Annotated in this window: 60 protein-coding genes, 1 pseudogene and 1 riboswitch (2 of these 62 cut by a window edge); of the genes and pseudogenes, 19 read left to right on the top strand and 42 right to left on the bottom strand. The window is 68.5% G+C overall.

The genetic code is table 11. The features are described from left to right. On the top strand, positions 1 to 925 hold the final stretch of the coding sequence (locus AA983_RS11450; RefSeq protein WP_047312395.1) for an AAA family ATPase. The gene continues 1,340 nt to the left of window position 1, outside the view; the window shows 925 of its 2,265 coding nt (coding positions 1,341-2,265); the start codon falls outside the window, past its left edge; the stop codon is at positions 923 to 925. 46 nt (positions 926 to 971) lie between these two features. After that, a complete protein-coding gene (locus tag AA983_RS11455) occupies positions 972 to 1,304 on the top strand; it encodes a chorismate mutase (RefSeq protein ID WP_047312604.1) in 333 nt (110 codons plus the stop codon). Positions 1,305 to 1,463: 159 nt separating this feature from the next. On the opposite strand, the gene AA983_RS11460 is transcribed toward AA983_RS11455, so the two are convergent. The 3 genes from AA983_RS11460 to AA983_RS11470 all read right to left on the bottom strand — a co-directional run bounded on the left by AA983_RS11460 (position 1,464) and on the right by AA983_RS11470 (position 4,964). After that, positions 1,464 to 2,276 carry an acyl-CoA thioesterase II gene (locus AA983_RS11460; protein WP_047312605.1) on the bottom strand — a complete coding sequence of 271 codons (813 nt, stop codon included), beginning with the start codon at positions 2,274 to 2,276 and terminating at the stop codon, positions 1,464 to 1,466. A 107-nt stretch (positions 2,277 to 2,383) separates the two neighbouring features. Then, positions 2,384 to 3,868, bottom strand: coding sequence for a S8 family serine peptidase (locus AA983_RS11465; protein ID WP_231579598.1), 1,485 nt, complete (start codon positions 3,866 to 3,868; stop codon positions 2,384 to 2,386). Between the two features lie 103 nt (positions 3,869 to 3,971). Next, the gene (locus AA983_RS11470) at positions 3,972 to 4,964 is read right to left on the bottom strand and encodes a thermonuclease family protein (protein ID WP_231579599.1); all 993 of its coding nucleotides are present in this window, start codon (positions 4,962 to 4,964) and stop codon (positions 3,972 to 3,974) included. 156 nt (positions 4,965 to 5,120) lie between these two features. On the opposite strand from AA983_RS11470, the gene AA983_RS11475 reads away from it, so the two are divergent. Next, the gene (locus AA983_RS11475) at positions 5,121 to 6,536 is read left to right on the top strand and encodes a polysaccharide deacetylase family protein (protein ID WP_047312396.1); all 1,416 of its coding nucleotides are present in this window, start codon (positions 5,121 to 5,123) and stop codon (positions 6,534 to 6,536) included. Between the two features lie 58 nt (positions 6,537 to 6,594). Here AA983_RS11475 and lysS read toward each other — a convergent pair whose 3' ends face one another. The 7 genes from lysS to AA983_RS11505 all read right to left on the bottom strand — a co-directional run bounded on the left by lysS (position 6,595) and on the right by AA983_RS11505 (position 13,662). After that, complete coding sequence (gene lysS / locus AA983_RS11480) at positions 6,595 to 8,388, bottom strand: lysine--tRNA ligase (protein WP_047312397.1); 1,794 nt, start codon at positions 8,386 to 8,388, stop codon at positions 6,595 to 6,597. 184 nt (positions 8,389 to 8,572) lie between these two features. Then, positions 8,573 to 9,082: a DUF402 domain-containing protein gene (locus tag AA983_RS11485; RefSeq protein WP_047312398.1), complete on the bottom strand. Its 510-nt coding sequence runs from the start codon at positions 9,080 to 9,082 to the stop codon at positions 8,573 to 8,575. A 9-nt stretch (positions 9,083 to 9,091) separates the two neighbouring features. Further along, positions 9,092 to 9,760 carry a TetR/AcrR family transcriptional regulator gene (locus tag AA983_RS11490; protein WP_052947090.1) on the bottom strand — a complete coding sequence of 223 codons (669 nt, stop codon included), beginning with the start codon at positions 9,758 to 9,760 and terminating at the stop codon, positions 9,092 to 9,094. Between the two features lie 140 nt (positions 9,761 to 9,900). After that, the gene (locus AA983_RS15520) at positions 9,901 to 10,080 is read right to left on the bottom strand and encodes a hypothetical protein (RefSeq protein ID WP_197079009.1); all 180 of its coding nucleotides are present in this window, start codon (positions 10,078 to 10,080) and stop codon (positions 9,901 to 9,903) included. 509 nt (positions 10,081 to 10,589) lie between these two features. Continuing rightward, on the bottom strand, positions 10,590 to 11,873 hold the full coding sequence (locus AA983_RS11495; RefSeq protein WP_047312399.1) for an adenylosuccinate synthase: 1,284 nt from the start codon (positions 11,871 to 11,873) through the stop codon (positions 10,590 to 10,592). Positions 11,874 to 12,027: 154 nt separating this feature from the next. After that, positions 12,028 to 13,008: a response regulator transcription factor gene (locus tag AA983_RS11500; RefSeq protein WP_047312400.1), complete on the bottom strand. Its 981-nt coding sequence runs from the start codon at positions 13,006 to 13,008 to the stop codon at positions 12,028 to 12,030. A 252-nt stretch (positions 13,009 to 13,260) separates the two neighbouring features. Further along, positions 13,261 to 13,662 (bottom strand): DUF3151 domain-containing protein, encoded by a 402-nt coding sequence (locus tag AA983_RS11505; protein ID WP_047312401.1) that lies wholly within the window; start codon positions 13,660 to 13,662, stop codon positions 13,261 to 13,263. 159 nt (positions 13,663 to 13,821) lie between these two features. Between AA983_RS11505 and AA983_RS11510 the strand changes: the two genes are divergently transcribed. From AA983_RS11510 to AA983_RS11530, 5 genes are all read left to right on the top strand, one after another. Continuing rightward, on the top strand, positions 13,822 to 16,305 hold the full coding sequence (locus tag AA983_RS11510; RefSeq protein ID WP_047312402.1) for a phosphoketolase: 2,484 nt from the start codon (positions 13,822 to 13,824) through the stop codon (positions 16,303 to 16,305). Positions 16,306 to 16,371: 66 nt separating this feature from the next. Beyond that, a riboswitch (cobalamin riboswitch) is annotated at positions 16,372 to 16,438 on the top strand. 48 nt (positions 16,439 to 16,486) lie between these two features. Next, complete coding sequence (locus AA983_RS11515; RefSeq protein WP_082128877.1) at positions 16,487 to 17,233, top strand: energy-coupling factor ABC transporter permease; 747 nt, start codon at positions 16,487 to 16,489, stop codon at positions 17,231 to 17,233. After that, on the top strand, positions 17,230 to 17,598 hold the full coding sequence (locus AA983_RS11520; protein ID WP_047312403.1) for an energy-coupling factor ABC transporter substrate-binding protein: 369 nt from the start codon (positions 17,230 to 17,232) through the stop codon (positions 17,596 to 17,598). The genes AA983_RS11515 and AA983_RS11520 overlap by 4 nt, the downstream gene beginning before the upstream one ends. A 2-nt stretch (positions 17,599 to 17,600) precedes the next feature. Next, entirely contained in the window at positions 17,601 to 18,380 is a 780-nt protein-coding gene (cbiQ, locus tag AA983_RS11525) for a cobalt ECF transporter T component CbiQ (RefSeq protein WP_047312404.1), read from the top strand. Continuing rightward, complete coding sequence (locus AA983_RS11530) at positions 18,377 to 19,195, top strand: energy-coupling factor ABC transporter ATP-binding protein (RefSeq protein WP_047312405.1); 819 nt, start codon at positions 18,377 to 18,379, stop codon at positions 19,193 to 19,195. The genes cbiQ and AA983_RS11530 overlap by 4 nt, the downstream gene beginning before the upstream one ends. Before the next feature lie 79 nt (positions 19,196 to 19,274). On the opposite strand, the gene fbaA is transcribed toward AA983_RS11530, so the two are convergent. Both fbaA and AA983_RS11540 read right to left on the bottom strand, forming a co-directional pair. Further along, positions 19,275 to 20,381 carry a class II fructose-bisphosphate aldolase gene (fbaA, locus tag AA983_RS11535; protein WP_255352631.1) on the bottom strand — a complete coding sequence of 369 codons (1,107 nt, stop codon included), beginning with the start codon at positions 20,379 to 20,381 and terminating at the stop codon, positions 19,275 to 19,277. A gap of 94 nt (positions 20,382 to 20,475) precedes the next feature. Next, a complete protein-coding gene (locus AA983_RS11540; RefSeq protein ID WP_082128879.1) occupies positions 20,476 to 21,216 on the bottom strand; it encodes a TrmH family RNA methyltransferase in 741 nt (246 codons plus the stop codon). Between the two features lie 68 nt (positions 21,217 to 21,284). Between AA983_RS11540 and AA983_RS11545 the strand changes: the two genes are divergently transcribed. Both AA983_RS11545 and AA983_RS11550 read left to right on the top strand, forming a co-directional pair. Continuing rightward, the gene (locus AA983_RS11545; protein ID WP_047312407.1) at positions 21,285 to 21,965 is read left to right on the top strand and encodes a DedA family protein; all 681 of its coding nucleotides are present in this window, start codon (positions 21,285 to 21,287) and stop codon (positions 21,963 to 21,965) included. A 166-nt stretch (positions 21,966 to 22,131) separates the two neighbouring features. After that, the gene (locus AA983_RS11550) at positions 22,132 to 22,899 is read left to right on the top strand and encodes an inositol monophosphatase (protein WP_047312408.1); all 768 of its coding nucleotides are present in this window, start codon (positions 22,132 to 22,134) and stop codon (positions 22,897 to 22,899) included. An 88-nt stretch (positions 22,900 to 22,987) separates the two neighbouring features. Here the strand turns inward: AA983_RS11550 and AA983_RS11555 are convergent, their stop codons facing one another. The 3 genes from AA983_RS11555 to AA983_RS11565 all read right to left on the bottom strand — a co-directional run bounded on the left by AA983_RS11555 (position 22,988) and on the right by AA983_RS11565 (position 25,195). Next, a complete protein-coding gene (locus tag AA983_RS11555) occupies positions 22,988 to 23,665 on the bottom strand; it encodes an SDR family oxidoreductase (protein WP_047312409.1) in 678 nt (225 codons plus the stop codon). A gap of 83 nt (positions 23,666 to 23,748) precedes the next feature. Next, entirely contained in the window at positions 23,749 to 24,753 is a 1,005-nt protein-coding gene (locus tag AA983_RS11560; protein ID WP_047312410.1) for an o-succinylbenzoate synthase, read from the bottom strand. A 79-nt stretch (positions 24,754 to 24,832) separates the two neighbouring features. Further along, positions 24,833 to 25,195: a TraR/DksA family transcriptional regulator gene (locus tag AA983_RS11565; RefSeq protein WP_047312611.1), complete on the bottom strand. Its 363-nt coding sequence runs from the start codon at positions 25,193 to 25,195 to the stop codon at positions 24,833 to 24,835. A 69-nt stretch (positions 25,196 to 25,264) separates the two neighbouring features. Here AA983_RS11565 and AA983_RS15250 point away from each other — a divergent pair, with 69 nt between their 5' ends. After that, positions 25,265 to 25,801: an SRPBCC family protein gene (locus AA983_RS15250; protein WP_197079010.1), complete on the top strand. Its 537-nt coding sequence runs from the start codon at positions 25,265 to 25,267 to the stop codon at positions 25,799 to 25,801. A gap of 6 nt (positions 25,802 to 25,807) precedes the next feature. Here the strand turns inward: AA983_RS15250 and AA983_RS11575 are convergent, their stop codons facing one another. Beyond that, the gene (locus AA983_RS11575) at positions 25,808 to 26,386 is read right to left on the bottom strand and encodes a TetR/AcrR family transcriptional regulator (protein WP_047312412.1); all 579 of its coding nucleotides are present in this window, start codon (positions 26,384 to 26,386) and stop codon (positions 25,808 to 25,810) included. 64 nt (positions 26,387 to 26,450) lie between these two features. Between AA983_RS11575 and AA983_RS11580 the strand changes: the two genes are divergently transcribed. Next, the gene (locus AA983_RS11580) at positions 26,451 to 26,954 is read left to right on the top strand and encodes a DUF4188 domain-containing protein (protein WP_047312413.1); all 504 of its coding nucleotides are present in this window, start codon (positions 26,451 to 26,453) and stop codon (positions 26,952 to 26,954) included. 16 nt (positions 26,955 to 26,970) lie between these two features. Beyond that, positions 26,971 to 27,792 carry an SDR family NAD(P)-dependent oxidoreductase gene (locus AA983_RS11585; protein WP_082128882.1) on the top strand — a complete coding sequence of 274 codons (822 nt, stop codon included), beginning with the start codon at positions 26,971 to 26,973 and terminating at the stop codon, positions 27,790 to 27,792. Positions 27,793 to 27,879: 87 nt separating this feature from the next. Here AA983_RS11585 and AA983_RS11590 read toward each other — a convergent pair whose 3' ends face one another. The 5 genes from AA983_RS11590 to AA983_RS11610 form a co-directional block, all read right to left on the bottom strand. Continuing rightward, positions 27,880 to 28,209 (bottom strand): multidrug efflux SMR transporter, encoded by a 330-nt coding sequence (locus AA983_RS11590; RefSeq protein WP_047312415.1) that lies wholly within the window; start codon positions 28,207 to 28,209, stop codon positions 27,880 to 27,882. Continuing rightward, on the bottom strand, positions 28,206 to 28,556 hold the full coding sequence (locus tag AA983_RS11595) for a multidrug efflux SMR transporter (RefSeq protein ID WP_047312416.1): 351 nt from the start codon (positions 28,554 to 28,556) through the stop codon (positions 28,206 to 28,208). The genes AA983_RS11590 and AA983_RS11595 overlap by 4 nt, the downstream gene beginning before the upstream one ends. Positions 28,557 to 28,627: 71 nt before the next feature. Further along, positions 28,628 to 29,587 (bottom strand): 1,4-dihydroxy-2-naphthoyl-CoA synthase, encoded by a 960-nt coding sequence (locus tag AA983_RS11600; protein WP_047312417.1) that lies wholly within the window; start codon positions 29,585 to 29,587, stop codon positions 28,628 to 28,630. A gap of 37 nt (positions 29,588 to 29,624) precedes the next feature. After that, a complete protein-coding gene (locus AA983_RS11605; protein ID WP_047312418.1) occupies positions 29,625 to 30,551 on the bottom strand; it encodes a DMT family transporter in 927 nt (308 codons plus the stop codon). 169 nt (positions 30,552 to 30,720) lie between these two features. Further along, positions 30,721 to 31,464, bottom strand: a complete 744-nt coding sequence (locus AA983_RS11610) for an SDR family NAD(P)-dependent oxidoreductase (protein ID WP_047312419.1) — start codon at positions 31,462 to 31,464, stop codon at positions 30,721 to 30,723. A 325-nt stretch (positions 31,465 to 31,789) separates the two neighbouring features. Between AA983_RS11610 and AA983_RS11615 the strand changes: the two genes are divergently transcribed. Further along, positions 31,790 to 32,989 carry an AMP-binding protein gene (locus AA983_RS11615; RefSeq protein WP_047312612.1) on the top strand — a complete coding sequence of 400 codons (1,200 nt, stop codon included), beginning with the start codon at positions 31,790 to 31,792 and terminating at the stop codon, positions 32,987 to 32,989. A gap of 42 nt (positions 32,990 to 33,031) precedes the next feature. Further along, positions 33,032 to 33,916, top strand: coding sequence for a 1,4-dihydroxy-2-naphthoate polyprenyltransferase (locus AA983_RS11620; protein WP_047312420.1), 885 nt, complete (start codon positions 33,032 to 33,034; stop codon positions 33,914 to 33,916). Positions 33,917 to 33,988: 72 nt separating this feature from the next. On the opposite strand, the gene AA983_RS11625 is transcribed toward AA983_RS11620, so the two are convergent. Genes AA983_RS11625 through AA983_RS11635 form a run of 3 tightly spaced genes read right to left on the bottom strand, consistent with a single transcriptional unit; the run spans position 33,989 to position 36,076 of the window. After that, a complete protein-coding gene (locus AA983_RS11625) occupies positions 33,989 to 34,774 on the bottom strand; it encodes a cation diffusion facilitator family transporter (RefSeq protein ID WP_047312421.1) in 786 nt (261 codons plus the stop codon). Then, complete coding sequence (locus AA983_RS11630) at positions 34,771 to 35,691, bottom strand: cation diffusion facilitator family transporter (RefSeq protein ID WP_047312422.1); 921 nt, start codon at positions 35,689 to 35,691, stop codon at positions 34,771 to 34,773. The genes AA983_RS11625 and AA983_RS11630 overlap by 4 nt, the downstream gene beginning before the upstream one ends. A 1-nt stretch (position 35,692) precedes the next feature. After that, positions 35,693 to 36,076, bottom strand: a complete 384-nt coding sequence (locus AA983_RS11635; RefSeq protein ID WP_047312423.1) for a helix-turn-helix transcriptional regulator — start codon at positions 36,074 to 36,076, stop codon at positions 35,693 to 35,695. A gap of 76 nt (positions 36,077 to 36,152) precedes the next feature. On the opposite strand from AA983_RS11635, the gene AA983_RS11640 reads away from it, so the two are divergent. Then, on the top strand, positions 36,153 to 36,809 hold the full coding sequence (locus AA983_RS11640) for a thioredoxin domain-containing protein (protein ID WP_047312424.1): 657 nt from the start codon (positions 36,153 to 36,155) through the stop codon (positions 36,807 to 36,809). Next, complete coding sequence (locus AA983_RS11645) at positions 36,806 to 37,378, top strand: vitamin K epoxide reductase family protein (RefSeq protein WP_047312425.1); 573 nt, start codon at positions 36,806 to 36,808, stop codon at positions 37,376 to 37,378. The genes AA983_RS11640 and AA983_RS11645 overlap by 4 nt, the downstream gene beginning before the upstream one ends. Before the next feature lie 21 nt (positions 37,379 to 37,399). Here the strand turns inward: AA983_RS11645 and AA983_RS11650 are convergent, their stop codons facing one another. Genes AA983_RS11650 through AA983_RS11685 form a run of 8 tightly spaced genes read right to left on the bottom strand, consistent with a single transcriptional unit; the run spans position 37,400 to position 44,333 of the window. Further along, positions 37,400 to 37,645 carry a DUF4229 domain-containing protein gene (locus AA983_RS11650; protein ID WP_047312426.1) on the bottom strand — a complete coding sequence of 82 codons (246 nt, stop codon included), beginning with the start codon at positions 37,643 to 37,645 and terminating at the stop codon, positions 37,400 to 37,402. A 3-nt stretch (positions 37,646 to 37,648) separates the two neighbouring features. Continuing rightward, positions 37,649 to 38,716, bottom strand: coding sequence for a c-type cytochrome biogenesis protein CcsB (ccsB, locus tag AA983_RS11655; protein ID WP_047312613.1), 1,068 nt, complete (start codon positions 38,714 to 38,716; stop codon positions 37,649 to 37,651). Further along, positions 38,716 to 40,428, bottom strand: coding sequence for a cytochrome c biogenesis protein ResB (locus AA983_RS11660; RefSeq protein WP_231579601.1), 1,713 nt, complete (start codon positions 40,426 to 40,428; stop codon positions 38,716 to 38,718). The genes ccsB and AA983_RS11660 overlap by 1 nt, the downstream gene beginning before the upstream one ends. Next, a complete protein-coding gene (locus AA983_RS11665) occupies positions 40,428 to 41,195 on the bottom strand; it encodes a cytochrome c biogenesis CcdA family protein (RefSeq protein WP_082128883.1) in 768 nt (255 codons plus the stop codon). The genes AA983_RS11660 and AA983_RS11665 overlap by 1 nt, the downstream gene beginning before the upstream one ends. Next, positions 41,192 to 41,806 carry a TlpA disulfide reductase family protein gene (locus AA983_RS11670; protein ID WP_047312427.1) on the bottom strand — a complete coding sequence of 205 codons (615 nt, stop codon included), beginning with the start codon at positions 41,804 to 41,806 and terminating at the stop codon, positions 41,192 to 41,194. The genes AA983_RS11665 and AA983_RS11670 overlap by 4 nt, the downstream gene beginning before the upstream one ends. Beyond that, complete coding sequence (locus AA983_RS11675; RefSeq protein WP_047312428.1) at positions 41,806 to 42,492, bottom strand: histidine phosphatase family protein; 687 nt, start codon at positions 42,490 to 42,492, stop codon at positions 41,806 to 41,808. Before AA983_RS11675 ends, AA983_RS11670 begins: the two co-directional genes overlap by 1 nt. A 2-nt stretch (positions 42,493 to 42,494) precedes the next feature. Continuing rightward, positions 42,495 to 43,823: a glutamate-1-semialdehyde 2,1-aminomutase gene (gene hemL / locus AA983_RS11680; RefSeq protein ID WP_047312615.1), complete on the bottom strand. Its 1,329-nt coding sequence runs from the start codon at positions 43,821 to 43,823 to the stop codon at positions 42,495 to 42,497. Between the two features lie 45 nt (positions 43,824 to 43,868). Then, positions 43,869 to 44,333, bottom strand: a complete 465-nt coding sequence (locus AA983_RS11685; protein WP_047312429.1) for a MarR family winged helix-turn-helix transcriptional regulator — start codon at positions 44,331 to 44,333, stop codon at positions 43,869 to 43,871. Positions 44,334 to 44,545: 212 nt separating this feature from the next. Here AA983_RS11685 and AA983_RS11690 point away from each other — a divergent pair, with 212 nt between their 5' ends. Then, a complete protein-coding gene (locus AA983_RS11690; protein ID WP_047312430.1) occupies positions 44,546 to 45,076 on the top strand; it encodes a YceI family protein in 531 nt (176 codons plus the stop codon). A 102-nt stretch (positions 45,077 to 45,178) separates the two neighbouring features. Here the strand turns inward: AA983_RS11690 and AA983_RS11695 are convergent, their stop codons facing one another. After that, a complete protein-coding gene (locus tag AA983_RS11695; RefSeq protein WP_231579602.1) occupies positions 45,179 to 45,706 on the bottom strand; it encodes an Lrp/AsnC family transcriptional regulator in 528 nt (175 codons plus the stop codon). 94 nt (positions 45,707 to 45,800) lie between these two features. Here AA983_RS11695 and AA983_RS11700 point away from each other — a divergent pair, with 94 nt between their 5' ends. Then, complete coding sequence (locus tag AA983_RS11700) at positions 45,801 to 47,012, top strand: PLP-dependent aspartate aminotransferase family protein (protein WP_047312432.1); 1,212 nt, start codon at positions 45,801 to 45,803, stop codon at positions 47,010 to 47,012. An 84-nt stretch (positions 47,013 to 47,096) separates the two neighbouring features. Here AA983_RS11700 and AA983_RS11705 read toward each other — a convergent pair whose 3' ends face one another. The 9 genes and pseudogenes from AA983_RS11705 to AA983_RS11740 all read right to left on the bottom strand — a co-directional run. Next, complete coding sequence (locus AA983_RS11705; RefSeq protein WP_047312433.1) at positions 47,097 to 48,077, bottom strand: DUF559 domain-containing protein; 981 nt, start codon at positions 48,075 to 48,077, stop codon at positions 47,097 to 47,099. A gap of 184 nt (positions 48,078 to 48,261) precedes the next feature. After that, complete coding sequence (gene hemB, locus AA983_RS11710) at positions 48,262 to 49,239, bottom strand: porphobilinogen synthase (RefSeq protein WP_047312434.1); 978 nt, start codon at positions 49,237 to 49,239, stop codon at positions 48,262 to 48,264. Further along, entirely contained in the window at positions 49,239 to 50,792 is a 1,554-nt protein-coding gene (locus AA983_RS11715; protein ID WP_231579606.1) for a uroporphyrinogen-III synthase, read from the bottom strand. Before AA983_RS11715 ends, hemB begins: the two co-directional genes overlap by 1 nt. A gap of 80 nt (positions 50,793 to 50,872) precedes the next feature. Then, a pseudogene (hemC, locus tag AA983_RS11720) lies at positions 50,873 to 51,867 on the bottom strand (hydroxymethylbilane synthase). After that, positions 51,864 to 53,168: a glutamyl-tRNA reductase gene (locus tag AA983_RS11725; protein WP_047312436.1), complete on the bottom strand. Its 1,305-nt coding sequence runs from the start codon at positions 53,166 to 53,168 to the stop codon at positions 51,864 to 51,866. The pseudogene hemC and the gene AA983_RS11725 overlap by 4 nt, the downstream one beginning before the upstream one ends. Next, complete coding sequence (locus AA983_RS11730; protein ID WP_047312437.1) at positions 53,165 to 53,845, bottom strand: redox-sensing transcriptional repressor Rex; 681 nt, start codon at positions 53,843 to 53,845, stop codon at positions 53,165 to 53,167. Before AA983_RS11730 ends, AA983_RS11725 begins: the two co-directional genes overlap by 4 nt. A 182-nt stretch (positions 53,846 to 54,027) precedes the next feature. Then, positions 54,028 to 54,270 carry a glutaredoxin family protein gene (locus AA983_RS11735; RefSeq protein ID WP_369798813.1) on the bottom strand — a complete coding sequence of 81 codons (243 nt, stop codon included), beginning with the start codon at positions 54,268 to 54,270 and terminating at the stop codon, positions 54,028 to 54,030. A 164-nt stretch (positions 54,271 to 54,434) separates the two neighbouring features. After that, entirely contained in the window at positions 54,435 to 54,533 is a 99-nt protein-coding gene (locus tag AA983_RS15255; protein ID WP_003792170.1) for a 30S ribosomal protein bS22, read from the bottom strand. A gap of 365 nt (positions 54,534 to 54,898) precedes the next feature. Next, on the bottom strand, positions 54,899 to 55,667 hold the 3' portion of the coding sequence (locus tag AA983_RS11740; protein ID WP_047312439.1) for an acetoin utilization protein AcuC. It continues 428 nt past the right edge of the window; the window shows 769 of its 1,197 coding nt (coding positions 429-1,197); the start codon falls outside the window, past its right edge; it ends in the stop codon at positions 54,899 to 54,901.

The following is a 55,667-nucleotide window of genomic DNA, read 5'->3' on the forward strand; positions in this document are numbered from 1 at the left end:
CCTCACCGACGCCGAACAGGCCGAGCTCGTCCGCTCGTTCGAGGCCGCCCTCGCCACCGGTGAGTGGTCCGTGGCCGACGTCGCCCTCGTCGACGACCTGCTCGCGCGCCTCGCCGAGGTGCCGGAGGCCCAGCGTGAGGAACGCGGCTTCTACGAGATCGAGGAGTTCGAGAGCCTCTCGGACTACGGCGTCACCGAGGTCGAGGTGACCGGTTCGCGCCGCCAGAGCCACGACGTCGGCTACGAGGTGACGCCGAAGGATGCCCGTGAGCGCCTGCTCGCCGGACGCCTGACGCGCGCGGACGAGTACAGCCACGTGCTCGTCGACGAGGCGCAGGACCTCTCCCCCATGCAGTGGCGGGCCGTCGGCCGCCGCGGGCGCTACGCGTCGTGGACCGTTGTGGGCGACCTCGCGCAGGCGTCGTGGCCGGACCTCGAAGAGGCCACTGCGGCGCGCGACGAAGCGTTCGGCTCGAAGAAGCGTCAGAGCTTCCACATGACAACGAACTACCGCAACGCGCGCGAGATCTTCGACTTCGCCGCCGAGCTCATCCGCCGCTACGTGCCGGACGCCGACATCCCGCAGGCCGTTCGCGAGACCGGCAATCACCCGACGTCGGTCACGGTGTCCCCGAACGACGTTCTCGCCCAGGCCCGCTCGGAGGTCGCCACGGTGCTCGAGCAGGTCGACGGCAGTGTCGCCGTCATCGCTCCTGCGAAGTGGCGTGAGGTTCTCGAGGAACTCGACGGACGTTCGGGGCGCGTCGTCGTCATCGACCCGATGTCGACGAAGGGCCTGGAGTACGACGCGACGCTCGTTGTCGACCCCGATGAGATCACAGCGGAATCGCCTGGCGGCGCCCGGGTTCTCTATGTTGTGCTGACTCGTGCCGCGCATCGCATGACGGTGCTCGACGTCCGCTGACCCCGATGCGAAGGCCCCTGCCATGACGACCACCCCCGAGCCTGCCATGCCGCCGAGCGACGGTGGGCGTTCGCCACACAGTTCCGTGGCCGGTACGTCGGACGAGGTGCTGGGCGCTTACCGGCGCAGCATCGACAACATCGACGCGGCGATCATCCACATGCTCGCCGAGCGCTTCCGCATCACGCAGGCCGTGGGTGAGTACAAGGCGACGCACGAGCTGCCGCCGGCAGACCCGTCGCGCGAGGAGCGTCAGGTTGCGCGGCTGCGCGCGCTGGCGACCGAGTCGGGCCTCGACCCGGAGTTCTCGGAGAAGTTCCTGCGCTTCGTAATCGACGAGGTCATCCACCACCACGTGCGCGCCGCCGAGCGTGGCTGACTCGTAGGACCGCAGCGCAGCGAGGATCCTGCGAGTCAGCCACGCGACAAAGGCGCGCCAAAAACACCGTGCCGCCGAGCGCACATGGATCGTAGGACCGCAGCGAAGCGAGGATCCTGCGACTCAGCCACGCGACAAGGGCGCGCAAAGTGCCTGAACTCAGCCGAAGACGGCCACCGTCTGGCGGCTGATGACGACGGGCTCACCGCTCGCCGTGTACACCCGGGCGGCCGTGTGGCCGTAACCGTCGTGCGCAGCATCGGTGGTCACTTCGTACCACCAGCGGTCGGCGCCGGTTCCGGTGACGGGCGCGACGAAGTCCATCGTCCACGTCATCGTCGACATCGGGACGACCTTGGTCAGCATCTGTCCTGCTGCGGGCGGCCAGCAGTCGACGAGTGCCACGAGGTGCGCGAGCCCGAAGTCGTCCGTGGGCTCGCGGAAGCTCATGTAGCCGTGCATGTCGCCGTCCTCGCCGCCGCTGAACGGCCCACGGCCCTTCGCGAGGCGCATGTCGAGGCGCGCGATTAACTCGGGCGTCATGCCTTCGACGTAAGGAATCGGCGTGAGCGAGTCGTGCTCGGGAAGGCCCTTGCCGAGCGGTGACGCCGCGAGGGAGAGCGACGACGGGCGCGCCGCACCGATCGTCACGAGCGCGACGGCCCGCACCGACTCGACGCCCGAGGCGTCGGCCTGCGTCGCGCGGGCCTCCACCTGCGTCGCGGACTTGCCCTGACGCAGCACCTCGGCCGTGACGCGTGCGTCACCGGCTTCGACGGGGCCGACAAAGTTGATCGTCATGGCCCGCACGTCCTGCTCCGGCAGGTCCACCGCGGCGAGAACGCGGCTGAGCATCGCGCCCGCGACGACGCCACCGAACGTGGCACGACCCTGTCCCCAACCGGGCGGAACGACGACGCTCTCACCGTCGCGGGCCGCTGTGAAGAGGACGTCGAGGGGGTGATCGCTCATGAACGCGATGCTAGTGGCCGCCGTTGACGCCGAACACCCGCCGTTCATCGCTCGGCCCGCCCCCGCAATACGCGAGGTCGGGCCGATGCGAACGAACAGGAGGAACGTCAGCCGCCGACAGCCTTCAAGGCGTCGACGAGCCCAGCGCCGTAGTAACCACTGCCCTGCTTCTTGCCTTCGCACGTCGCGTCGTTCACGCCGTCACGGTCCTGGTCGTAGAACTCGGGGCACGCAAGAGGGTTCGCCTGGCGCTTCAGGGTGGAGATCGTCTGCTTGGCGTTGAGGCCTGTTTGCGTGCCGCGCAGCAGCGCCACGACGCCCGCCGCATGCGGCGAAGCCATGGAGGTGCCCTGCTTGTAGCCCCAGCCACCGCCGACAACGGTGGACAGGATGCGCCCGTTCTTGCTCGGAGTGTCAGCGGGAACGCGGCTGTCACCACCCGGTGCGGCCACGTCGACGACACCGCGACCGTAGTTGGAGAAGTAGGACTTCACAGCCGTGGGGCCGACCGAGGACACCGCAACGGTGTTGCCGGCCTCGGCGGGGATGTCGTAGCAGCGGTGGTCCGTTTCACGCGGCTGCGGGTCATCGGAGTTGTTCGGGCTGCCGGTGTCGGTGATGGGTTTCGACAGATCCCAGCCCGAATTGCCTGCTGCGGCGACGTTGACGACGTCCTTCTTCTCGCTGTACTTGAGTGCGCGATTCACGGCCTCGATGACGGGTCGCTGCTCGGGGTCTGCCTTGCACCACAGGAAGTACGGGTCGATGAAGTACGAATTGTTCGTCACCTCCATGCCCTTGTCAGCCGCCCAGACGAAGCCGCAGATCGCGTACTCGGGGTAGATGTACCCGTCGTCGTCGACGACCTTGACCGCTGCCAGCTTGACGTTCGGCGCGACGCCGACGATACCCGTGCCGTTCCGGGCACCCGCGATGGTGCCGGCGACGTGTGTTCCGTGGTCGGATGTCGTGGGCTGCCAGGCCTTCGGGTTGGTGTTCGGCACCCCTCGGTCGTTGCAACTCACGGATTGAGAGGGGTCGACGTTGGCCGCGAGATCGCTGTGATCGGCTTCGATTCCGCTGTCGAGGACGCCGACGGTGATCGCCCGGTTGCCGTCGGTCTTGCGGTGGGCCTTGTCGGCGCCGATCTGACGCATGTCCCACTGGTCCGCGTTGAGGGCTTCCTTCGTGTCGTCGCCGCCGGAGGTTCCGGGGCCCAGTCCCGTCACTTCGCCGTCAGGGACAACGTTGCCCGCTCCCGCGAGGGCGCTCATGGCGCGCGTTGGACCAGCTGCGACGACGCCCGGACGTTTGCGCGCCTTGTCGTCGAAGGCGCCGTCGGAGGCCTGAGCGATGACGACGCCGATCTGCGGCCATTCCTGAACGACAGTGCCGCCCGCCGCCTTCGCTGCAGCGGTTGCCTTGTCGGTGCCCTTTCCCGCCTGAAGCACGACGAAGGACGTCGGCGAAGGGAGGGGTTCGGAGGGCACGGGCGGCGCAGCCTGAGCCGGTGCCGACAACACCGCGAAGCTTGCCGCGGCTCCGGTAGCCGCGCACGTGGCGACGGCCTTACGCATGAAGGTGTGGTTCACGAAGATCCTCCTGATTCGGGCCGCACGGTTGCGACCGCTGTGAACTGTGCCATACCACAAGGGAATTGGTTCAGTTACTCGCCAGGAACTTTTCAGGAAGCGCTCAGGCGCGGGCCACGCGCCACCCCGCCGCGAGAGCTTCGCTTTCGGAACAGAACCAGCGCTCGCCCTTGCCCGTCGAGATCTTGGTGCGCTCGTACGCCGAGTCGCCCGGGCGATGAGCGATCTTCTCGCCGTCGGAGTTGATGTTGCCCTTGATCGAGCAGGCGCCCGGCTCACTCGTCGAGGCTGAGGGGGCGGCCGAGGGTTTCACCGCAGGCGCGGAGGCGGTAGGGGCCGGCTGCGCAGGCGCCGTGGTGGCGAGCCCCTCGTGGAACCTGTTGCACGGCGGCCCCCACGTGCCGCGCTTCGCCGTCTTCGCCCGGTTCATCGCCGCCAGGTATTCGAGCCGGTGCGCGTACGGCCCGTCGTAGGTGTACTCCTTGCCGAACCCGCCCTCGATCTGCGCGAGCGCGACGTTGGTCGAACCGCCGACGAAGACGTGGCGCAACAGGCGCCCGTACCGATCGCGCTCCCCCTGGCTCGGATCGGCCTCGAGCTGAACCTGCTTGCTCTGCACGAGCGACTGCATGTTGCTGCTCGCCTCCTTGCCGAAGCACTGGACCGGCGCGTTCGGCTTACGCGTCTCCGGGGTGTCGAGCCCGATGATGCGGATGCTCTCCTTCACCCCGCTGATGCGCACCTTGATGGTGTCCCCGTCCGAGATGCCGACGACGTCGTACAGCGGCCCCGCGCCTGTGCCCGCACCGATGCCGCGACGGTCGCCGTCCGCCCCTTCGGCCGATGACGTGCTGCTCGGGTCGCTCGACGCGTCGCTGGAGTTGCCGGACTTGTGGGCGTCATCCGACGCGGTCGGTGTGGACGACGGAGCATCGGTCGGCGGCGACGTCTCGTCGGTGGGTGCCTCAGTGCTGCTCGTGGTCGAGGCATCCGACGGTGATGGCGAAGAGTCGAGCGAGCCACACCCCGTCACGCCCAGCACGGCCGCCGAGAGAAACAACGAGCAGGTGGCAATGCGGGAGCGAGAACGAAGCACGCCCCGAACTCTAGGAGACGCCACCGACAACGTCGGGCCGTTTGCAGGAGAAACGAACCCCTCGGTCCGCAGGGTGCCCGATCGGGCGTGGCCGGTCTCGGGCGACACTCCCTTCCCGTCCAGCCGCCACCGAGGTGACGGTGGAATGATTGCGCAGTGAGAACGTCTCGTCGCTTCGCTGCCCTCGCCCTCGTCGCTGCCACTGCTGTTGCGGGGTGCACGACGGACGACCCGTCCGGCTCGTCGTCGGGCTCGAAGGGCGCCTCGGCGAAGCCGAGCGTCAGCGTCTCCTCGTCGGCGCCCAAGGTGTCGCCGGTGAAGCTCGAACTCGACGCCTCCGACGTTCGTGCCGAGAGCTCGTGGAACGCCCCCCGCTACTCGGCACAGTGGCCCGCGCTCCCGGGATCGGAGAAGCTCTCCGAAGCGCTCGAGCGCCAGATCCAGAGCTGGCGTCGCGATTACGTCGGCACGTACTCGGGGCCGCGTTCCGGCATGACGGTCGTGTGGGAGCCCGTCGTCAACGCCTCGGGGCTGTACGGCATCCGGCTCCGACACACCGTCACGGCAGCCGATTCTGCGGCCACCTCGACGACGCTGTACGGCGACGGTGACTCCTCCTTCACCTCGCTCCAGCTCATCGACGACTCGCAACGCGCCGCCCTCGTCAAGGAACTCGAACGTCAGGCCGTGCAGGTCAACGGCGGCGGCGAGCCGTTCGAAGGCGCCACACCCGAGGAAGTCTTCACCGACGTCAGCTTCACCCCCGACGGCACCCTCGTCGCCGCCGTCGCCGAGGGAACGATCGGGCCCATGTCGGCCGGGCAGCACTACGCCACGGTGAAGAACCCGGAGCGCTACCTCTCCGACGACGGGCGCCGCGTGCGCGAGGCCGCGATGAAGAGCCTGGCGTCGAGTACGTCACCGGCGCCGTCGACGTCCACCACCAAGCCGGAGAACGCCGGCAAGAAGACCGACTGCACCAAGGCCAAGTGCATCGCGCTGACCTTCGACGACGGCCCGGGCCCGTACACGAACTCGATCCTCGACACCCTCGAGAGGAAGAAAGCGCGCGCCACCTTCTTCACCCTCGGCCCGGCCGTCCAGGCGGCGCCCGCCACCGTGCGGCGCATGGTGAAGCTCGGCATGGGGGTCGGCAACCACAGTTGGTCGCACCCGCAGTTCACCACCCTCACCGACGCCCAGGTGACGAGCGAGATCACCCGCACCGCCGACGTTCTCAAGAAGATCACGGGCAGTGACCCGGTCGCCGTTCGCCCGCCCTACGGCGCCTACACCGAGGCGACGCCGCACGCCGGCGCGCCCTTCGTCCTGTGGGACATCGACACCGAGGACTGGAAGAACCGCAACGCTGACACGACGACCAAGCGTGTCGTCGACGGCGCGCACCCGGGCGCCATCGTCCTCATGCACGACATTCACCCGTCGACGGCGAAGGCCGTGCCCGGCATCGTCGACGAGCTGCAGAAGCAGGGTTACACCCTCGTCACGATCGACGAGCTGATCCCGTCGATGACGAAGGACGGCGTTTACTCGAGCGCGCCGACGAAGTAGGCACGACATGACGAAGCCCGCTCACCTCGTGAGGTGAGCGGGCTTCGTCACGGCTCGATCAGGGCGTGACGAGTTCGCGCAGACGCTGCGGGCCGACGGCCAGCAGGAGCGTGGGAAGGCGCGGGCCCGTGTCCTTGCCGATGAGCAGGTTGTAGAGCAGCTTGAAGAACTCCCTCTGGCTCGCACCGAGCTCGGCGGCCGTCTCGGGGTCGGCCTTGCGGTCGGGGCGGAAGTTCGCGTCCTTGCCCGCCTGCACCTTCGGCACGCCGTAGACCTGGGTGGTGAGTCCGTCGAGCGTCCACGCGTCCTCGATGCGGCCGAGGCCCTCGGCGCCGTCGACGCCCTTACCGTCGAGCAGGATGCGGAGCTGCTCGCGCTGCGAGTCGGTGGCCGCGGCAATGCCTGCCTCGTCCTTCGTCTCACGCACGACAGTGCGCTCGTCGTCGGGCATGTACCGCTCGACCCAGCGCTCCACACAGCTCAGGCGCGGACGCAGGACGTCGAGGCTCGACGGCGCGTTCGCCGGGTCGAGGTTGCCGACGATGCGAAGCGTCTGCTCCTCATCGCCCGTCGTGATGTCGTTGATGCTCGCGAGGGTGCGGTAGGCCACCGGGTGCGGCGTGGAGGGCAGCTCGCCCTCGGCCGTCGTCGAGGCGCGCACGAGCGCAGCCACGTCACCGGGCTGGCCCTTCTCGGAGCCCACCTTGGCCACGAGCGCGTCCCACTCGTCGTACATGCGCTGCACGTCGGAGTCGAACGCGACGGTGAAGCTCTGGTTGGGCTTCTTACGCGCGTACAGCCAGCGCAGCAGCGCGGGCTCCATGATTGTCAGGGCGTCGGTGGGAATCGGCACGCCACCCTTGGACGAGCTCATCTTCGCCATGCCCTTGATGCCCACGAAGGCGTACATCGGGCCGAGGGGACGCTCCCACCCGAAGATGGGTGCCACGTCCTTGCCGACGACGAATGAACTGCCGGGGCTCTGGTGGTCGACGCCGGAGGGCTCGAAGACGACGCCCTCGTACTTCCAGCGCATCGGCCAGTCGATCTTCCACACGAGCTTGCCGTTGTGGTGCTCGCGCAGAACGACCGTCTCCTCGTGGCCGCAGCGGCACGTATAGGTGAGGTCGGTGGTCTCGTCGTCGTAGGCGGTGACGGTGGTGAAGTCGGTGCCGCACTTCGAGCAGTAGGGCTTGTACGGGTAGTAGCCGCTCGAGCTGCCGCCGTCGTCCTCACCGGCCGCGCCGGAGCCCTCTTCTGCCTCGGCCGCCGCGGCCTGCTCCTCCTCCGACAGGACGGGCGCCTTCTTGCCACCCTTGACGGGCTTCGCAGCGGCGTCGTCCTTGGGAAGCGTGCGGTAGCGGGCGAGGATGGCGTCGAGCTCGTCGCGCTTGCTCATCGCGAAGAGGATCTCGTCGGTGTAGGCCCCGGACGTGTACTGCTCGGTCTGGCTGATGCCGCGGTAGACGACACCGAGGGCGTCGAGGCCGGCCTCGAACTCGGTGCGGAAGTGCTCGGCCCAGCTCGACGCGCTGGAACCCTTCGGCGCAGGCACGCGCGTGAGCGGCATGCCGATGTACTGCTGCCAGGAGTCGTCGACGTTCGGGACGTTGGGCACCTTGCGGTAGCGGTCGAAGTCGTCCCAGCTGATGATGTGCTCGCACTCGACGCCGCGGCGGCGGATCTCGTCGACGACGAGGTGCGGGGTCATGACCTCGCGCAGGTTGCCGAGGTGCACCGGGCCAGAGGGGCTGATGCCGGAGGCGACGACGACCTTCGTGCCGCGGCGTTCGGCCTCGGCGATCGTCTCGTCGGCAAGTCGGGAAACCCAATCGGCGTCGGGCGGCAGCACAGTAGTCACCCGGCCAGTTTAGAGGGCGGCGGCGCGGCAGCTCGACCGGGTTTCGGCGCGTTTGGCGACGGAGGGGTCACCTCATGCCGTTGGGCGGAGTTTGCTGCGGTCGGGCCGAGGCAGCGACTACCCAACCGCAGGGAAGTCTGCCCAGCGCCGAGGGCGTCGAGCGGGCGTACTCGGCTCAGATCTTGGCGAGCCAGGCTCGGTGGGAGCCGTCGAAGGGCGCTTCACCGTTCTCGATCATCGAGCGGACGGCGTCGGCCGCTTCGCGAGCAGCCGTGACGAGCCGTGCCGGGTAGGCGAAGTCGCGCGTGTGCGCCTCGAACTCGTCCTCGTCGTCGATCTCGACGACGCCCGTCGTCCCCTTGATGACGTCGAGGTCGAGGTCGAGCGTGAAGGCTTCGCCCTGGTTGACGGTGGTCGGCGTCGTGATGTCGACGTAGACCTCGATCGTGCGACTGCGCCCGGCGGGTTCGGCGTTGAACGTGGCGACCCACCACTGCTCGTCAGGAATGAGCACGACGTGGTTGCACGGCACCTTCTGGCTCGTGCCGGGCTTGCTCACCTCGGTGCCCTTGCGCCCGCCGAGCCACAGGCCGTTGGCGTCCTGGCCGAGGATCTCCAGTTCGCTGCCCCAGTGCTCGTCGCCGTTGTACTTGCCGAATTGAAGTCGTGTTTTCTCGCGCGCCACGTCGTCAGCCTACCGAGAGGGGTGGTTCGGAGCGTCCGATGCGAACTTCGGCGCGATGACGGACCGGACGGCACGACGAACGGGTGAGGGCAGCCGGGAGAACCGCGCGAGGGTTCGGTCGAGTTCGCGCAGTGTGGCGAAGGAGCCCGACAGCGCGCCCGGTTCGGCGCCGTCGACGAGCACTGTGCCGAGCATGCCCGACAGGGCTGCCTCGACGACGCTCGCGGGCGAGACGAGCCCCTCGACGGGACTGTCGACCATCGCTCGCTCGAGCGCCTCGCCGACGACCGTGCGCCACTCGCCGAGCAACTCCCGCGCCAGCTTCGCCAGCGCCTCGTCCTGCCCCGCAGCGGCGAGGAGCTGAGCCATGAGCGCCGCACCGCCGTCAGCGCGGTCGGTGCCGAGTTCGGCCTTCACGGTGTCGAGGACCTCGCCGAGCCCGTGGGCCGAGGCGAGGGCCTCGCGGTACCGCTCAAGCGCCTCGTCGACGGACTCGCGGTAGGCGGCCGCGACGAGGTCGCCCAGGGTGCCGAAGTGGTAGAAGATCAGCGCCTGGTTGACGCCTGCCTCGGCCGCCACGGATCGCGCCGTGACGGACGCGAGTCCGCGCCGTCCGACGATCGTGACGACGGCCGCACGGAGACGGCGCTGGGTGAGTGCGGCTGCTTCCCTCGCCATGGAACTCCTCCCCCGAAACCCTTGAGGAGTCGCTCAATGAGCCCTACATCAGCAATTGAGCAACCGCTCAAATTTGCGGAGAAGGGCGGAACGCCATGTCACAGCAGGTCACCTCGGGTACGACGCGTCCGACGCCCCCCTCACCCGGCTTCTCGCGGAACGACGCTCGACTCGTGGCGATCCTGAGCGGAGGACTCGGCGCTCTCGGCGCAGTGGTCGGACTCGCCGTCGGTCTCAGGACATATACGCCGACGGCGTGGTTTGCGGCGCTCGAGGTCGGTGCGCCCGCTGCCTGGCTCGGGGTTGATGCTCGGACTCACCATCGTCGGAGTGCGCCGCCTGGCCGCCCGGCGCCGTCGCGCTCACTGATCACGGACCCGACATCGTCCCTTCTTTTGCGCGACCGGATGCCCCGCCCACCACAAGCACAGAAATCTTCCCCACGTGTGCGCAAGCAAGCGCCTTGCACACCACGAGGGAAGAGACCTTCCCTTCTTGCGCGCAAGCAGACGTCTTGGACACAAGAAGGGAAGAAAACATCCCAATTCGGACCGACCCGACCCGACGCGACGCAGGCCATGTACCGAAGACGCGGACGAGGTCACGTCCGAGCAGCAACGAAAGCCGAAACCCTCCCCCAGAACGGCACCACGCGGGAAGCGGACGCCGTGAGGTCGAGCGCGGCGCGAAGCAGCGGCTGAGCTTGCGAAGCCGGTGCGAGCCCCGCGCCCGACCTCACGGCCCGAAGCCCTGTCGCACCGAGCGAAGGCCCCCGAATTGCGAGCTTGCTCGCAGTTCGGGGGCCTTCGCCGGAAGACGGGGCAAGGGATTACACCAGCTCGTGGCGTTGAATGATCTCGTCGCGGCCGGGGCCGACGCCGATGGCGGAGATGCGTGCGCCGATCTGCTCCTCGACGAAGAGGATGTACTTCTGCGCGTTTTCCGGCAGGTCCTCGAAGGTGCGGCAGCCGGTGATGTCCTGCTTCCAGCCGGGGAGCATTTCGTAGACGGGCTTCGCGTGGTGGAAGTCGGTCTGGTTCTCGGGCATCTCGTCGAAGCGCTTGCCGTCGACCTCGTAGGCGACGCAGACGGGGATCTCGTCGAAGGTGTCGAGGTTGTCGAGCTTCGTCACGACGAAGTCGGTGACGCCGTTGACGCGTGCGGCGTAGCGGCCGATGACGACGTCGAGCCAGCCGACGCGGCGCGGGCGGCCGGTCGTCGTGCCGAACTCGTGGCCGATCTCGCGGAGGGTGTCGCCGACCTCGTCGTGCAATTCGGTGGGGAACGGGCCCTCGCCGACGCGCGTGGTGAACGCCTTGAGGATGGCGATGACGCGGTCGATGCGCGTGGGCGGGATGCCGGCGCCGGTGCAGGCGCCCGCGGAGATGGCGTTGGACGACGTCACGTACGGGTAGGTGCCGTGGTCGACGTCGAGCAGCGTGGCCTGGCCGGCCTCGCAGAGGACGACCTCGTCGGCGTCGAGAGCCTTGCCGAGGAGCAGGGACGTGTCGGCCACCATGGGGCGCAGGCGCTCGGCGTACTGCAGCAGGTCCTCGACGACCTCGTCGACCTCGATGGCGCGGCGGTTGTACGTCTTGACGAGCAGCTGGTTCTTCAGTTCGAGCGCCGCTTCGACCTTCTGGCGCAGGATCGACTCGTCGAAGATGTCCTGCACGCGGATGCCGATGCGGTTCATCTTGTCGGCGTACGTGGGGCCGATGCCGCGGCCGGTGGTGCCGATCTTGCGCTGGCCGAGGAAACGCTCGGACACCTGGTCGATGACCTTGTTGTAACGCGGGATGAGGTGCGCGTTGGAGGACACGACGAGCTTGGACGTGTCGACGCCGCGGGCCTCGAGAGCGTCGAGCTCCTCGAAGAGGACGCCGAGGTCGACGACAACGCCGTTGGCGATGACGGGCGTGACGCCCGGCGTCAGGATGCCCGAGGGCAACAGGTGCAGGGCGTACTTCTCGCCGCCCACGACGACGGTGTGGCCAGCGTTGTTACCGCCGTTGAACTTCACGACGTAGTCGATGCGACTTCCGAGGAGGTCGGTGGCCTTGCCCTTGCCTTCGTCGCCCCACTGGGCACCGACGAGCACGATTGCCGGCATGCGGATCAACTGCCTTTGGTTGCTGCTGGGCCGACGCCCTCGGGCGCGGCGCGTGCCGTGCGGCACACCCGCGCGGGGCGTCGACTCTTACCGCCCAAGGGTACCCGCTCGCCCCGTCGGGGCCGTGATGACGCTCACGGCGGCATGGGGACGTTCAGGCTCCGGAGCTTCTTCGCTGACCTGAGCCGACGATTCCGCGCTCGGTCAGTTCGACCGCCAGTTGGAAGCGTGTCTCGACGTCGCACTCGTCCATGAGGGCAGCGATCCGACGGCGGACGGTGCGCAGGCTGACGCCGAGCACGCGGGCGATGGCCTCGTCCTTGAGGCCGGCCTGCATGAGCTCGACGAGACGCTCCGATGTCGTGTCGACGCCGTCGTCGACGGTGGTCGAGGCTGCCCAGAGGCGGTCGAACAGTTCGACGAAGGCCCGCACGACGACCGGGTCCCGCAGCACGGCGTATCGGCCCTCGTCACCGCCCCACTCGGTGTTGGCGAGGACGAGATCGGTGCCGTAACAGACGAATTCGTTCGGAATGTGGTTGGCGAGGCGCTGACTCTCCCCCATGGCCGCCCACTGGGCCACCTCGAGGGTGCGGCTGCTCGCGGCGTCGAACTCGTGCAGTCCGTAGAGCCCGCGCCCCTCCTCGACGAGGCGGCACAGGACGGGCTGTTCGTCGGGCGTGAAGGCGACGGCGTCGGTGTGCGTCATGCGGATGGGGCCGGACGTCGACGCCGCGAGGTGCTCCATGACATCGGCAAGGCCGGAGGCGTCGATGTACTCGCGGGCCGGCTCGTCGGACGACGAGTGCTCCTGCCCCGCACGGTGGTCGCCGGCGAATCCGTCGATGGCGTCACGCAGCCGGGCGAGGTCTCGGCGTCGCTCCGCGAGGCGCGCCTCCTCGGCCGAGAGGATGCGTTCGAGGCCGGCGCGCGGGTGGTCGGCCTGGACAAGGCCTTCCTCGTTGATCCGCACGAGCCGCATGGCGCGCAGCGCCTCTGTGGCGTCGTCGATCTCGGCGGTGGACCGGTTGAGGCGCGCGGCATACACGGACGCGGGACGCGCCTGATCGCGCAGCACCTGGCGGTAGAGCTGTTCGGCGAGATCGTCGAGGCCGAGGACGGCGAGGCTGTTCACGCGTCCACATTAGGACAGACGAAGGGGACATGACCCCTCCCGGCCATGCCCCCCTCGTCCCCGCCACCGCGGACGGCGGCGAACGATGCACGCGTCGTTCCCTCTTCGTTCGCTCGTCCCCCGGAGACGAACGCTCCCTGAACGCGCCATCGCACAGCTGTGACGCGCGTCGGTGCTGGTTGGTTCCCTCGATTCGCCGCGACGTCGCGAAAGCAGGCGCCGCGTGTGGCGGACCGCTCCCACCTGCTCGGGTCAGAGACCGAGTTCGCGAGCGCCCGTCGTGGAGGAGTCACGCAGGAAATCGGCGCAGCGACGCTGTTCATCCGTCTCGCCGATGTCGCCGGCCGCCTTGCTCAGCGCTGCGAGGGCGCGCAGGAAGCCGCGGTTGGGCTCGTGCTCCCACGGCACAGGGCCCTGACCGCGCCACCCGGCCTTGCGCAGCGAGTCGAGCCCGCGGTGGTAGCCGGTGCGTGCGTAGGCGTACGCCTCGACGGTCTCACCGTCGTCGAACGCGTCTTCGGCGAGCTGCGCCCACACCAGCGAGCTCGCCGGGTACATACGGGCCACGTCACGCGGGTGGACCCCGGCGTCGAGCTTGGCGGCAGCCGGGTCGACGTCGAGCTTGGTCTCGGGGATGCCCAGAAGATTGTCCATGAGGCCATTCAAGCATCGGGTTCCGACAACGCTGCTGCACCGTCGGGTGCGGTTGCGGGGACTTCCCGCCCGGGCATTGTCATGAATGCCGTGTGGCCCCGAGCGGAACGTCCCCCACAGGGTGGTGCCGTTGTCAGTGATCGCCGCCATACTCGAGGTATGAGCAGCGACAGCACACACGAATGGCGCAGTGGGCCGGGCGAGATCGCCGAGCGAACACTGGAATCCATCGACCGGTGGTGGCGCGCCGCGAACTACCTTTCGGTCGGTCAGATCTACCTCCTGGACAACCCCCTGCTGCGTGAGCCGCTGCAGGCGGAGCATGTCAAGCCACGCCTGCTCGGCCACTGGGGCACGACGCCCGGCCTGAACTTCCTCTACGCCCACCTCAACCGCGTCATCGCCGAGCGCTCGCAGCCGACGCTGTACGTCACCGGCCCCGGCCACGGTGGCCCCGGCATGGTGGCGAACACCTACCTCGAGGGCACCTACTCGCAGATCTACCCGCGTGTGGGGCTCGACGAGGCGGGCCTGCAGAGGCTGTTCAAGCAGTTCAGTTTCCCCGGGGGCATCCCCTCCCACGCCGCCCCGGAGACCCCCGGTTCGATCCACGAGGGCGGTGAACTCGGTTACGCACTCAGCCACGCCTACGGCGCGGTGTTCGACAACCCCGACCTTCTCGCGTTCACCGTCATCGGCGACGGTGAGGCCGAAACCGGCCCGCTCGCCACCTCGTGGCACTCGAACAAGTTCCTCAACCCGGTCACGGACGGCGTCGTCCTGCCGGTGCTGCACCTCAACGGCTACAAGATCGCGAACCCCACGGTGCTCGCGCGCATCGACGACGCCGAACTCGACGCGCTCATGCGCGGATACGGCCACACCCCGTTCGTCTTCACCGCAGGCTTCGACGACGAGGACCACACCTCGGTGCACCGGCGCTTCGCGCAGCTTCTCGACGAGGTGCTCGACGAGATCGCCCGCATCAAGCGCGAGGCGCACGAGGTCGGCGCGGAGAAGGCCGAACGTCCGCGCTGGCCCATGATCGTCTTCCGCACGCCGAAGGGATGGACCGGCCCGAAGACGATCGACGGCAAGATCACCGAGGGGCACTGGCGCAGCCATCAGGTGCCGCTGTCGAGCGCCCGCGACACCGACGAGCACCTGCACGATCTCGAGAAGTGGCTCTCGAGTTACGGGCCCGACGACCTGTTCGACGAATCCGGCTGCGTGGCCGAGGACATTCGTGGTCTCGCACCCGCGGACGAACTGCGCATGGGCGCAACCCCGTACGCCAACGGCGGTGAGCTGCGCGTCGACCTCGACCTGCCCGATTTCCGCGATCACGCCGTGGAGCGCAGCGGCGACGACGAGCGTGGCTCGGTGACATCGGAGGGCACACGCGTCCTGGGCGAGTGGTTGGCCGAGGTCATGGCTGCGAACCCGAACAACTTCCGACTCTTCGGCCCGGACGAGACGGCTTCCAATCGTCTGCAGGGCGTCTACGAGACGTCCCCCAAGCAGTGGCTCGGTGACTACGAGCCGAACGATTCGGGCGACCCCATGGCGCGTGTCGGCAAGGTCATGGAGATGCTCTCGGAGCACCAGTGCCAAGGCTGGCTCGAGGGTTATCTGCTGACCGGTCGTCACGGTGTGATGTCCTCCTACGAGGCCTTCATCCACATCGTCGACTCGATGGTCAATCAGCACGCCAAGTGGCTCAAGGTGACGAACGAGATCCCGTGGCGGCGCCCCATCAGCTCGCTCAACTACCTCTTGAGCTCCCACGTGTGGCGTCAGGATCACAACGGTTTCAGCCATCAGGATCCGGGGTTCATCGACCACGTCGTGAACAAGAAGGCCGAGGTCGTGCGCGTCTACCTGCCGCCGGACGCGAACACGCTGTTGTCGACGTTCGACCACGTCCTGCGCACGTCGCAGTACGTCAACGTCGTTGTCGCGGGCAAGCAACCGAACCCGGTGTGGTTGTCGATGGACGAGGCGGTGCGCCACTGCGCGCGTGGCCTCGGCATCTGGGAATGGGCCGGAACCGAGGATGAGGGCGGGGAACCCGACGTCGTCCTCGCCTGCGCGGGTGACATCCCGACGGTCGAGGTGCTGGCGGCCGCCGGCATCCTAAAGGACCGGCTGCCGCAGTTGAAGGTTCGGGTGGTCAACGTCGTCGACCTCATGCGTCTGCAGTCGTCCGAGGAGCACCCGCACGGCCTCTCGCAGCGCGAGTTCGATGCGATCTTCACCACCGACAAGCCGGTGGTCTTCGCCTACCACGGTTACCCCTGGCTCATCCATCGTCTGACCTACCGACGCACCGGCCACGCGAACCTGCACGTGCGCGGCTTCATCGAGGAGGGCACCACCACGACGCCGTTCGACATGGTGATGCGCAACAACCTCGACCGGTACCACCTCGTCATGGACGTGCTGGATCGCGTCGAGGGGCTCGGAGCCCGTACGGCCGGTCTGCGCCAGGAGATGCAGGACGCCCGCCTGGAGGCACGCGCGTATGCGTACGAGAACGGCGAGGACATCCCGGTCGTGGCGAAGTGGGTGTGGTCGGACGCCGGCGACACCGCCACCGAGCGCGGCGGTCCCCAGCAGGATACCGGTGGCGACAACGGCTGATCGTCGGGTGCTTGCGCCCCACGGCGACGGCGGGCGCTGCTAGGCTCCCGTCGTCGCCTCAAGATCGAGGAACCCGGTGAGAATCCGGGACGGTCGCGCCACTGTGAGCGGGTTTTCCGCGAGTCAGGAACTCGAGGGCGAAGCATTGTCGGGACGCGTCATCCCGGGAAGGTGCATTGCCATGCATATTGCCGAGGGCTTCTTGCCACCCCTCCACGCGGCCGCTTGGACGGCCGTCTCCGCGCCGTTCGTCGTTCACGGCGTCCGCCGCATCACGCAGATCACGCGTGAACACCCTGATTCCAAACTCCTGCTCGCCGGCGTCGGTGCCTACTCGTTCGTGCTGTCGGCCATCAAGCTGCCGTCGGTCACGGGCAGTTCGTCGCACCCGACGGGCACGGGTGAGGGCGCCGTCATCTTCAAGCCACCCGTCATGGCCGCGTTGGGCACGATCGTGCTCATCTTCCAGGCGTTGCTGCTCGCCCACGGCGGCCTGACGACGTTGGGCGCCAACGTGTTCTCGATGGCGATCGTCGGGCCGTGGGTCGCCTACGGCACCTACCGTCTCCTGGGCCGGGCGCCGTTCTCGGTGGCCGTCTTCTTCGCCGTCGCCCTGGCCGACCTGGCCACGTACGTCGTCACCGCCACGCAGCTGGCCATCGCGTTCCCCGACGCCCAGAGCGGCTTCTTCGGCGCATGGTCGCGCTTCCTCGGCCTGTTCGCGCTCACTCAGATTCCGCTCGCCATCGTCGAGGGCCTCATCGGCGTGCTCCTCATGAACGCCCTGCGTTCGTGGGCGGGCCCGCAGCTGCAGGGCCTCGGCTTCGGCAAGGGCCGCCGCGATGTCTTCGACGACGAGCCTGGCGAATCCGACACTCCCGCCACGACCGACGACACCCTCAACACGCCCGCCGGAGGTGCCCGATGAAGCGCTCGACCGTGTGGAAGAACGTCGCACTTCTCGCCCTGGCGGCCGTCGTGTTCGCTATCGCCCTGCTCATGGGCACCCACTCCGGCGGTGAGTTCGGCGGAACGGACGCCGCTGCCTCCGAGCAGATCGAAGAGTCGAACAAGGACTACGAGCCGTGGTTCTCGCCGATCTGGGAGCAGCCCGGCGGCGAGGTCGAATCCGGCCTCTTCGCGCTGCAGGCAGCGATCGGCGCCGGCATTCTCGGCTTCGTGCTCGGCACGTTCCGCGAGCGCCGTAAGCGTTCGACGGAAACGGCGCCGAACGCCGACGACTCCCCGCAGAACGCCGCACGCACCCCCGAGTCGACAACCCGCAGCAGCTGACCGTGGGAGCCAGGACGGGCTCCGGCCCCGCCGTCGATCGCGCCGCCTGGAGCAACCGGTGGCGCGATCGCTCCGTTCTCGAGAAGGCGGTACTCAGTCTCGGCCTGCTCGTCGTCGCGATGGTGACGAGGGCGCCCTGGCTCCACGCCGCCCTCGTCGTGGTCTGCCTGGTCGCCATCCTCGTCGGCGCCCGCGTCGAACCGAGGCTCGCCTCGCGCGTGCTCACGCTGCCGGTGGCGTTCATCGTGATCGGCGCACTCGCTGCCGCGGTGTCGATCGGCCACCCCGCTCCTGACGCCGTGTGGTCGTTCGGCCCGTTCTGGTCGGCGCCGGCGTCGATCGAGCGTTCCGTCGAGACAGTCGGCCGCTCACTCGCGGCGGCCTCGGCCCTCATGGTGCTTGCCCTCACCACCCCGATGACCGACCTCCTGACGGCGGCCCGTCGCGCCAAGGTGCCCGCGACGATGGTGGAGATCGCGGACCTCGTCTACCGGATGCTCTTCGTCCTCCTCGACGTGGCAGGCAACGTCCGCGCGACGCAGGAGGCCCGCCTTGGGTACGCATCGGCGCGCGTCGCCCGGGCCAGCGTCGCGTCGTTGCTGTCCGCCACGCTCCGAACGGCCTGGGTGCGGGCTCAGCGTCTCGGCGAAGGGCTCGAAGGGCGCGGCTTCGACGGCGCGCTCGTCGTCACGCCCCGGGCGCAGAACGTCTCAGTGCCGTTCGTCGGCCTCAGCGCTTGCGTGGTCATGGTGCTGGGCGTCGTCGCGGTGATGACCCGATGAGTGCGCTCGCCCTGCACGGGGTCAGCGTCCGGTACGGCCGCGACGCGTGGGTGCTGCGCGACGCCGACGTGGAGGTCGAGGCGGGCCGTCGCCTCGCGCTCATCGGCGCCAACGGTGCGGGCAAGACGACGCTCCTGCGGACCTTGAGCGGCAGCCTGCGGCCCACCGCCGGCGAGGTCCTCGTCGACGAGACGCCCCTGAACTTCAAGCGCACAGCACTCACCGCCCACCGCCGCGCCGTGCAGCTCGTCCTACAGGATCCGGACGATCAGCTCTTCTCCGCCGATGTCCACGCCGAGATCTCCTACGGCCCCACCAACCTCGGCCTCGACCCCGACGCCGTCCGTGCGCGGGTGGCCGAGACCGCTGAACTGTTGGGCATCACCGAGCTGCTCACCCGCCCCGTGCATCACCTCTCGTACGGCCAGCGCAAACGCGTCGCCCTCGCCGGCGCCGTGGCGATGCAGCCGCGCTTCCTCCTGCTCGACGAGCCGACGGCCGGCCTCGACCCCGCCGGATGCGCGGCTCTCCTCGCGTGTCTCGAGCGGCTCGAAGGCGCGGGCACGACCGTCGTCCTGTCGACCCACGACATGGCGCTCGTGTGGGAGTGGGCCGACACCGTCACGCTGCTCGACGCCGGGCGTGCTGTCAGTGACGATGCGGGCAACCTCCTGGGCGACGCCGACCTCCTGCGTCACGCGCAGCTCGATCGACCGTGGCAGGCGGACCTGCTCGACGCCGCGGGCCTCCCCCTCTCGGCAGCCGACCGCCCGCGTTCCCGCGCTGACGTTCTGGCGGCAGCCCTCCGCCGCTGAACGCCGCACAGCGAAACGAGCGGCCCGCCCACGATTGTTCGTGGGCGGGCCGCTCGCGTCGAACGACTCGGGTGAGGCGTCAGGCCTTCTTGGCGCCCTGGCTCTTGCCGGCGGAGCCGAGGTGCTCACACGCCTCGACGACGCGCTTGGCCATGCCCTCCTCGGCAGCCTTGCCCCAGGCGCGCGGGTCGTACTGCTTCTTGTTGCCGACCTCGCCGTCGATCTTGAGGACGCCCTCGTAGTTGCCGAGCATCCAGCCGGCGATCGGGCGGGTGAAGGCGTACTGCGTGTCGGTGTCGACGTTCATCTTGACGACGCCGTACGACACGGCCTCCTTGATCTCCTCCTCCGACGAGCCCGAGCCACCGTGGAAGACGAGGTGGAACGGCTTGTCCTCGGCCTCGGAGAACTTGGCCTTGACGGCGTCCTGCGCGTCCTTGAGCACGGACGGGCGCAGCTGGACGTTGCCCGGCTTGTAGACGCCGTGCACGTTTCCGAAGGTGAGGGCCGTCATGTAGTACACGTCGGTACCGGCGCCGAGAGCCTCGGCCGTGGCGATGGCGTCCTCGGGCGTGGAGTACAGCCGGTCGTTGATCTCGTTGTCGACGCCGTCCTCTTCACCGCCGACGACACCGACCTCGATCTCGAGGATGATGTTCGCCTGCTGGCACTTGTCGAGCAGCTCCTTGGCGATCTCGAGGTTCTCCTCGAGCGGAACGGCCGAACCGTCCCACATGTGCGACTGGAAGTACGGCTGACCGCCGTCCTTGACGCGCTCGATCGAGGCGTCGACGAGCGGGCGGACGAAGCTGTCGAGCTTGTCCTTCGGGCAGTGGTCGGTGTGCAGGGCGATGTTGACGTCGTAGTTCTTCGCCACCTCGTGGGCGAAGGCCGACATCGCGAGGGCGCCGGTGACCATGTTCTTCACCGTGGGGCCCGAGAAGTACTCGGCGCCACCGGTGGAGACCTGGATGATGCCGTCCGAACCGGCCTCGGCGAAACCACGGATGGCGGCGTTCAGCGTCTGCGACGACGAAACGTTGATGGCCGGGTACGCGAAGCCCTCACGCTTCGCGCGGTCGAGCATCTCGCGGTAAACCTCGGGGGTTGCGATGGGCATGTCCACTCCCTTGTCGATCTGCGGTTCGTGGGCCGTACCGGGTGCTGGCACCGCCGTCCGATTCATCCTTTCACGCACCACACGGACGTGGGCGTTACGGCGCCGGACGGGCCGAGGAGTGAACAGCGATGCTCAGCTTTCGGACACTGACACTGCGGGGTCATTCGCCGATGCGCTGGCCGAACACGTGCCGGCGGATCCAGGCGTGCATCGTGACGGCGGCCGCGGCGCCGGCGTTGATCGAGCGCGTCGAGCCGAACTGCGCGATGTCGAGAACGGCGTCGGCCTTCTCGAGCGCTTCCGCGCTGACGCCAGGGCCCTCCTGACCGAACAGCAGGACGCAGTGGCGCGGCAGGTCGAACGTCTCGAGGGGCACGCTGCCCGCGACGTTGTCGATGGCGTAGACGGGGATGCGCGTCGCGTTACCCGCGGCGTCAGCCGGGCCGGCAGTCGCCGCCCACATGAGCAGGTCGTCGACCGACGGGTGGTGCATCTCGTGTTGGTAGCGGTCGGTCACCATCGCGCCCCGACGGTTCCAGCGGCGCCGGCCGACGATGTGGAACGCCTTGGCGTTGAACGCGTTGGCCGTGCGGATGACGGAGCCGATGTTGAAGTCGTGCTCCCAGTTCTCGACCGCCACGTGGAAGTCGTGCCGCGACGCGTCGAGGTGCCTGACAATGGCGTCGTGGCGCCAGTATCGGAATCGGTCCTCGACGTTGCGACGGTCGCCGTCACGCAGGAGTTCCGGGTCGAAGCGAGCGTCGAGTTCACCGTCGTCATCGAGCGGCCACGGCCCCTGCCACGGTCCGACCCCGACGACGTGATCCGGACGTTCCTCGCTCGCTTCACCCACGAGCGTCAAGGGTAGTGGCCGCCCCGGCGGCCCGCGCGAACCGCTCATTTGCCCCTCACCGCCGCGGCGTTGCTCACAGGCCCCACACCGGCCACCCCGGTACGCTCGACAACGTGATGCATGCCCTCGGCCCCGACTTCATGGACCCGAACTACCTCCTCAGCCACTTCGGCGGAGCGTTCTTCTGGGTCTCCCTCGCCATCGTCTTCGTCGAGTGCGGACTGTTCTTCCCGCTCCTTCCCGGCGACTCCCTGCTCTTCGCCATCGGCATGTTCACCGCGACGTCGGCGACGAGCGGCTTCGACATCCCGCTCTACGTCTCGCTGCCCGCGCTGTGCATCGCGGCGTTCCTCGGCAACGTCGTCGGCTACGAACTCGGACGCCTGCTCGGCACACCGCTGTACGAACGCGACGGCAAGATCCTCAAGAAGAAATACTTCGAACAGACCAACGCATTCTTCGACAAGCACGGCAACAAGGCCCTCGTCATCGGCCGATTCGTGCCCATCGTGCGCACGTTCATCACCGTCGTTGCCGGCGCCAGCCACATGGAGCGCAAGCGCTTCTTCACGTGGTCGGCCGTGGGCGCCGTGCTGTGGGTCTTCTCCATCACGTTCGCCGGGTATTTCCTCGGCAAGGCCTTCCCCGGCCTCGGCAAGAACATCGACATCGCCATCATGGCCATCGTCCTCGTGAGCGTGCTGCCGATGGCCTACGAGTGGTTCGCCCACCGCCGTCGCACCAAGGCTCTCGTCAAGGAAGCCGGCGACATCATCGACCACGACCCGACGAACTGACTTCCTCGCCGCATTGTGCGGCTCGACCTCAGGCCCCCGAGAAGGTTCTCGGGGGCCTGAGGTTTTCTCGCGCGATACGACACGGTTCGGAAGATGCCCTCGTTTGCGTGTTGCACGCTCACGACGGCGACATCGCGGGCCCCCCGGGGCCACTAGGATCGGACGCGTGGATACCCAGGCCGTCCTGACCATGCTGCAAGAAGCCGCCGACGAGTTCATCAACCCCCGATTCGAATCCCTCGCCCGACACGAGGTCATGGAGAAGAACCCCGGCGACCTCGTGACGGTCGCCGACCGCGAGGCCGAGGTCGCCATCACCGCCCGCCTGCTGGACGCCTGCCCGGACGCACTCATCGTCGGCGAGGAAGCGGTCGCCGCCGACCCGAGCATCCTCGACCGAACCGAGCACGCCGATCACTGGTTCACCGTCGACCCGGTCGACGGCACGAAGAACTTCGTCCACGGCTCCCCCGACCACGGCGTCATGGTGGCCGAAATGCGCGGCGGCGACGTCGTCCGCAGTTGGATGTGGCAGCCGCAGCACGGAGTCGCCTACGTCGCGGAGAAGGGCGCAGGGGCGTTCCGCAACGGCGAGCGCATCGCCCCGCGCACCGTCGGCGAGGTTGCCCAGGGCGTCACGTCGCGCCCCACCCGCGTCGGTGAGTCGCTCGACGGCCTGCCGCCGCTCAAGCTCTCCTGGGTGTGCTGTGCCGTCGACTACCCCCAGATCGCCTCCGGCGGCGCCGACTACATCCTCTACGTCACGACGAAGCCCTGGGACCACGCACCCGGCGCGCTGTTCATCCGCGAATCGGGTGGTGTTTCCGCCTACGCCGACGGCACCGACTACGACCCGCGCTTCGAGCGCACTCCGACGCCGCTGCTCGTCGCCGCCGACCCGCAGTTGCACGAGCGCCTGCGCTCGCACCTCTGACTCGGCGCCAGCGAAGACAGAAGAAGGGGCGAGGACCACCACGGTCCTCGCCCCTTCGTCGTCATCGCGGGTTTTCCTGGGTGGACGCTCAGGCGAGCCGCTCAGACGCCGGCGCCTGGGCGACGGCCTCGGCGATCGGCACGTCACCGTCGGTGAACGGCAGCGCCTTGCCGATCGTGGAGTCGTCGGCGAGCACCGCGGCGATGACGCGGGCCACGTTGGCGCGCGACGCCTTCACGTCGCCGGGCGTCGTCGTGATCTCGATCGAACCGCTCGGCTCGTCCAGCGACAGCGACGTCGGCCCGACGAGCGTCCATTTCAGCGACGTGCCGCGCAGGTGCTCGTCCGCCTCCGCCTTCGCCTGGGCGTAGGTGTGGAAGTCGTTGTCCTCGGGCACCCCGTGATCGAGCGATGCGCCGAGGTAGGACACCATGACGTAGCGCTCGGGCCCGACGGCGGACGCAGCGTCCATCGTGCGGATCGCGGCGTCGCGGTCGACGGCGATGGTGCGCTCCGGATCGCCTCCGCCGGCACCAGCCGACCAGACGAGGGCGTCGAAGCCCTGCTCGGTGAAGAGCTTCTGCATCTCCTCGGTGCTGAGGGCAGAGATGTCGGCGACGAGCGCAGTGGCTCCGGTCGCCTCGACGTCGCCCACGTGGTCAGGGTTGCGCACGATGGACGTCACCTCGTGCCCTGCCTCGACGAGCAGCGGTGCGGTGAGCAGTGCGATCTTGCCGTGTCCTCCGACGATTCCGACGTGTGCCACGGGACCTCCTCGGTCGATTGCGTTGGTCCTTCCTGACAACGGCGACGGTGCCGTCTTTATGCCCACGCCGTCAATTCGCTCGCTCAATGGGCGGCCAGCACCTCGTAGCTCGCGGCGACGCGCTCGCGCCACCACGCCTCGCGCTCGGCGCTCGCCCGGTAGCGCTCGAGGCGTTCTGGATCGAGACGGCGGGCGTCGTCGAACTGCCCGACCGTGAGGTTGCCGCCCACCGGCACGAGCGACCGTTCGACGACGTCGCCGTCCAGCAGGTTGATCGTGCCCAGGCCACACGCGTGGTCAAGTTCCGGCAGTGCCGCCGCGAGCGCCAGGCCCGCCGCCATGCCGGGGCTCGAATCGAGCGCGGAACTGACGACCATGGGCAGGCCAGTCTCCTCCGCGATGCGCAGCGCGCCCGCCACCCCGCCGAGCGGTGCAACCTTGACGATGGCGAGGTCAGCGGCATGGAGTTCGACGACGCGCATGGGGTCGTCGGCCTTGCGGATGGATTCGTCGGCGGCGATGCGCACGTCGACGCCCGATGCGGCGAGGCTTCGGCGCACGCGCGCCAGGTCATCGACCGGCATGACGGGCTGCTCGACGTATTCGAGGTCGAAGGCCGCGAGCCGCGTGATGGCTGCGACGGCGTCGTCGACGCCCCAGCCGCCGTTCGCGTCGAGGCGCACTCTGCCTTCGTGCCCCAGCCCGTCACGCACCGCGGCGACGCGGGCAACGTCGTCGTCGAGCGCCTGCCCCTTCTCCGCCACCTTGACCTTGGCCGTCGAGCAGCCGTCGAAGCGCGCGAGCACCCGCGGCACATCGGCCGCCGGGACGGCCGGCACGGTGGCGTTGACGGCGACGACGTCACGCACCGGCTCGGGCCACCCCACGTACGCAGCCTCGAGGGCGGCCGCGAGCCATCGTGATACCTCGTCCGGCTCGTACTCGAGGAACGGGGCGAACTCCCCCACGCCGCACGGCCCCTCGATGTAGGCGATCTCGCGGTGCTGCACGCCGCGAAAGCGCGTGTTGAGCGGCAGTGAGACGACCTTGAGGCCGTCGAGCAGGTGGGAGAGCGGGGGCAACGCCATGATCAAAGCCTAGGACCAGGTCAGATGCGCGGCCCGTGGGACCCGACGCCCGCTCCAGTGCGAACGTGGCTGCCCGGCGTCATCGGCGCGGGCTCGCGTTCTCCTGCTGCGCGCAGCCGATGCACAGCGTCGCTGTCGGCCGCGCTTCGAGGCGCGCATCGCCGATCGGCCCACCACAGCGGGCACAGGTTCCGTACGCGCCGTCGTCCAGACGCCGCAGGGCCGCCTCGATTTCACGCAGCTGTTCGCGCCCCTCCTGCGCGAGCGACGCGACCTGGGCGCGTGAAACGGCCACGGTCGAGCCCTCCGGATCGTGCTCGTCGTCGAGGTTGCTGTCGCGCACCGACTCGACGATGTCGGCGAAGCTCTCGTCGAGCCCCTTGAGCCGCTGAATCGTCTCGGCACGTTTGGCGAGCAGCGCGGCGCGGGCATCGAACGTCATCCCGTCAGCGTAGACAGGCGCCGCAGTCGAACCACGTGGGAGGTCGGCCGCCGTCCGGGTGACGTTCTGGTGAACAACGCCTTCGACCGCGTCACGGCGCGTCATACGCATTTAGGTTCTTGTCATCGGGGAACGACCATCTCAGGGAGCAATCGTCATGGAGTTTTCGACAACGCAGGAATTCACGCGGACCTCGCGACGGTCTGGGCCGCACTCGGCGACCCGCAGAACTGGGTGAAGTGGATGGATGACCTCACCGACGTGAAACCTGAGGACGGTACGACGGCCCCCGGGCCCGGCGCTCGGTACAGCGCCTCCCAGGCCTGGTGGCGCTTCGACAATCAGCGCCTCACGATCCACGACTACCGGCCGAACGAACGCCTCACCTACTCCGCGGAGACCACCGGCGGCGCCGTCACGTTCGAGTACACGCTGCGCCAGGTGGACGAGCGTCGCGTCGCCGTCCACTTCCTGCTGCGCATGGACAGCACATTCGCCAAGGTGAACGCGTCCATGAGCGGCCCGCTGCTCGAGAAGAAGCTGAACGCCGAAGCCGCACAGCTTCGCGACTACTGCGAAGCGCAGACGTCGACCCGCACCGCGTGAAGCGCGTCAGCACACCCACGCGCGTTCGACGGCGTCGAGCATGACGTCGAACGCGCGAGCCGACTCCGCCTTCGGCTGAGCGGGCCACAGTTCGAGTTCGAGCGACACGGCGCCGTGCACCGAGCCCCAGATGGCGAGCGCCGCCGCCTGCGGGTCGTCGCCGTGCAGTCGCCCCGCCTCCGACAATCGCGTCACGGTGTCGAGCAGGGGCTCGAATGCCGCCGCTTCGTGCGTCTCGCCGGCACTGCCTGCGCGGCCGGTGAAGATGACGGCGTACAGGCTCGGATGCTCGATCGCCCATGCCCGGTAGGCGACGCCGAGACGCCTGAAGTCGGTGTGGGCATCCTCGCCCGTGACGGCATTCGCCTGCGCTGTGGCGAACGACAGAGTGGCCTCGTGAACGACGGCTGCGATGACGTCGTCCTTACCCCCGATGAGCGAGTAGACCGCCGTGGTCGAGACACCGGAGTCGGCGGCAAGGGAGCGCAACGAGAGTCCCGAGGCGCCCTCCGTCGCGATGACACGGGCAGCGCGTTCGACGATGCGCGCACGGTCGGCGTCGTCGTAGGTCTTGGGTCGAGGCACTTGACGACGGTAACAAAACATCGTTTTATAACAGTGTTACGTAACTCGGCGACCGGAGGCTGCCATGACCATCAACACTGCTCGCACGACTGCGACGACGGACGGCGATGTCACCGTCTTCCTCATCGGCATGCGCTTCAACTCGCTGTGGCGCCCTGACCGTTGGGGGCCTGTCGCCGTCGCAATGCCCCGGATGCTGAACCACCTCGTGCGGGACCCGGACGCCGGTTTGCTCCACCACGAACAGTGGTTCGGGCGCACCACGATCTCGGTGCAGTACTGGCGTTCCCCCGAACACCTTCACGCCTTCGCCGCGAACGCCGACGCTCCCCACCTCAAGCCGTGGCGCGACTTCCGCAAGCTCGGGCGCGAGGGACACGTGGGCATCTGGCACGAGACCTACGTGTGCCCGCCCGAGGGGTGCGAGTCGGTGTACGTCAACATGCCCGAGTTCGGCCTCGGGAAGGCGCTGGGAACCGTCCCGGTCGGACCGGGGCTGGCAACGGCCCGTCAGCGCCTGGCGCAGACCGGGGCACCTGTGGACGCCGGTGACGGCGAGATCCGATAGGGCTCACACTGGGGGCATGAATCGCGTCGCGGTCGTCACCGGAACCTCCAGCGGTATGGGCCTGCACGCCGCCGTGGCCCTCGCGAAGGCGGGGTGCACCGTCGTCGCGACGGTCCGCTCGAAGGAGCGCGCCGTCGCGCTCGAAGAGGCGGCGGCCGGAGCCGACGTCACACTCGACATCCGTGAACTCGACGTCACCGACCATGCCGCGAACGCCCGTTTCGTCGAGGGGGTCGTGCGCGATCACGGACGCCTCGACATCCTCGTCAACAACGCCGGTCGCGGCTGCGTCGGCACCGCGGAGACCCTCTCGATGGATGTCGTGCGCGAGCAGATGGAGACGAACTACTTCTCCGTCGTCGCCCTGACGCAGGCCGTCCTCCCGCACATGCGCGAGGCACGACGCGGAACGATCGTCTCGGTCACCTCCGTCGGCGGCGTGGTCGGACAGCCGTTCGCCGACGCGTACTGCGCCGCGAAGTTCGCCGTCGAAGGCTTCATGCAGTCGCTCTCGACCGTCGCCGCTCACGTCGGCGTTCGCGTCTCCGTCATCGAGCCGGCTGCCGTGGCAACCCAGTTCGTCGACAACGTGGAGAAGATCGACGGCGGACCGTATCAGGAACAGCTCGACGCCTACCTCGCGCGCACGGCGGGCGCGTTCGCGAACGCGCAGTCGGCGGAGAGCGCCGGCGAGGCGATAGCGGGCGCGGCCCTCGCCGACGAGTACCGCTTCCGCTGGCAGACGAGCGACGCTGCCGCGACGTTCGCCGGGGTGTCGCTCGGCGACCTCGACGGCTCGCGGGTTCTCGGTATGACGACGCCCTGGACGCAGGCCTGATCGGCTCGACCGACCCCGCACCGCAGCGAGCGACGATGCCTTCGGGCTCGCCACACTGGCGTTGGTCCCCGCGAGAGGAAAGCCGGCTCAGTGCGCGCCGCTGGCGCCGAGCTCGATGAGCAGCACACCCACGACGATGCAGCCGATGCCGACCCACATCGTCCGGGTGAGAGGCTCGTCGAAGAGCACGCGGCTCGCGAGCGCCGTGAGCGCGACGCCGCAGGCGGCCCACGTTCCGTAGGCGACGCCGAGCGGGACGCCTGCGGCCAGCGTCAGGGCGAGCAGGGTGAACGCGGCGAGGTATCCCGCCACCACGGAGGCGTACCAGCGCCGACGCCCGGTGACGGTGGCCTGCCGCAGCGAAAGGGTTGCCGTCACCTCGCAGATGATGGCGACCGCCAGGTAAGCCCACCTCACGACGCTGCCTCCACCGTGTCGCTCGCCTTGGGGTGCGATCCGAACTCGACGAGCAGAACACCTGCGATGACGAGGAGCACGCCGAGGTCCATGAGGGGCGTCAGAGGTTCACCGAAGATGGCGGCACTGAGAACGGCGGTGAGTGCGACGCCCGTGGCGCCCCAGATGCCGTAGGCCTTGCCGACGGTCATTCCCGTACGCAGCACGAGCGCGAGCAGAGCGAGTGACGCCGTGTACCCGACGGCGGTGAGGACGTACCAGGCGGGCACATCGACAGCCGCCTTCATGGCAAGCGAACCGGAGACCTCACACGCGACCGCAACGGCCAGCAACCACCATGCTCTCACCGCTCCAGTGTCTCCCTCGGCGTCGATTTCTCGCTGGTTCGCTTGTCCGACAGGGCAGTACGAAATGCCGATCAGAAGTACCAGGGGAAGCCCGACCAGTCGGGGTCGCGCTTCTCGAGGAACTGGTCGCGCCCCTCGACAGCCTCGTCGGTCATGTACGCGAGGCGCGTGGCTTCGCCGGCGAAGACCTGCTGGCCCATGAGGCCGTCGTCGGAGAGGTTGAACGCGAACTTCAGCATGCGCTGCGCCTGCGGCGACTTGCTCATGATCTCGCGGGCCGCCTGGAGGGCATCCGACTCGAGTTCGTCGTGCGCGCTGACGATGTTGACCGCGCCCATGCGGTGCATGTCGTCGGCCGTGTACGTGCGGCCGAGGAAGAAGATCTCGCGCGCGAACTTCTGGCCCACCATCTTCGCGAGGTACGCGGAGCCGTAGCCGCCGTCGAACGAACCGACGTCGGCGTCGGTCTGCTTGAAACGCGCGTGCTCGCGGGAGGCCATCGTCAGGTCGCAGACGACGTGGAGGCTGTGGCCGCCACCGGCTGCCCACCCGTTGACGAGGCAGATGACGACCTTCGGCATCGTGCGGATGAGGCGCTGCACTTCCAGGATGTGCAGACGCCCACCCTCGGCCTTGACGCGCAGTTCGTCGACGCCGGACGCCGTCTGGTCGCCGTCGTGGTCGGCCGCGTACTGATAACCCGAGCGGCCGCGGATGCGCTGGTCGCCGCCCGAACAGAACGCCCACTTGCCGGCGCTGCCGGTGCCCTCGGGGCCGGGGCCATTGCCCGTGAGGAGGACAACGCCGACGTCCGGCGTGCGACGCGCGTGGTCGAGAACGCGGTACAGCTCGTCCACGGTGTGCGGGCGGAACGCGTTGAGCACCTCAGGGCGGTCGAACGCCACGCGCACGCAGCCGAGTTCGACGCTGCGGTGGTAGGTGATGTCCGTGAGATCCTCGAACCCCTCGACGACCTTCCAGGCCGTGGGGTCGAACGGGTTGCCCGGCTGCTTCTGCGTCTCGTCACTCACGCCGGTCAGCCTATCGGTGCCTCCTCGGCGTGGTGCGTCACGCGTGAACGGACGCCGTCACCTCGTCGGGGGTGTCCTCCGGCGGCGTGATGGTGCTGGCCGAGCGTGACGCAGTGATGGCGGAGCCGGCGCCGGCGATGACGACGAGCGCCACCGCGAGGGCGCTGACCGTGCCGAAACCCTGATCGAGCAACAGCCACCCGGCGAGCGCCGCGATGACGGGCTCGAGCGCCAGCAGCACCCCGAACACCGCCTTCGGTAACAGGCGCAGCGCAGAAAGTTCCAAGCCGTACGGAATGACCGACGACAGCATGCCGACGCCGAGCGCCAGCATGAAGAAGTGGGTGTCCGTGAGGCCCTCGACGGCCCCGGGAGCACCGAACGGCATGATCGCGAGCGTGCCGATGACGAGTGCCATCGCCAGACCACCCGCACCGTCGAGGAGCGAGCCGACGCGCTCGCTCGCCAGAATGTAGAGGGCCCAGAAGAAGCCCGCGCCGAGCACGTACGCGACGCCCACCGGGTCCAGCGAGCCGCCCACGTCGTCGAGACCGAGCATCGCGACGCCGGCGAGGGCGAGGCCGATCCACGCGAAGTCGCGCAGCTTGCGCGAGAGCACCGCCGCGAGACCGAGCGGGCCGAGGAACTCGATGGCCACGGCCGGACCGAGCGGAATACGCGCGATCGCCTCGTAGAACAGGCCGTTCATGCCGGCCAACGACAGACCGAACGCGACGACGGCGAACCACTGCTGCTTCGTCCAGGTACGCAGCTTCGGACGGGTGACGAGCAGCAGGAGCACGGCAGCGAAGCCGAGACGCAACGTCGTCACACCCGCGGCGCCGATCTCCGGGAAGAGCTGGACGGCGAGGCCGGCACCGAACTGCAGCGACGCGCAGGATCCGACGACCATGAGCACCGCGGGGGCTGTGCCGCCCCGGGTGCGCAGACGTGGGGTCGACAACGAGCCACCTCCTGAGAGCGCTTCGGGCCGACGCGTGGACCCGATCAGTCATGAATGCGGCCATCCGATCGGGCCGCATTCACCCACCGTAGAGCCGCGGCATGCCGCGTTGGACGAGGGTCCGCCCGCCGAGCAGTTCGGCGGGTGGAACGCGCGTCGGGCGCGCCGGTCAAGACGTGCGGAACACCTTGTGCTGGGCCGCCTGAGCGCGCGGGCGCACGACCATCTGGTCGATGTTGACATGCTCCGGCAGCTCCGCGATGTATGTGACGGCGTCGGCGATGTCCTCCTGCGTCAGGGGCGCCTCGACACCTGCGTAGACGGCTGCGGCCTTCTCCTCGTCACCGTCGAAGCGCACGAGCGCGAACTCGTCGCTCTTGACCATGCCCGGGTCGATCTCGCACACGCGCACGGGCTTGTCGAACAGTTCGAGGCGCAGCGAACCCATCATGGCGCGCACCGCATGCTTGACGCCGCAGTACCCGCCGCCACCCTCGTACGAGACGAGCCCGGCCGTCGAGCCGATCGTGATGATGACGCCGTGCGCCGCTTCGAGGGCGGGCAGCGTCGTCTGGATCGTCGAGAGCGTGCCGAGCACGTTGATCTCGTACATGCGACGCCAGTCGTCGAGGTCGGCGCTCGCCACGGGGTCGGTGCCGAACGCTCCCCCGGCGTTCGCGACGAGGACGTCGACGCGGGGCCCGGCCTCGGCGGCGAGACGCTCGACGTCCTCGCGGTTCGTCACGTCGCACTGGACGGCGCGGCCGTCGATCTCGCGAGCGAGCTCCTCGATGCGATCGAGGCGACGGGCCGCGCACACGACCTCGTAGCCCTTCGCCGCGAGCGCGCGGGCGCTGGCCCGCCCGATGCCGCTGCTCGCACCCGTCACCACTGCCACCTTGCGATTCGTCATGGGCTCATTGTGTCGCGTGGTCTCCACAATGAGCGCTCAGGTCCGCGGTGGAGGGCTGCAGATGAGTACGGTCAGAACTGTGCGCCACGCGATCCTCCGCAGGCGATGAACTCAACGCCTGAAGGGGAGCCATGGTCCGTATCGGAGTCGCCGTCATCGTCGTCGGCCTGGGCCTGTGGGGCCTCCTTCAGGCCCGACGAGACTGACCCCTCCCACAGTTGGTGACGGTTGGGGTAGTTGGTGACGGTCAGGCGTCACCAACTACCCCAACCGTCACCATGTACCCTGCGCGGGCTCGCCGACCGGCGTGACTAGGGTGAAGGACATGCCCGAGCTCGTTCCGTTCCCCGTCGACCGCGCCGACATCACCGGCTACTACGAGGCCCTCGCCGCCGCCCTCGATGGCGCGGGACCGGCGCTCGCGCCGTACGAGGCAGGCGCCCCGGCACCCGAGTTCGACGCCGCCGCACTCGCCGCCGCACCGGACGACCTCGCCCTCGTCGTCGCGACGAGCGGCTCCAACGGTACCCCCAAACGCGCGATGCTGACGCGCGGCGCTCTCGTCGCGAGTGCTACCGCCACCCACGACCGCATCGGCGCCGGCACGTGGCTTCTGCCACTGCCGCCCCACCACATCGCCGGCACCCAGGTGATCGTCCGCTCCATCGTCTCCGGCACGACGCCCACCGTCCTCGACGCCTGGGGCCTCGAGGGCTTTACGAAGGCGACCGGCCTCGTCGCCCGAAACGCTCCCCCGTTCTCGCCGATCCACACGAGCCTCGTGCCCACTCAGTTGCGCGACCTGCTCGACGGTGACGACGAAACACACACGCGCGCCCTCGCCGCGGCCCGGCGGTACCGCAGCATCCTCGTCGGCGGCTCGGCCACACCCCGCGCCTTGCTGGAGCGGGCCCGTGAGGGGGGCCTCTCCGTCGTCACGACGTACGGCTCGAGCGAGACCTCCGGCGGTTGCGTCTACGACGGCACCCCGCTGGACGGCGTCGGCGTACGCGTCATCGAGCCCGACGACGACGGTGTCGGTCGCATCGCCCTCACGGGCCCGATGCTCGCCGCCGGCTATCTCGGCGACCCCGAGCGCACCGCCGTCACGTTCGTCGACGAGGCCGGCCAGCGTCACTTCCTCACCGACGACCTCGGCAGCTTCGACGGCACCCTCGCCATCACCGGTCGCATCGACGATGTCATCACGACGGGTGGCTACAAGGTGAGCCCGCGCGTCGTCGAGGAAGCCGTCCAACGCGTGCCCGGAGTACGCGACGCTGTGGTTGTCGCCCGCCCGCACGAGCGTTGGGGCCAGACCGTCGCTGTGGCAATCGTCACGGACGCGGCCGTCGATGCAACCGAGGAACTCTCCGAACGTCTGCTCACCGAGTGCCGAAAGTTGTTGCCGCCGTATGCGGTTCCACGATTGGTCCGCTACGAGGAGGCCCTGCCGCTGACGGGCGTGGGCAAGCCGGATCGCGCGTTCGTCGCTCGCCATGACCAGTGGCAGAATTTGCGCTAGCACTTCTGCTTCCTTGCCGATCCGACGGAGAACAAGACACCGATGGCCACGCTCAACCAATGGGTCGAAGGCGCACGCCCCCGCACCCTGCCCGCCGCCGTTGCACCGGTCTCCGTGGGCACCGGCGCCGCGTACGCGCTGGACCGGGGCAACGCCGGCTTCGCACTGCTCGCGCTGTTCGTGGCGCTCTTCCTCCAGATCGGCGTCAACTACGCCAACGACTACTCCGACGGCATCCGCGGCACCGACGAGGACCGTGTGGGGCCCGTTCGACTCGTCGGTCAGGGCCTCGCGAACCCGTCCAACGTGAAGCTCGCCGCGTTCGCCAGTTTCTTCGTGGCCGCCTTCGTCGGGCTCGCGCTCATCACGCTGGCCAACACCCCGTGGCTGCTGCTCGTCGGGGTTGCCGCCATCATCGCCGCGTGGAAGTACACCGGCGGTAAGAACCCGTACGGCTACCAGGGCCTCGGCGAGGTCTTCGTGTTCATCTTCTTCGGCCTCGTCGCAGTGCTCGGCACCACGTACACCCAGGCCAAGGAGATCTCCGTTCCGGCGATCGCCGGCGCTGTCGGCGTCGGTGCCATCGCCTGCGCCATCCTGGTGACGAACAACCTGCGCGACATCCCCTCGGACTCCGAGGTCGGTAAGAACACCCTCGCCGTCCGGCTCGGCGACCGCGCGACGCGCATCTTCTACACCGTCCTGGTGGCTGTCGCGGCCCTCGCCGTGGGCGTCTGCGCCGTCTACCACCTGCCCGCCGCCGCCGGTTTCGTGTCCCTCGTCCTCGCGGTGCCGCCACTGCGTCGTGTTCTCGGCGGGGCCACGGGCCGCGACCTCGTACCCGCCCTCGCCGGCACCGGACGTTTCCAGCTCGCCTACGGCATCCTGCTCGGCGGGGGCCTCCTCGCCGCGCACTTCATGAACTGACCACGGTCACCGATGACGATCGGGCCGGGCACCTCAATGGAGAGTGCCCGGCCCGATCGTCATCCGCGGACTTCACGCGTCAGAGCTGCGCCCCAACTGCACGAGCTGCGGCGTGGACGACTTCGAGTGCTCACCCGAGCAGCAGCCGTCTGCGCAGGCATCGACACGCTCGGGTCCGGTGGCAACGTTGCCGGAGCAGCAGTCGTCGACCGTGGGGGTTGCCGAGCAAGGGGTACCTGAGTTCCCAACGGCACAGCAGCCTTCCCCGTGCCATGCCTGCCAACCCTCCCGGGCGGCGACCGCAGCCAGGGCGAGGGCCGCGATCGGATCGGCCCACCACCATCCGAACAGTGCATTGAGCCCGAGTCCCACGAGGAGCACGACCGACAGATACGTGCACAGCAGCGTCTGTGTCGAATCGGCGACAACCGATCCCGAACCGAGCTCTCGACCCGTGGATCGCTGGGCGTAAGACAGGAACGGCATGATCACGACGCTCAACGCCGCGAGTAGCATGCCGACCCACGAGACATCCGGCGCCTCCCGCCGCACGAGCGCCGAGATGGCTTCGTAGCCGACGAACAGCGCCAACGCAGCAAACCCGAAGGCCATCGCCTTCTGCGCGGTCTGCTCCCTGGACTCTGGCATGGCATGACGGAACTGCCACAGGATGATGAGGCCGCTTGACACTTCGATGATCGAGTCGAGACCGAAACCGACAAGACCCACCGAGCCCGCAATCTTGCCGGCGGAAATGGCAATGAACGCTTCGACGGTGTTGTAGAGCACCGTCGCGAGCGCAAGCCACTGCGCCCGGCGCCCGAGGGCGGCCCGACGTTCAGCAGTCAATGTCGTCACCAATCCGCCCCTTCACAGTTCTCGACGCCGGTCTCCACCTGGAGCGTCGCGTGGGCAATGCTGAACTTCGTTCGCAGCAGGTCGCTCGCTTCTCGCAGGGCTACGCCGTCGCGGGCACCCGTTGGGGAGGCGACGACGTGAGCTGTAGCGACATTCATTCCGCTCGTGAGCTGCCACACGTGTAGGTCGTGCACGTCCTCGACCGACCCGAGGGCTTCGAGCGCCTCGAGGATCTCGCGCGGCTCGACGTCGGCAGGAGCGTGCTGGCCCAGCACAGCGAGCACCTCACGCCCGAGCATCACCGCGCGTACGGCAACGAAGGCCGCTATGGCGAGGGCGATTCCTGTGTCCCACCACGTTGCGCCGGTGAATCGAACGAGAAGTGCGGCGGCGATGACCCCGACGGAGCCCAGGCTGTCCGCGAGAACCTCGAGGTAGGCGCCGCGCACGTTCAGGCTCTCGCTCGCCCCGGCGCGCAACAGCGCGATGCTGATGAGGTTGATGACCAGCCCGATCGCACCGACGACGAGCATGACGCCCGAAGCCGGCTCGCCCGGGGACCCGAAACGTCCGATCGCCTCCACCGCGATGTAGATCGACACGCCAAGCATGACGAGCACTGCGAACCCGGAGGCGAAGACCTCAGCGCGGTAGGAGCCGAACGTGCGGCGGCCTGTCGTGTCCTTCCGTGTCGCGATGCGTGTGGCGACGAGCGCCGCACCCAACGTCACGACGTCGGCGGCCATGTGGCCGGCGTCGCTGATCAGAGCCAGTGAGTCCGAGAGCAGACCTGCGACGAGTTCGACGACGAAAAACGCGAGAACGAGGCCGAACGAGACCGCCAGGCGCCACCGATGACGCCCTGCGGCCGAAGTGCCTTCAGCGGCCGTGGGGCCGTGCGAGTGACCGTGCCCCATCTCAGGACTTACTCGTGTCGTGATCGATGTGCGCCCGCGTCACGTCGAGCAACATGCGCACGTGGCCGTCCGAAAGGCGGTAGAAGACGTTTCGGCCCGCTCGACGACCGATGACAACCCCGGACGACCTCATCAGACGTAAAGCCTGTGAGACAGTCGTTTCCGTCACCCCGGTCGCCTCCGCGAGATCACAGACGCAGAGCTCCCCCGCGTCGAGCAGTGTGTAGAGCAGACGGGTTCGAGTGGGATCGCCAAGCAGCTTGAAGACGCTGCTGATCTCCTCGATCACCTCGAGCGGCGGCAATGCCTCCATCGCCAAAGCGACCTTGTCGGGGCAGTCGGCCCCCGGCGCACAAGCATCGAGCGCTTCGACATTCGACGACACGAGCAACTCCTTAACATCTGATCAATTGAACAGATGTTAGCGTAATCCCACTGTCGCCCGCCGTACAAGGATGAGCATGAAGAAGCCCGCCCTCGCCGCCGCACTTGTCGTCGCGATCGTTGCCGCCGTCATCGTCGCAGTGATATTCCTCAACAGGACCCCAGAACCGAAGCCGACGCCGTCCGCATCCGGGGACACGGCCGTGTCCAACCTCGCCGCCCCTGACAGCCACCGGCTGCAAAAGGCACCCGACGGCTCACCGGTCCTCGTCGAATTCCTCGACTTCGAATGCGAGGCGTGCCGCGCCGCATACCCGTTCGTCGAGGAACTCCGCAAGGACTACAAGGGCAAGGTCACCTTCGTCATCCGCTACTTCCCGCTGCCGGGCCACAAGAACTCCATGACCGCCGCGCTCGCTGTGGAGGCCGCGGCACAGCAGGGCAAACTCCAGCAGATGTACTCCACGATGTACGAACGTCAGACACAGTGGGGCGAGAAGCAGACATCCCAAGCCTCCGTGTTCCGAGGCTACGCGCAAGAACTTGGCCTCGACATGGCCGCCTACGACAGGGCCGTGGCGTCCCCCGCCACCAAGGCCCGCGTCGAGAAGGACTACAAAGCCGGCCTGGAAGCGGGCGTCGAAGGCACCCCGACGTTCTTCCTCGACGGCGAAAAGGTCACCGTCGACTCCATGGAGGCTTTCCGTTCCCTCATCGATGAAGCGGTGAAGTGAGCAGCTCCGCGGGCGAGCGGCGGCAGAGCATCGCCCTCGTCGGCCTGTCTGCCGTCGGCCTCGTCTGCTCCGTCATTCTCCTGATGGAAAAGCTCGCACTGCTGGCCGATCCGGAGCACGTCCCGAGTTGCAGCATCAATCCCGTCGTCGCCTGCGGCTCGGTCATCACCTCGTGGCAGGCAAGTGTCGTGGCAGACCTGCCGAACCCTGTACTGGGGATCGTGGGTTTCAGCATCGTGATGACCGCCGGCGCCCTGGGCGCGGGCGGCCTCCACTTCAGCCGCTGGGTTTGGGTCGGCTTGCTCGCCGGCGTCCTCGTGGGGTTTGCCTTCGTCCACTGGCTCATCTGGCAGAGCCTCACCGTGATCGGGGCGCTCTGCCCCTACTGCATGGTGGTGTGGGTCGTCATGCTCGCGTTGGTCACCGTCGCAGTTCGGGCCGGCGCCTCGGAAGGCGCGGTACCCGCGGCGGTCAGCCGCTGGGCACCCAGCGCAGCTGTCATGTGGCTCGCACTCCTCGTGCTCGCCATCTTCCTACGATTCCAGGACTACTGGCTGACCCTGGTGTGACGGGTGGATGAGTCCGACGAACTACTCGTCGTTGTCCTCGGCCTCGCGCAGTTCCTTGGAGCGCTCGCGGCGACGCTCGACGCGGCTCTCCACGACGTCGACCGTCTCCTGACGGAAATGGTTGAGCGCGAAGAAGCTGATGACCGTCGAGGCGATGGCCGCCACGATGAGCAGCAGGAAACCACGGAGCCCTACGAGCCAGCCGACGCTGAGGCAGCCGAAGAAGACGAGGAGGCGCAGGACGGTGTAGCGCGCGACAGGTGCCATGGATCAGAGCCCCGAGTAGGAGTGCTGGCCGACGAAGTACACGTTGACGACGCCGTAGTTGATGAGGATGCAGGCGAAGCCGATGATGACGACGACGGCGGCCCTGCGACCGCTCCACCCGACCGTCACGCGGCTGTGCAGGTAGGCCGCGTACACGATGAAGATGACGAGGGACCACACTTCCTTCGGGTCCCAGTTCCAGTAGGTGCCCCAGGCCTCCTGGGCCCAGATGGCGCCGGCGAGGATCGTGAACATCCACAGCGGGAACGCGATGATGTGCACGCCGTACGCGAGACGGTCGAGGGTCTTGGAATCCGGCAGGGCCTTGAGGAAGCCGCCCGTCTTGCCCTTCTCCTCACGGTTGAGCTGCGCGAGGTAGAGGCAGGTGATGACGAAGCCGATGGTGAACAGACCGATCGACAGCGTTGCCACCGTCACGTGGATCGACAGCCAGTACGACTGCAGCGACGGCATGAGCTTGCTCGCCTCGGTGTAGTACACGAGGGCCGCGAGCATGATGAAGAGGACGGCGGGGAGCGTGACGAACGCACCGAGCCAGCGCACGTCCTTGCGCAGGCTCCAGCCGAGGAAGCACACGAGCAGGAATGCGGTGCCGACGAGGTCGAACTCGTACATGTTGCCCAGCGGCGGGCGACCGACGGCGAATCCGCGCAGCGCGATGCCGAGGACGAGCGCCGCCGTTCCGAGCCACGTCAGGGCCATGCCCGTGCCGGCCCACTTGCGCGGCGCCGGGTCGGCAGGAAGATCGCTCCCGCCGTCGCCGTCGAGGTCACGCTTGGAGGAGTGGGTCTCGGTGCGCTCGAGGACGGCCGTGGCGCCGCCCGCCGACTTCTCACGGCTCGAGGTCGTGGATGCGCCCTCAGCGGCGTCCTCGTCCCCGGTGTGGGCAGCGGCTTCGCCGGTACGCTCCTTGCGGCCCGGGGTCTGTGCCAGGTCGACACAGAACGCCAGCATGGCCAACGTCAGGACGAGCCCGGAGGCGTAGACGGCGTACGTCGAGTTCTGGGCGAGGGCGCTGTTGGCCTCGTCGATGAGGGCGAAAGCGGACATCATGCCTTACCTGTCGTTCCGGTCGTGACGGCGCGAGCCTGGATGCGTTCGAAGATTTCGTCGACCGCGAGAGCGAGCCTGGGGTCCTCGCCCTTGGCGAGGCCACCGATCTCCACCACTGTACGCGGGGCGCCCGAACCGTCTGCGTCCGAGGCCGGGCGCACCCGGACGAAGACGCGGCGGCGGCGAATCATGAGCGACAGCACGAGGCCTGCGAGGGCCGTGACGGAGAAGATGAGAGCGGGCAGCTTGCCCGGGTCGTGCCGGATCGAGAGACCCGCCCAACGCGGCACCGACTCGAAGGTGACCGAACCCATGTTGTTCGGCAGCTTCACCGTCTGACCGAGTGCGATCTGCAGACGAAGGGGCTGGCCCTTCTCGTCCTTGACCTGCGTCATCTTCTCGGTGTCGAGGCTGAAGACCGACTGCGGGCGGCCGTTCGGGTAGAGGTCACCCTTGTAGACGCCGAGGTAGAGCGCGGGAGCCTTCGCGTCCGGGAAGGCCGAGCTCGGGCCCTTGTTCGGGTCGACGTAGGCCGTGGGCAGGAAGAAGCCGAACAGACCCACCTGGTCCGGCGAGGCGCCGGGGATCTTGAACGCGCCCGTCGACTTGTACTGGTTGTCGACGGCGAGGAACGGCGTCGACTGGTCGTACAGGACGTTGCCCTTTGCGTCCTTGTACGTGATCTTCGGCGCGTAGCCGTTACCCAGGAGGTAGACCTCGCCGCCGCCGACCTTGAGCGGGTGGTTGACGCGGATCTGGTCCTGCTGCCAATTCGCCTCCGGCGACTCCTTGAAGTGGACGTCCGCGGTGAAGTCACGCGGCTGCCCCCACTGCGGGCTCGTGGGGTCGACCTTGTCCTCGAAGGTGACCTTGAGGCTGTCCATCTTCAGCGACCAGTCGGGCAGATCCTCTTCGAGGTCGACCCAGGGGCCGAGCTTGAGGGTGTCGTAGCGGGTCATCGTCGAGGTGAACCCACTCTTGTCGGGCACGATGACGTCGCCGCGCCAACCCCACACGTGGCCACCGGCAACGGCGACGATGATGCCGACAAGGCTGAGGTGGAACAGCAGGTTGCCGGTCTCACGCAGCATGCCGCCCTCGGAGGCAACCTCGAGGTCGCCCGTGTCCTTGCGGATCTTGAAGCGCTTGCGTCGGAGAACCTCGCGCGCGGCCTGCGCGACGGCCTCGGGGCTGGCGTCGAGCGTCTCATTGCGGTGAGCCGGCAGGCGCTTGATGTTGCGCGGCATCTTCGGCGGACCGGAACGCATCGCCTTCCAGTGCACCTTGGTGCGCGGGATGATGCAGCCGATGAGCGAGACGGCGAGCAACAGGTAGATCGCGGCGAACCACGGCGTGCTGTAGACGTTGAACATCCCGAGGCGATCGAGCCACGGGAACAGGTCGGGGTGGTCCTGCTCGTACTGGGTGACGCGGGTGGCGTCGATCGAGCGCTGCGGGAAGATCGAGCCCGGCACGGCCGCGATGGCCACGAGCAGCAGCAGGAATAGCGCCGTGCGCATCGTCGTCAGCTGGCGCCAGAACCAGCGCAGCATGCCGAGGACACCGATGCTCGCGCCGGCCTTGCCCGACGTGCCGGACTTGCCACCGGCCTTCGCGCCGCCTCGCGGCGACTTCTTGGCGGCTGCGCCCTTCGCTGCGTCGTCGCTGGTCTCGGGCCCGTTGTTGCCCGGGGCCTTCTTGGCTGCCACTAGATCACCGTTTCGAACTGGTTGACGAGGTTGGACTGGACGAGGGCCATGAGTTCCTCCCACAGCCCGCTCACCATGAGCAGGCCCATGGCGATCATGAGAGTGCCGCCGACGATCTGGATCGGACGGTGGTGGTCACGAAGCCACTTCGACGCCTTCTCGGCACGGCTCCACCCAGCGGCGATGAGGATGAACGGCAGGCCCATGCCGAGCGCGTAACAGACGGTGAGGAACAGAGCCCTCCCCTGGCTGTCCGCGTTGAGGGACGTATTGGCCGCCACCAGCGTGCCGAGAACCGGCGAGATGCAGGGAGCCATCCCGAGACCGAACGCGGCACCGAGCAACGGTGCCCCGACGAGGCCCGCGGCCGGGCGCCAGCGCACCGTGAAGCCTCGCTGGCCCACGACGCCCAGGAACATGAGCCCCATGAGGATGACGATGACGCCGCCGATGCGCGTGAGCAGGCTGCGGTGAGCGCCCACCGTGTCGTAGACGAGGCTGACGGCGGCCTGGATGCCGACGAAGACGACGGAGAATCCGAGCACGAACAGGCACGCGCCGAGCACGAGTCGGGTGCGTCGCTTCTCGTCCGTCAAGCCCGTGACGTAGGCGAGGAAGCCCGGCACGAGCGGCAGCACGCACGGCGACGCGAACGAGACGACCCCCGCGAGCGCAGCGAAGAAGATCGCGAGCGGCAACGCGCCGTTCGCGACGATCTGTTCGGGGGAACTCGTCAGGTGAGCGAGCGCCGCAACGCTGGAGCTCAAGCCTTCTCCGCGAGCACCTTGTCGACCATGTTCCGCACCGTGGTCTCGGTGGTGGAACCGGAGACGCGTGCCGCGATGCGCCCCTGCTTGTCGAGCACGAGCGTCGTCGGCGTTGCGACGACCTTGCGCTGCAGACCCTGCAGGTTCTGCCCGTCGTCGTTCTTCAGCGACGGGTAGGTGGCGCCCCACTTCTTGAGCGTGGACTTGGCGACGGCGTCGGAGTCACGCTGGTCAAGGCCCATGAACACGACGGGCTTGTTCGCGTTGTCGTAGTTCTTCCACGCCTTCTCGAGGTGCGGCGTCTCGGCCTGACACGGGCCGCACCACGCACCCCACACGTTGAGGACGACGACCTTGCCGCGCTCGGACTCCACGTTCCACTTCTTGCCGTCCAGCGTCTCGCCGGTGAGCTGCACGGGCTCGGCACGCTTGGCGGCCGCAAGTTCTTCGACGGAACCGTCACCGGCCACGTAGCCCTTGTTGTCGCCGGCTTGGGCCTGCTTGCTGATGCTGTCGTTCTGCTCGCTACCGCACGCACTCAGACCGAGGGTGACGGCAAGGGCGAGCGACGTCGCTGCGGTTGCCTTGAGCGATCGGGCACGGCGCGCCATCAGGCACCCACCGACTGCGTCGAGTTGGGCAGCAGACGACCCGCGGGTTCGGCGTACTGGACGCCGGTGATCTCGTCACCGGTGAACTCGATCGTCGTAACCGACGCCAGCGTGCACTCACGCGATCGCGGGTCGTGCCACAGGCGCTTGCCCTCGGCGAAGCGACGGGCCGTCCACACGGGCAGCTGGTGACTGACGACGGCGGCCTCGTGCCCGGCCGCGGCGTCACGTGCGTCGAGGATGGCGGTGTACATGCGCTCGGCGATCTCCTGGTACGGCTCGCCCCAGCTGGGCCGCAGCGGGTTGACGAGCTTCGGCCAGAAGCGGGGCTGGAGCAGTTGCTTGGGGTTCGATCCAACGGTCAGACCCTCGAAATCGTTCCCGGCCTCGATGACGCGCGGGTCGAGGACGACGGGCAGATCGAGCTTCTCCTCGAGCGGCGCGGCCGTCTCCTGCGCACGCTCGAGCGGCGAACTGACGAGGTAGGTGATGTCGCGCGGGGCGAGCCACTGGCTCGTCACTTCGGCCATCTCACGGCCGAGCTCGGAGAGGTGGTAGCCGTCGAGGCGCCCGTAGAGCACCTTCTTCGGGTTGAACACCTCGCCGTGACGCACGAGGTGCACCAGCGTCTTCGTCGTGGGGGTGGGGGCCTCGGTCGACGGGGAAAGCGGGACGTCGTTCGTCATGGTCAGAGTGTCGCAGACGAGTCTGTGGAAGCGGCCGCGGCTCGCGCGGCGGCGGGCAGGGCGTCGATCACATGCGCGACGGCCTCGTCGTCGTGCGACGCGGAGACGAACCACGACTCGTAGGCCGACGGCGGCAGGTGGACGCCCTGGTCGAGCATCGCGTTGAAGAAGCGCGAGAAGGCCTCGGTGTCCTGGTCCTTCGCGTCGTCGTAGTTCGTGACCGCTCCGTCACGGAAGAAGATCGAGAACATCGAGCTCGCCCACTGCACGGTGTGTGGCACCCCGGCCTTCGTCAGTTCGGCGGAGGCGGCGTCGGCGATGGCGTGCGCCGTGGAGTCGAGGTGGGCGTAGACCTCGTCGGTGCAGCCTTGCAGCGTGGCGAGGCCGGCGGCCGTGGCCACCGGGTTACCCGCCAGCGTGCCCGCCTGGTACACGGGACCGTCGGGCGCCAGCATGCCCATGAGGTCGGCGCGGCCACCGAAGGCGGCCGCGGGGAAGCCACCGCCCATGACCTTGCCGAAGGTGAACAGGTCGGGGGCGCTCTCACCCTGCTGGCCCTCGTGGCCGAACCAGCCGGCACCGGAGCAGCGGAAGCCCGTCATCACCTCGTCGGAGACGAGCAGCGCGCCGTGCTCGGTCGTGATGTCGCGCAGCGCCTTCGTGAAACCGGGGGCGGGCGGCACGACGCCCATGTTGCCGGGCGAGGCCTCGGTGATGACGGCAGCGATCTCGTCACCGTGCTCGGCGAAGGCGGCCTCGAGCGCGGAGACGTCGTTGTAGGGCAGGACGATGGTCTCGCCGGCGCTCGACTTCGGCACGCCGGCCGTGTCGGGAAGGGCGAAGGTGGCGACGCCGGAGCCGGCTGCGGCGAGCAGCGCGTCGACGTGGCCGTGGTAGCAGCCTGCGAACTTCACGATCTTGCTCCGGCCCGTGGCGCCGCGCGCGAGGCGGATGGCCGACATCGTGGCCTCGGTACCGGACGAGACAAGACGCACCTGCTCGACGGGCTCGACGCGGCGCACGATCTCGGTGGCGAGGGCGACCTCGTTCTCGCTCGGGGTGCCGAAGCTGAAACCGCGCGAGGCGGCGTCCTGAACGGCGGTCATGACGTCGGGGTGGGCGTGACCGAGAATCATCGGACCCCACGAGCAGATGAGGTCGACGTAGCGGTTGCCGTCGACGTCCGTGAGCCACGGCCCCTTCGCCTCGCGGATGAACCGCGGCGTGCCACCGACGGCACGGAAGGCGCGCACCGGCGAGTTCACACCACCGGGCGTCACCGTGCGCGCGTGGGCCAGGAGTTCTGCGGACTTCGAGGTGCTTCCACTCATGTTGTCCATTCTCCCACCGCCCCCTGACAACGCCCTTGGCGGGCCTCAGCCCCGCTCGCCACCGACTTCCTCGTGCACGCGGCGCATGCCGTCACCGACGATGCTCAGTTGGTCGCCATCCATGGTGTCGACGAAGTATCGACGCACGCTCGCGACGTGAACGGGGGCTGCGAGCAGGAGGGCGTCGTAGCCGCCGTCGGTGAGGACGAGTTCGACCCCACGCGAATCGCTGGAACACGACTCCCGCGTCACCCACCCGCGTCGCTGCAGGCGCGTGGCGGTGTGCGTGATGCGGCTGCGGGACTGGACGACGAGGTCGGCGAGCGCCCCCATCCGCAGACGACGTCCCTCGGCCTCGGACAGCATCGAGAGGATCTCGTACTCGGCCAGCGACATGCCGTGGTCGAGGAGTTCGCGATCGAGCGCGAGGCTCAGCGCGCGCGATGCCCGCAGGTAGTGACGCCATGCCGTCTGCTCGTCCTCATCGAGCCAGCGCGTCTCTTTCGTCATCCTCCACCGTCCGTTTCGTGCTTCGCCACCGTCGCGCGCCCCTACCGTCCGGTGTCCGACCGGAGGGTTGATTCACGTTTCGTTCAGTGTCAACGCTTTCGTGTGGACATCTTGTTTCCGTCCACGTTTCTTCAGTGTAGTTGAATGTTCAACTATCTGCGTGTATCGTCATTTCAGTACCGACCACACATCGCAACGGAAGGACCACAACCATGGTTTCCCTCAACGACATCGCTCCCGGCACCTGGAACATCGACGCCGACCACACGGAGATCGGCTTCGTCGCGCGCCACCTCGCCGTCACCAAGGTGAAGGGTCGCTTCACGGACGTCAGCGTCAACGCGGAGGCCGCCGAGGACCGCAAGAACTCGACGCTCGAGTTCACCGTGCAGACGGCATCGGTCCAGACCCGTAACGCCGACCGCGACGGTCACCTCAAGAGCGCTGACTTCTTCGACGTCGAGCAGTACCCGACGATGACGTTCAATGCCACGAACATCGGCGACGACACCATCACGGGCGACCTGACGATCAAGGACGTGACGAAGCCCGTCACGTTCGACTACGAGTTCAACGGCATCTCCGACGACCCGTGGGGCGGCACCCGCGCCGGCTTCGAGGCCCAGGGCGAGATCAACCGCAAGGACTTCGGCCTCAGCTTCGACGCCGCAGCCCCCGGCGGCAACGCGCTCGTCTCCGACAAGATCAAGATCAACCTCGACCTCGAGTTCGCCAAGGCCTGATCACACCGGCCTTCACGAAGAGGCCGCGGTACCCGTTCGGGTACCGCGGCCTCTTCGTGAATCGCCCTTCGTCGCTCGCCCTTCATCGCGTGCCGTCGCGCCTCAGCCGAGAGGGCGGGAACCGCGAATGCGTTCGTAGATGAGGCTCGTCTCGGCGTGCACGACGCCGGGCAGCACCGCGAGGTGGTCGAGCACGATGTCGCGCAGGGCGTCGGGAGACTGCGTACAGACGTGGACAAGGAAGTCGTTCTCCCCCGTCACGTGGAAGGCCGCTAGGACGCCGGGCACATCGGCGACTGCGGCGCGGAAGCCGTCGATGTCGTCACGCGTGTGGCCCGTGAAGCGCAGCGCGATCATCGCCTCCAGCGGTAACTCGAGGGAGCCGAGATCGACGTCGGCGTGGACGCCCGCGATGACGCCCCGCTCGCGCAACACACGCAACCGGCCGCTGCACGTCGACTCCGGCACGCCGACCCGCCGCGCGAGTTCGGCGTTCGACATCCGGCCGTCCTCGACGAGTAGCTCGACGAGCCGACGACCGACGGCGTCAGGGCTCCACGCGGGGCCGAGAAACGGTCGTCGAACCTGCGAGTCACCCGCCGAACTCAACCGGGAATTCGTGCTTTCCACCTCAGACACACCTCTTTTCGGGGAATCGGCGGCGTCATTGCCACGATTCCGCGGACTCCACACACTATGTGATGTGAACCACACTTCTTCGCTCATGACGAACGCCGTGCACGCCGGCCGGGAAGACCTCACGGCTCTCGGGGTGCACGTCGCAGGAATCGATCAGTCGACCACCTACCCCGTCACCGGCGTGACGCAGGGCGGTGACTCGTACGAGCAGATGGCAACCGGTGGTCGCCCGCGCCCCGGTGATTCGTACGTGTACCAGCGTCTGTGGAACCCGAACGTCGACCGCTTCGAGCGTGGGCTCGCCACGATGGAGGGCGCCGAGGAAGCCGTCGCGTTCTCGACCGGGATGGCGGCGATCAGTGCCGTCCTGCTCGCCTGCGTTGCGGCGGGCAAGCCTCACATCGTCGGTGTTCGCCCCCTCTACGGCGGCACGGACCACCTACTTGCCACCGGCCTGCTCGGCACCCGCGTGACGTTCACGACGCCCGATGCCGTGGCGGACGCGATCGAGGCAGACACGGGCCTTGTGCTCATCGAGTCGCCCGGCAACCGGACGATCGACCTCATCGACATGGCCGACGTGGCGCGCCAGGCGGGCGACGTGCCCGTCGCCGTCGACAACACGTTCGCCACTCCGGTGCTGCAGCAGCCGCTGGCGCTCGGCGCTGCGATCAGTCTGCACTCGGCGACGAAGTACATCGGCGGGCACGGCGACCTGCTCGGCGGTGTCGTCGCGATGAGCACGGAGTGGGCCACGCGGCTGCGTCAGGTGCGCGCCATCACGGGTGGCCTGCTCGCGCCGACGTCCGCCTACCAACTGCACCGCGGGCTGCAGACCCTGCCGGTCCGGGTGCTGCAGCAGCAGGCCAACGCGCGACCGGTGGCGGCTTTCCTTGCCGAGCACGACCTCGTGGAGTGGGTGCGCTACCCCGGGCTTCCCGCGGGCGACCCCGACGGCATCGCCGCACGGCAGATGGCAGGCCCGGGCGCGATGATGGCGTTCGCGGTCAAGGGCGCCTTCGACGCCGCTGCCGCCGTGGCGGAGCACGTGCGCCTCGTCGTCAATGCGGTGTCTCTGGGCGGCGTGGACACGCTCATCCAGCACCCGGCGGCACTGACCCACCGACCGGTCGCGTCCGAGGCGAAGCCCGGCGAGGACGTCCTGCGCCTGTCGATCGCTCTCGAGAACCCGGACGACGTCATCGCCGACCTGCGCCAGGCCCTCGAAGCGGCCCGGGACCTCTCCCCCGAGCCTGCGCGGGAGGAACCGAACCTGCGCGTCGCCGTCCGCGCCTAGCAATCACAAGGGGCGTTTTCTTCCCTTCTTGTGCGCAACGGGTCTCCTTAGGCGCAAGAAGGGAAGAAAACACTCCCACTCGTGTCACGCCACCGGCGCGAGCTGGACGAAGTGCTGCCGCCATGCGGTGTTGGGTGCGACTTTCACACCCCGCTGAGTCAGCGCGTCCGCCACTCGAGCCAATGTCGATGCCGGATCCCGGAAGATCCCGACCGAAACCACCCGGATGACGATCCATCCTGCGGAGCGAAGCTCATCCTCGCGCACGATGTCAGCCTGCTTCTGCGCCTCACTCGCGTAGTGGTAGGAGCCGTCGTACTCCACGGCGATCTTGAGCTCGGGGTAGGCGAGATCGAATCGTCGTCGCCGCCCGGCCACGAAAGCCTCGTGTTGCACAACAGGCTCGGGCAAACCCGCGAGAACGAGAAGGAGGCGCGTCCGGCTCTCCGGTGGCGACTCAGCGCCTTCCCGCGCGCGGCGGGCGACCTCACGCAGCACTGCCGAATGCGGGCCTGCACCGTGCTTCCACACATCAATGGCTCGCCCGGCATCGACATCGTGACGGCTGAGCACCGCATCTGCGAGGACGACGAGATCAACCAGCCCCAGCGAGTCGGCGCATTCGGTGACGGCGCCCGTCGGGTCGGAAACCGGCAAACGACCTACACCGGCGACGAACACCGATCTCGCCAGGCTTGCTGCTGGATGCCGATGAGCGATCGTGCCGACGAGCGTCTTGTTCGGCCTTCGCTCGTAGCTGAGATGGAGTCGGTCCGTCTCCGGGACGGGAAGGCCCCACAGCCGCGCGGCGGTGACGTGGGCGACGCGGGCGTCGGACTTGGTGACGCGCAGCGCCGCTCCACACCGCAGCCCGAGGGTGATCGGTGTCGTGGCGGTGACGTAGACATTGCGTCGGAGCGCGACGACAGCGTCACTGCGCAGATCGTTGATCGTCAGCCCGGCGGCACGAGCCTCGGCGGCGGTGAACAAGCATCCGTCCAGCGTGGCGACGGCAGCAGCTCGCCTGGAAAGCACAATCTCGTGGCGTCGGTTCGAGGTGACCATGCCCTCAGCCTGACGCGCGGAGCGGATCCGGCTCGAAAGTTATCCACAGGAACGAGGGGAGCATCCCGCACGAAAGACAGCGCCCACCACTATTCGGGAAGGTTTCTTCCCTTCTTGTGCGCAATCGAACCCCTTGCGCACAAGAAGGGAAGAAATCAGCCCGTCCTACGTCTAACGCCGCGCGTCAGAGGCCGCGGGCAAACTCCAGCGCGTAGTACGTCAGGACGATCGACGCGCCGGCGCGCTTGATGCTGGTGAGGGTCTCGCGGATCATGCGTTCGCGGTCGATCCAGCCGTTCGCGGCGGCCGCCTCGATCATCGCCATCTCGCCGGAGACCTGGTACGCCGCGACAGGCACCGTGGCGGCCTGGGCGACGTCGGAGAGCACGTCGAGGTACGGCAGAGCAGGCTTCACCATGAGCATGTCGGCGCCCTGCTCCTCGTCGAGCATCGCCTCGCGCAGCGACTCCGTGCGGTTGCGCGGGTCCTGCTGGTACGTCGCGCGGTCGCCCTGGAGCGAGCTCTGCACGGCCTCGCGGAACGGACCGTAAGCCGCCGACGCGTACTTCGCCGAGTACGCCATGACGGCGACGTCGTCGTGGCCGGAAAGGTCGAGCGCCGCACGGATGACGCCGATCTGGCCGTCCATCATGCCGCTCGGGCCGAGCACGTGAGCGCCCGCCTGAGCCTGCGCGACGGCCATCTGCGCGTAGATATCGAGCGTCGCGTCGTTGTCGACACGACCCTGCGCGTCGAGCACGCCGCAGTGACCGTGGTCGGTGAACTCGTCGAGGCACAGGTCGCCCATGACGAGCAGATCGTCGCCCACGGCGTCACGCACGGCGCGCAAGCCGACGTTGAGGATGCCGTCGGGGTCGATCGAACCCGAACCCTGGGCGTCCCTCGTCTCCGGAACACCGAAGAGCATGACGCCCGCAACGCCCGCGTCGCGCGCCTGCTTCGAGACGTCGACGAGCGAGTCGAGCGTGTGCTGCACGACGCCCGGCATCGAACTGATGGGCGTGTTCTCGGTCGCGTTCTCGCGCACGAACACCGGCAGGATGAGGTCGGACGGCGCCACGGACGTCTCGGCCACCATGTTGCGCATGACCGGTGACGTGCGCAGGCGGCGCGGACGGTGCGGCAGGTCGTACGTGCTCATCAGGCCTTCACCTTTCGACGGGCCGCCCCGCGACGCTCGCTGGGACGACGCACCTTCTCCCCCGCTTCCGCCGCAGCGGCGGCGAGGCACTGACCGTGAGCGGCGAGCGCATCGACGAGCGCAGCCGCAGAGGCCTCGGTCGCGAGGACGTCGACACGCAGACCGTGCTCCTCCGCCGTCTTCGCGGTGGCCGGGCCGATGCACGCGACGACGGTGGATGCGTGCGGCTTGCCGGCGATGCCGACGAGGTTGCGCACCGTCGAACTCGACGTGAAGCAGACGGCGTCGAACTTGCCGGACTTGATCGCCTCACGCACCTCGGGCGCCGGCGGCGCAGCGCGCACCGTGCGGTAGGCGGTGACGTCGTCGACCTCCCAGCCCATCTCCTCGAGGCCGGCGACGAGGGTCTCCGTCGCGATGTCGGCGCGCGGCAGGAAGACGCGGTTGATCGGGTCGAGTTGCTCGTCGTAGTCGGGCCACACCTCGAGCAGGCCCTTGGCCGACTGCTCGCCGCTCGGCATGAGGTCGGGCTCGATGCCCCACTCGCGCAGAGCGTCCGCCGTCACGCCGCCGACGGCAGCGATCTTGAGGCCCGCGAAGGCACGCACGTCGAGACCGAACTCGGCGAACTTCTCACGCACGGCGCGCACGGCGTTGACCGACGTGAAGCCGACCCACTCGTAGCGGCCGGTGACGAGACCCTTGACGGCCTTCTCCATCTGCGCCGGCGTACGCGGCGGCTCGACGCTGATCGTCGGCACGATGGCGCTGCTCGCGCCGTACTCGGTGAGGCGGCGCGTCATGGAACCCGACTGCTCCTTGGTGCGCGGCACGAGCACCTTCCAGCCGAACAGCGGCTTGTTCTCCCACCACGACAGGGCGGTGCGGTGACCCACGGTCGAGCCGACGATGGCCATGACGGGCCCGTCGAACTCGGCGCGACGCAGTGCCGCGGGCACCTCGTCGAGCGTCAGCGTCGTCGTCTCCTGGGTGATCGTCGTGCCGTTCTGCGTCAGCGCGACCGGCGTGTTGCCACGGCGGCCGGCAGCGCGCAGTTCGACGAGCGAGTCGCGCAGCAGGTCGGCCTGGCCGAGGACGACGACGGTGGTGCAGGCGTCGATCGAACGCGCCCAGTCGACCTTCGGGTCGCCGGCGGTGACGACGTGGATGTTGCGGGCCTTGCTGTCGGTGAGCGGCACACCCGCGTAGGCGGGAACCGCGGAGACGGCCGAGACGCCCGGAACGATCTCGAACTCGATGCCGGCCTTCGCGCAGGCGCCGGCCTCCTCGGCCAGGCCGTGGAAGGTGGCCGGGTCGCCGTCCATGAGGCGCACGACGAGGGCGCGCCCGTCGTCGTGGCCCTCCGTCGCAGCCTTGGCGGCCTTGACGAGAAGCTTCGCGCGGCTGGCGTTGGTCAACTCGGTGCCGGCCTCGCCGTACCCGCCGTCGACGAACTCCACACCGTCGCTCACGAGGGATGCGACGAACTGCTCACGGCACAGCTGGTCGAGGACGACGACGTCCGCCTCGGCGAGAAGCTGCGCCGCGCGCATCGTGAGCAGGCCGGGATCGCCGGGCCCGGCGCCGACGAACGCGACTCGGGTGGCCGACTTGGCCTGCTTGGCTGCGGTGCTCACTTGGATCGCTCCGATTCGGTGGTGGTTTCGACGCGCGGCGTCTGCTGCCGCGGTTCGCGTGGGGGGATGACGGCGGCCGCGCCGTCGTCGAGCAGGGTGCGGGCGAGACGCTCGCCGATGCCCTGCGGATCGTCGTAGGGGCCGACTTCGCTGCGGCGCAGCTCGAGGGAGCCGTCCGTGGCGCCGACGAAGGCGCGCAGCGAGATCTCGAGGGTGCCGTCGGGCTCCTCGACGATCTCGGCGAGGGCACCGACAGGTGCGGCACAGCCGGCCTCCAGGGCTTCGAGCACGGCTCGCTCGGCCGTGACGGCTGCGCGGGTGTCGGCGTCGTCGAGCTCGGCGAGCACGGCACGCGTGACCTCGTCGTCCTCGCGGCACTCGAGCGCGAGGGCGCCTGGCCGGGGGCCGGCAACATCTGCAGCGGGTCGATGGTCTCGCTCGCCTCGTCGGTGCGGCCCACGCGGGCCAGGCCGGCGCGAGCGAGGACGACGGCGTCCATCTCACCCTTGGTCACGAAGCCCATGCGGGTGTCGATGTTGCCGCGGATGTCACGGATTTCCAGTCCGAGGCCGAGGGCCTGCAGCTGGGCCGCACGTCGCGGAGAGCCGGTTCCGACCACGGCACCCGCCGGCAGTTCACCGAGCGTCAGGCCGTCGCGGGCGACGAGGATGTCACGCGGGTCTTCACGCGTCGGGATACCGGCGACGACGAGGCCGGGCTCGGGTGCGACGGGCAGATCCTTGAGGGAGTGCACGGCCATGTCGACCTCGCCCGAGAGCAGTGCCTGACGCAGTGCGGCGGCGAAGACGCCCGTGCCACCCATCTGGGCCAGCGGGGCCAGGTTGATGTCGCCCTCGGTCGTGACCTCGACGAGCTCGACCTCGTGGCCGTGAGCGCGCAGGGCGTCCGCGACGTGGGTCGACTGGGTCACCGCGAGGTGGCTACGCCGCGTTCCGAGTCGGATCGGGCGCTCGTGGCGGGGGGCACTCATGGCAGCTCCGGGGGGACGGACACGACGCGCGTCTGCGCCGGGTCGAGGTCGAAAAGCGTGGAAAGAACTGCCGCGTAGTCGCTTTCGCCGACGTTTCCGCCCTGGCCGGCAAGCTCCTTGATGCGCACGGTGGGCGTGTGGAGCAGCTTCTCCACGACGCGGTGCACCGTGAGCTGCACCTGGGCTCGGGTGGTCTCGTCGAGGTCGGGTACGCGGGTCTCGAGGCGGTTCAGCTCGGCGCTTACGATCTCCGCGGCGTTCGCGCGCAGCGCCGCCACCGTGGGGGCGACGCGCTCGGCGCGGCGGGCGACGACGAAGTCGGCCACCTCGCTCGTCACGAGGTCCTGGACCGCCTTGATCTCGGCCTCTGCGCCGGGCTGGCCCTCGACCTGCGGGCCGAGATCCTCGAATCCGAGCACAGCCACGCCGCGAACGGCCGCGACCTCGTCGGCGATGTCACGCGGCAGGGCGAGGTCGATGTAAACCTGAGGGCGGCCGTCAGGGTTGGCGCGGGCGGCCATCGTCGCGTCGATGACGTGACCAACGGCGCCCGTACACGACACGACGAGGTCGGCGGAGGCGAGGGCCGCGTCGAGCTCCTCGATGGGGCGCGCGTCGCACCCAGCGGCGTCCGCAAGACGACGAGCCGCGTCGTACGTGCGGTTGACGACGGTGACGGAGCCGAGGCCGTGGCGCACGAGCGTGTGCGTGGCGAGCGAACTCATCGCGCCGGCACCGACGACGACGGCGCGCACCCGCGTGAGGTCACCGAGCATGTTGCCCGACAGTTCGAGTGCCCGCTCGACGAGCGAGCGGCTGACGGAGTCGATGCCGGTCTCGGAGTGCACGCGCTTGCCGACGCGCAGCGCCTGCTGCACCAGGCGGCTCATGACGGGGCCGATACGGCCCGATTCCTGACCTTCGCGCAGGCTGTCGCGCATCTGGCCGAGGATCTGGCTCTCTCCGACGGCGAGCGAGTCGAGGCCGGCCGCGACGTTGAACAGGTGCGCGACGGCGCGCTCGTCGAAGTGGACGTAGAGGTAGTCGCGCAGGTCGGCCATCGGCATGCCGGTGACGTCGGCGAGGGCGTCGCCGAGTTCGGTGACGGCACCGTGGAACGTCGTGGCGTCGGCGTAGACCTCGACGCGGTTGCACGTCGACAGCACGACGGGCTCGGTGAGGTTCTCGCCCTTGCCGAGGCGCTCGAGCAGATCGGCCTGGCCCTCGGCGTTGAGGGAGGCCTTCTCGAGCACGGCGAGCGGGGCCGAACGGTGGGAAAGCCCCAGAACAATGACGCTCAAACCATGAGCTCCTTCATCTCGCGATCCCCCTGTGGCCCTCGCGCGTTCTGTTCACGAAACGCGAGGATCTGAAGTTCGGTTGCCATGTCGACGCCGCGCACCTGCACGTCGGAGGGCACGGTGAGCACCGCCGGCGCGAAGTTGAGGATGCTGCGTACCCCCGCGGCGATGAGGCGGTCGGCGACCTGCTGAGCGGACGGCGCCGGCGTCGCGATGACGCCGATGACGCCTTCGTCCACCTGCGGTACGAGCGCGTCGAAGTGGACGACCTTCTGGCCGCCCACGACGGAACCGACGACGCGCGGGTCGTCGTCGATGAGCCACTTGATCTCGAAACCCTTGACGCCGATGCCGCCGTACGTGGCGAGCGCGCGGCCGAGGTTTCCCATACCGACGATGGCGACGGCCCACTGCCGCTCGAGGCCGAGGGCTCCGGTGATGTGACCGGCGAGGGTGGCGACGTCGTACCCGACGCCGCGCACGCCGTAGGAGCCGAGCGCGGAAAGGTCCTTGCGCAGTTTCGCGGAGGAGACTCCGGACTGCTCGGCGAGCGTCTCGGAGGAGATGGTGGTGTGGCCGTCGGTGGCCACCTCGCGCAGCACCCGGAGGTACACCGGTAGGCGGTTCACAGTCGCGTCCGGGATATCCCGGCGCGCTGCGGCCTGCTCGGTGCTCACGGCGGCGCTACCTTTCGTCGGCGTCTGCGCCTGTCGGCGCGTATACCAAACGTCTGCAGAAGGCTCTGCAGGACCCCCCGAGCTTAGGACTTAGTGCAACCGTTCACAAAGTCGACCGGACCCCCTTTAGGGCGGAATGGCGCCCCAAACGTGGCACCGAACTGGACAAGGGACCTTCGTCCCTATGCGCCCCTCGGCGGCGCGGACAGTGCCTTGCGGAGCCGGTTCTCATCGACGCGCCAGTAGTCGTGCTGGCGTCCGTCGACCAGTGTGACGGGGATTTGCTCGGCATAGCGGGCGACCAGCTCGGGATCGTCGAGCATGTTGAGCTCCTCCCACTCGACGCCCTCCTCACGAGCCACGCGCTCGATGACGGCGCGGGCGTCGTCGCAGAGGTGGCATCCGGGCTTGCCGATCAATGTAATTCTTCTCACAGCTACCTCCTGGTCACCGCTCGTCCATGTGCCGCCGACGTCCACGGCACACGCTGTTCGGGCGAGGCGCGGGGCATTCCTATCGCCTCGACGATACGCAAGGGCCCCTGCACGCCACGAGTGCGTGAGGGGCCCGAGTGCTCGAAGTGATCAGGTCACTTCTTGTTGCGACGCTGGTGACGCGTCTTGCGAAGCAGCTTGCGGTGCTTCTTCTTGGCCATGCGCTTGCGGCGCTTCTTGATGACGGAGCCCATGAGTGAACCGTTCCTTACCTTGTGTCCTTGGCGATGCCCGGGCCGACATTCGCCGATGAATACCAGCGGCGCCACGAGGACGCCCGGCCACGGGAATATCTGCACCATCCTATCGTCAGGCGATTTGTCGCGCGAAATCGCCATGCTCCCTTGCCCCGTCTTCCGACTCGGCGACCTCGCAGGCTCGGTCGCCGAGTTCGGTGCGACAGGGCTGCGGGGCGTCCGCTTCCAGCGTGGTTACGTCACCGAAGAGGGCTGCGGCTTTCGCAGCGGATCACCGCTCACTACCCGCGATGTTGCCTCAGATTCGCGGGACCGGTGCCCGCTCCCCCGCTCAACATCGGATCAGGGGAGCCGCTACGCGGCTAGTCGAACCAGACGTCCAGCCCGTGGAGCGGGAACACGGCTTCGCGGGTGGCCATGACGGCTTGGTCGACGGTGGATTCGGGGTGCATTCCGGAAGCCCAGGACTGGAACCAGACGTCGTCCTTCTCGGCGACGCCGTCGCCCATGCGGCTGGGCGCGGTGCGGCCGGTGATCTCCTCGACGTGGGCGCGCCACTCCACGGGCGTCTCGGTTTCGAGAGAGATAGGCCGGTCGGCGGCGATGGCCGTGAGGTGCGTCCAGGAGCGCGGCACGACGTCGACGAGTTCGTAGCCGCCGCCACCGAGGGCGACCCAGCGTCCGTCACACACGTCGTGCGCGAGTTCGTGCAGCGAGCGGTGCGCCATCTTCTGCGCATCGACGGTGAGCACCATGTGCGCGAGGGGATCGGAGTAGTGCGAGTCGCAGCCGTGCTGCGTGACCATGAACTGCGGTTTGAACGCCGTGACGACGGGGTGGACGACGGCGTGCAGGGCGCGCAGCCAGTCGGAGTCGCCGGTACCGGGCGGCAGGGAGATGTTGACGGCGCTGCCTTCGGCGTCGGGGCCGCCGATGTCGCGGGCGAAGCCGGTGCCCGGGAAGAGAACGGTGCCCGACTCGTGGATCGAGATCGTGAGCACCCGCGGGTCGTTCCAGAAGACCTTCTCGACGCCGTCACCGTGGTGAACGTCGATGTCGACGTAGGCGACCCGCTCGACGCCCTGGTCGAGCAGCCACTGGATGCCGACCGCAGCGTCGTTGTAGATGCAG

Source organism: Dermacoccus sp. PE3, assembly GCF_001021715.1.
Classification (GTDB): Bacteria; Actinomycetota; Actinomycetes; order Actinomycetales; family Dermatophilaceae; genus Dermacoccus; species Dermacoccus abyssi.

Coding starts and splice junctions, on each gene's coding strand:
- AA983_RS11530 (WP_047312405.1), top strand. CDS start 18,377: ATGAGTGCGCTCGCCCTGCACGGGGTCAGCGTCCGGTACGGCCGCGAC.
- AA983_RS11670 (WP_047312427.1), bottom strand. CDS start 41,806: ATGGCGCGCCGTGCCCGATCGCTCAAGGCAACCGCAGCGACGTCGCTC.
- AA983_RS11715 (WP_231579606.1), bottom strand. CDS start 50,792: ATGCGCGCGGCGCAGCTTCTCGCCGAGGCGGACGTCGTCGTCCTCGAC.
- AA983_RS11495 (WP_047312399.1), bottom strand. CDS start 11,873: ATGCCGGCAATCGTGCTCGTCGGTGCCCAGTGGGGCGACGAAGGCAAG.
- AA983_RS11630 (WP_047312422.1), bottom strand. CDS start 35,691: ATGGGGCACGGTCACTCGCACGGCCCCACGGCCGCTGAAGGCACTTCG.
- ccsB (WP_047312613.1), bottom strand. CDS start 38,716: ATGTCCGCTTTCGCCCTCATCGACGAGGCCAACAGCGCCCTCGCCCAG.
- AA983_RS11650 (WP_047312426.1), bottom strand. CDS start 37,645: ATGGCACCTGTCGCGCGCTACACCGTCCTGCGCCTCCTCGTCTTCTTC.
- AA983_RS11705 (WP_047312433.1), bottom strand. CDS start 48,077: ATGGTCACCTCGAACCGACGCCACGAGATTGTGCTTTCCAGGCGAGCT.
- AA983_RS11620 (WP_047312420.1), top strand. CDS start 33,032: ATGGCCACGCTCAACCAATGGGTCGAAGGCGCACGCCCCCGCACCCTG.
- AA983_RS11545 (WP_047312407.1), top strand. CDS start 21,285: ATGCATGCCCTCGGCCCCGACTTCATGGACCCGAACTACCTCCTCAGC.
- AA983_RS11460 (WP_047312605.1), bottom strand. CDS start 2,276: ATGAGCGATCACCCCCTCGACGTCCTCTTCACAGCGGCCCGCGACGGT.
- fbaA (WP_255352631.1), bottom strand. CDS start 20,381: ATGAATCGGACGGCGGTGCCAGCACCCGGTACGGCCCACGAACCGCAG.
- AA983_RS11505 (WP_047312401.1), bottom strand. CDS start 13,662: ATGGACAATCTTCTGGGCATCCCCGAGACCAAGCTCGACGTCGACCCG.
- AA983_RS11560 (WP_047312410.1), bottom strand. CDS start 24,753: ATGGCGTTGCCCCCGCTCTCCCACCTGCTCGACGGCCTCAAGGTCGTC.
- AA983_RS11565 (WP_047312611.1), bottom strand. CDS start 25,195: ATGACGTTCGATGCCCGCGCCGCGCTGCTCGCCAAACGTGCCGAGACG.
- AA983_RS11675 (WP_047312428.1), bottom strand. CDS start 42,492: ATGACGAACGACGTCCCGCTTTCCCCGTCGACCGAGGCCCCCACCCCC.
- AA983_RS11610 (WP_047312419.1), bottom strand. CDS start 31,464: ATGACGAATCGCAAGGTGGCAGTGGTGACGGGTGCGAGCAGCGGCATC.
- AA983_RS11490 (WP_052947090.1), bottom strand. CDS start 9,760: ATGGCGAGGGAAGCAGCCGCACTCACCCAGCGCCGTCTCCGTGCGGCC.
- AA983_RS11540 (WP_082128879.1), bottom strand. CDS start 21,216: ATGAGCGGTTCGCGCGGGCCGCCGGGGCGGCCACTACCCTTGACGCTC.
- AA983_RS11455 (WP_047312604.1), top strand. CDS start 972: ATGCCGCCGAGCGACGGTGGGCGTTCGCCACACAGTTCCGTGGCCGGT.
- hemB (WP_047312434.1), bottom strand. CDS start 49,239: ATGAGCACGTACGACCTGCCGCACCGTCCGCGCCGCCTGCGCACGTCA.
- AA983_RS11640 (WP_047312424.1), top strand. CDS start 36,153: ATGAAGAAGCCCGCCCTCGCCGCCGCACTTGTCGTCGCGATCGTTGCC.
- AA983_RS11515 (WP_082128877.1), top strand. CDS start 16,487: ATGCATATTGCCGAGGGCTTCTTGCCACCCCTCCACGCGGCCGCTTGG.
- AA983_RS11700 (WP_047312432.1), top strand. CDS start 45,801: ATGACGAACGCCGTGCACGCCGGCCGGGAAGACCTCACGGCTCTCGGG.
- AA983_RS11580 (WP_047312413.1), top strand. CDS start 26,451: ATGACCATCAACACTGCTCGCACGACTGCGACGACGGACGGCGATGTC.
- AA983_RS15255 (WP_003792170.1), bottom strand. CDS start 54,533: ATGGGCTCCGTCATCAAGAAGCGCCGCAAGCGCATGGCCAAGAAGAAG.
- AA983_RS11685 (WP_047312429.1), bottom strand. CDS start 44,333: ATGACGAAAGAGACGCGCTGGCTCGATGAGGACGAGCAGACGGCATGG.
- AA983_RS11510 (WP_047312402.1), top strand. CDS start 13,822: ATGAGCAGCGACAGCACACACGAATGGCGCAGTGGGCCGGGCGAGATC.
- AA983_RS11585 (WP_082128882.1), top strand. CDS start 26,971: ATGAATCGCGTCGCGGTCGTCACCGGAACCTCCAGCGGTATGGGCCTG.
- AA983_RS11690 (WP_047312430.1), top strand. CDS start 44,546: ATGGTTTCCCTCAACGACATCGCTCCCGGCACCTGGAACATCGACGCC.
- AA983_RS11520 (WP_047312403.1), top strand. CDS start 17,230: ATGAAGCGCTCGACCGTGTGGAAGAACGTCGCACTTCTCGCCCTGGCG.
- hemL (WP_047312615.1), bottom strand. CDS start 43,823: ATGAGTGGAAGCACCTCGAAGTCCGCAGAACTCCTGGCCCACGCGCGC.
- AA983_RS11615 (WP_047312612.1), top strand. CDS start 31,790: ATGCCCGAGCTCGTTCCGTTCCCCGTCGACCGCGCCGACATCACCGGC.